Below are 44,059 nucleotides of genomic sequence, written 5' to 3' on the forward strand. Positions count from 1 at the left end.
TCACGAAGCGCGGCGGCGTCGCCGTATTTCACGGTCACGAAGCCCGGGGTGAACGGGCCGAAATCCGCCCGCGCGGTCTCGTCGGTCGAGAATGACACGATCGTGGTCGTCCGGCCGTGGAAGTTCGACCCCGCGACGACGATCTCGGCCGCGCCGTCCGGTACACCCTTGACCTGGTAGGCCCACTTGCGGGCGACCTTCACGCCGGACTCGACGGCCTCGGCACCTGAGTTCATCGGCAGCACCATCTCGGTGCCGGTCAGGCCGGCCAGCTCCTGGCAGTACAGCCCCAGCTGGTCGTGGTGGAACGCGCGCGAGGTCAGCGTCACCCGGTCGAGCTGATCCTTGGCCGCCGCGATCAGCGCCGGATGGCGGTGCCCGAAGTTCATCGCGGAGTAGCCGGAGAGGAAGTCCAGGTAGCTCTTGCCTTCGACGTCGGTGACCGAAGCACCTTCGGCCTCGGCGATCACCACGCCGAGCGGGTGGTAGTTGTGCGTGCTCCAGCGGTCGTCAAGCGCGATGTAGTCAGACGTGGTGGTGGGTCCGGCGAACGTCGTCATCGCATCAGGTTAAGGCCTGCAGGTGGAGACTTCAGCCGGGAATCATTGCTTTCAAGACTCGTTCGTTGCGCAGTTGTGCTCTGCCGAGGCGAATTGTTGCGTGCCAGTTTCGAAGCGCGTCACCGGCGCGGACTGGCTATGTTCACGGGATGGCCAAACGAGTACGAGAGGCGTTGCGGTTCACCAAGGGCACCCCGCTGCTGGACCCCGGCGCGTTCCCCATCGGCCCGGACAAGAAGGCGAAGGGCGAGAAGAAGCTCATCGCCACCGGCCGTCTCCTCGAGCAGCGCCAGGAGGCGCTCTACGCGGAGGGCGTCGGCGGCGGTAACCGCAGCCTGCTGCTCGTGCTGCAGGGCATGGACACTTCGGGCAAGGGCGGCACGGTGGGCCATGTCCTCGGCCTCGTCAATCCGATGGGCGTGCATTACACGGCGTTCAAGAAGCCGACCGCCGCCGAGCGGCGGCACCACTATCTGTGGCGTATTCGACGGCAACTGCCCAAACCAGGCCAGGTCGGCGTGTTCGACCGCTCGCACTACGAGGACATCCTCGTGCCGCGCGTGCAGGGCCTGCTGACCGCCGAGGAACGGCGCAGGAGGTACGCCGAGATCAACGCGTTCGAGCGGGAACTCGCCGACGCAGGCACCACCGTGCTCAAGGTGTTTCTGCACATCTCGTCCGAGGAGCAGTACAAGCGGCTCAAGGCCAGGCTGGTCACGCCCGAGAAGGCGTGGAAGTACAACCCGGCCGATCTCGACGCCCGCGCCCAGTGGGACGACTACCAGAAGGCCTACCTCGACATCTTCGCCAAGACGAGCGCGACGCCATGGCATATCGTGCCCGCCGACCACAAGTGGTACCGGAACTGGCTCGTCGCCCATCTGCTCGCGGAGACTTTGGACGAAATGGACCCGCGGTTCCCCGAACCTGACTTTGCAGTCGACGAAGAACTCGCGAAACTCGACACTGTTGGCGTACCCGCCTGACTTTCTGAGAGAGTGCGCGGCGTGACCGACTCAGCCCTCGAGGCTCTTCCGTTCCTCCGCAAGCAGGCTCGCACCCAGAGGTTCACGCTCGGCGCGCCCAAGGAGTTCAAGGTCGCCCCGGACGGTTCGCGTGTGCTGTTCCTGCGCGCCGAGTCCGGCGTCGACCCTCGCAACAGCCTGTGGTCGCTCGACCTCGCTTCCGGCACCGAATCGAAGCTGGTCGACGCGGCTGAACTGCTGCCAGGCGAAGAAAACCTGCCGCCGGAAGAGCGTGCCAGGCGCGAACGCAGCCGTGAGTCCGGCGGCGGTGTCGTCGGTTACGCGGTCGACGACGCGTTCACCGTCGCGGCGTTCACTTTGTCCGGAAAGCTGTACACACTCGACCTCGCGTCCGGGGAGGTGAAGGTCCTCGTCGACAGCTCTGTCGTCGATCCGCGGCCGAATCCGACCGGCACGCACATCGCCTATGTGCGTGATCGGCGGCTTCGGGTGATCGACCTCACAACGGGCGAAGATCGTCTGCTGGTCGACGAGGAAGGCGAGGACATCGCCTGGGGGCTCGCCGAGTTCATCGCCGCAGAGGAGCTCGGCCGCGCTCGTGGCTACTGGTGGTCGCCGGACGGGCAAAGCCTGCTCGTCGAGCGCTCCGACCGCGGCGCCGTGCCGCGCTGGACGATCGCCGACCCGGCCAATCCGCAGGCGGCTGCCAACGTTGTCGCGTATCCGGCCGCGGGTTCGGCCAATGTGGACGTGTCGCTGTCCTTCCTCGGCCTGGACGGCGGACGCGTCGACCTGGCGCCGGGCGAGTGGGAGTACCTCGTCGCCGTGCACTGGTCGACCGGCGGGAAGCCATTGGTCACCGTGCAGTCCAGGGACCAGCGCACGCTCGAGATCCTCGCGGCGGACCCAGTCGACGGATCGGTCACCACGCTGCACACCGAGACCGACCCCCACTGGGTCGAGATCACTCCCGGCGTGCCCGCGTGGACCACGGACGGCAGGCTGGTCAGGGAAAGCGCGACGGACGGCAGCCACCGGCTGTTCATCGACGGCGAACCCGTCACCGAGCCATCGCTGCAGGTCCGGTCCGTGCTGCAGGTCGGCGCCGAAGTGCTGTTCAGCGCTTCGGACGAAGACTCGACACAGATACACGTCTATCGCACCGAAAACGGCAAAGTGCGCCGTTTGTCGACGACGGACGGTGTGCATGTCGGCGCCGGTTCGGCCGAACTCACGGTGATCGCGAGCTGGAGTCTCCAGTACAGCGGCCCCGACGTCAGCGTCCTGTCCGATGGCGAACCGGTCGCGAAGATCACCTCCGCCGCCGTCGATCCCGGCATCGTGCCCAACCTGCGGTGGCTGGCACTCGGCGAGCGAGGCCTGCGCGCCGCGTTGCTGATGCCGACGGGCTATCGCGAGGAGGACGGCAAGCTGCCGGTCCTGCTCGACCCGTACGGCGGTCCGCACGCGCAGCGGGTGTTGCAGAGCCGCAACGCGTTCCTGACCTCGCAATGGCTGGCCGACCAGGGCTTCGCCGTGCTGGTCGCCGACGGCCGCGGCACGCCGGGCCGCGGTCCGGCCTGGGAAAAGGAGGTCGCGGGCGAATTCGCGTCGATCACCTTGGCCGACCAGGTCGACGCCCTGCACGCCGCGGCCGAGGTCGAGCCCGCGCTCGACCTCGGCCGGGTCGCGATCCGCGGCTGGTCGTATGGCGGCTATCTGTCGGCGCTCGCGGTGCTGCGCAGGCCGGATGTCTTCCACGCGGGCGTCGCCGGCGCGCCGGTCACCGACTGGGCGCTGTACGACACGCACTACACGGAGCGGTATCTCGGCACCCCGCAGGACAACCCCGACGTCTACGAGCGGAATTCGCTGATCGCGGACGATTTGACGCGGGCGCTGCTGATCGTGCACGGATTGGCCGACGACAACGTGTTCGTCGCGCACGCGCTCAGGTTGTCGTCGGCATTGCTCGCGAAGGGCCGCAGGCACGTGTTCCTGCCGCTCGCCGGCGCGACGCACATGTCGCCGCAAGCGGAGGAAGTCGCCGAGAATCTGATGCGCACCCAGGTCGAGTGGATCAAGCGGGAACTCGCCGCTGTCAAGGAGGACGTCGCGTGAAGCGTTGGGGTATCACCATCCCGTTGACCGGGGTGCCGCTGGCCGCGCACCGCGAGCTGGTCGAGCAGCTGCCGGATCTGGGCTACACCGACGCCTGGTCGGCGGAAACGGCCGGGGTGGACGCGTTCACCCCGCTCGCGCTGGCCTCGCAGTGGGCACCGCAGCTGCGGCTCGGCACGGCCATCGTGCCCGTGTACACGCGTGGCCCAGGCCTGCTCGCGATGAGCGCGGCCACCATCGCGGAGCTCGCGCCTGGCCGGTTCGTGCTCGGTATCGGCGCTTCGTCGCCGGTGATCGTCAAAAATTGGAACGCGGCGGAGTTCGAAGCGCCGTTCGCGCGCTCTCGGGACACTTTGCGCTTCCTGCGCGCCGCGCTGGCGGGCGAGAAGGTCAGCGAGACCTACGAAACGTTCGCAGTCAACAAGTTCCGTTTGGAGCGCCCGTCGGACCCGCCGCCGTCGATCATGCTCGCCGCGCTCCGGCCGGGCATGCTGCGTCTCGCCGCGAAGGAGGCGGACGGCGCGATCACCAACTGGCTCGCGCCGACCGACGTGCCCCGGATCCGCGAGGAGATCGGCCCGGACGTCGAACTCGCCGCCCGTATTTTCGTCTGCCCGACGACGGACGCCGCCGCCGCGCGAGGGCTCGGGCGGATGCTGATCAGCAGCTATCTGACGGTTCCGGTGTACGCGGCCTTCCATGACTGGCTCGGCCGCGGCGAGGCGCTCGCGCCGATGCACGAGGCGTGGGCGGCCGGCGACCGGCAGAAGGCCAACCAGGTCATCCCGGACGAGGTGGTCGACGACCTGATCGTGCACGGCAGCGTCGAAGAGTGCCGCGAGAAGGTCCAGGCCTACGTGGACAATGGCCTGACGACGCCGATCATCGCCCTGCTCCCGACCGGTGACGATCCGTTCGATCAGGTACGCGGCCTGGCGCCGAAGAGCTGATCCGGCCCGGCGGGTTCCATCCGGAGCCCGCCGACCGGTCGTATCGTCTTCTCATGCGCGAAATCTGGGCAGCTGGTGAGGCGTATGAGGCGTACATGGGCCGGTGGAGCAAGCCGGTCGCGGAGCGGTTCGTCCGCGGACTCGGCATGCCGGCGCGCTCGCGATGGCTGGACGTCGGCTGCGGCACCGGCGCCTTGTCCGCGACAGTGCTTTCGGCCGCCGAGCCTGCGCGAGTGGTCGGCCTGGACCCGTCCGTGGGTTTTCTGTCCATCGCCCGTGGCCGGATCGCGGACACCCGATCGGCGTTCGTCGTCGGCGACGCGAGTTCGTTGCATTTTCCCGACCACGCTTTCGACGTCGTGGTGAGCGGGCTCGCGCTGAATTTCGTCCTCGACCCGAGTCGGGCCGTCGCTGAATTCGCGCGCGTCGCGCCGGTTGTCGCGGCGTACGTCTGGGACTACTCAGGCGGTATGGGAATGCTCAGCCACTTCTGGGACGCGGCCGTCGCTCTTGACCCAGCCGTTGACGAACTGGACGAAAAGCATCGCTTCCCGTGGTGCCGTCCGGAACCACTCACCCGGCTTTGGACAGCCGCGGGCCTGGCCGGCGTGACGGTCCACCCCATCGAGATATCGACCGTCTTTGTCGATTTCGACGACTATTGGCGGCCGTTCCTCGGCGGCCAAGGTCCCGCACCCGGCTACGTCATGTCCTTGTCCGACGAGCATCGCGCCGCGCTTCGCGACCTGCTTCGCAGCCGCCTGCCCGCCGAAATGGACGGATCCATCCCACTGACGGCCACAGCTTGGTCGGTGCGGGGTGTCTCAAATCCTTAGAAAGCGGGCGCCAATGTCGCAAGACGTTCGATACCGAGGCCGCTGATCAGCAGTCGCTCCTTCCGGTTGTTCAGCAGTTCGCGCGTCCAGTCGACAAAACCGCCGTCGCCGACTTCGATCCGATCGTCCCCGAGCACGACGCAGACCTTGAAGCAGAGCCCGAGGTAGTAGCCCCGGCCGGTGCTGCGATGCGGATCGTCGACTATCTCGACATCACGCTGGTCCGCGAAGGCGTCATGTACCACGAGTGCCACGGAATCGAACTGGGGCGCGAGCACGGTGAGGTCGATTTCCACGCGACCGCCGACCGCTGCTTGCGTCGCTTTCGCGGCAAAACCGATGTGTTCGACGACGTGTCGTCGTTCAAAGGCCAGGTTCCCGGTGTCGCGCCCGGCGGACACCGCGCCGAGCAACGCGAAGTGCGCGAAAGTGGCCCGTCCGGTCGGCTTCTGTGCGCGAACAACACGTTGTGACGCGGCCAACCGCACGACATCGTCCGATTTCGGCTCGGTTTGCGTCAAGAACTGCCGTCTCATCGCCGCTTCCAGCGCCAGCGCGTTTGTCGGATCAGCGGCCACCTCGCTTCCCCTGGCAGTCGAAACCACCTTGTTCTGATCAACGGTCGCCAACGACGAATGGGTGCCGAATGGAGCGACCGGCGCCAACGTGAGCAACTCGAACTCGGTTGGCAGCGCAGAGACAACGGTGTCCTCGGTCGTGCGCAACGTGTTCGCCGGAACAGCGGCCGGCGCGGTGAAGCGGTCCTCCCGATATTGGCGCAGCACGCCAGGCGCTGAGCGTTTTCCGGCGCGGATTCGCATGACCTCAAGCAGCAGAGTGGTCAGATCCGCTCCGGACAGGCCGGTAAGGAGGTCGACCGTTTCTTGTCCGACCTCTGTTACAACGCGGCCCAGGGCCCCCGTGTTCCCAGTCACCCAGCCAATTGTTCCCTTGATCCTTGCCAGTCGCGAATGACTTTCTCAGCGTCCGGCGGAGAGGATCACCTGCACCACCTCGGTCGTCGTGGCTGCCTTGGCCGTACCGAGCGTCCGAATGATCGGTCCGGCGATCGCGTCGAGTTCCAGAGTCCGGCCCGCCTGGAAGTCCTTGAGCATCGACGACTGCATGCCGCTCGGCAACGACGCCAGTCTCGCGGTCACCGCGTCCGCGTCCACCTGGACCGAATGGACACCGGCAGCTGAGGCGGCTTCGTCCACCAGCGGCCGCAACCAGGATTCGTGACCGCTCCGCGCCGGGCCGATCGGGGCGTCGGCTGCGGTCGTCAGCAACGCGAGCGGGGCGAGGAACGCCAGCTTGCGCCACAACACGGTGGCATCGTCAGGATGGGTTGAGACGGAGAGCCTCGCCGCCCGCGCCAGCTCGGCGACCTCGGCACCCGCTGAAGTCCCGTCCGCGAACACCAGGTCGGCGAAGGGCGAAAGCTGCTCGATGACACCAGGCCGGTGCCGGGTCGCCTCGACCGCGATACTGGCGCCGATCACCTGCGCCGCCGGGTAGACCGCGCGCAGCAGGGCCAAGTGGTCGACACCGTTCAGCAGCGGGACCACGGTCGCGGCACCCAGCACCGAGGCGGGCACCCGCTGAAGGGCAGGCAGCAGCTCAGTGGCCTTGACCGCGACGAACAGCACATCCAGAGGCGTGGTCAACCAGGGCCGGGCGGCCGGGAAACTCGTGATCGATGCTGTGTCCGGTCCCCGGAACGTCAACCCGCGCGCGGTCAGCTCAGCGGCCGTGCGTTCGGTGGAGATCACGGTCACCGCATGTCCGGCTGCCCCGAATCGTGCCGCCAGCAAGCCACCGACTCCGCCAGGTCCCAGTATTCCGATTGCCGCCACGAGCCCTCCCAGGTTGGTTCCACTATGGAAGTAACTCTAGTACGGTAACTTCCATGATGGAAGTCAAGGAGGTGAGCCAGGCGTGCGGCACAAGAGTTTCGAGGGCATGAACTGCCCGATCGCGCTGACCCTGGACGAGGTCGGCGAGTGGTGGAGCCTGCTGATCATTCGCGACGCACTGCACGGCCTGACCCGATTCGACGAATTTCAGCAAAGCCTCGGCATCTCGCCGAACTCACTCACCCGCCGGTTGAACGCTCTTTGCGAAGCGGGCCTGCTGGTCCGCCACCGCTACCAAGATCGCCCGCCGCGGGACGAGTATCTGCTCACCGACCGCGGCAAGGACCTTCAGGCCGTCATTGAGTCGATCGCCGCCTGGGGGCGGCGCCACATCACCGGTATGGACGGCGCTGTCCACCTGCAAGACACGGTAACGGGCTTGCAAGCGGACCCGATACTGGTCGACCAGCGTACCGGGACCGCCGTCACTCCGGATCAGTTCCGCTACGTGGCGACTCCGGCCGCGCCGCCGATCAAACTCGCCAAGATGCCCCACGTCTAGTCGCACCAAGCCGACTCTCAGACCCGTCCGGCTCGCTGCGATGCTCGAGTCCACGCGCCCGTCGTCGTGAAAACGTCCAATCCGACGTAGAAGCCGGATTTGTTGTGGGACGGACCATTTCTTGACCAGTTGTCTGGAATTTCGTCGTTCGGCATTCGAAGCGCCACTTACAAGCGGCTGGCCTGCGTTGCAGGCCAGCGCGTGCTCTCTGCCTGCATCTCTGGGGTTGGTCGGGCAACTCGGTACGGTCCAGCGGCTGGCCCTGAGGGCAATCCGAACGGGGTGTGGCTGCTTGTCGTCCCGTGGGCTATTTCGCTCGGCCGCGGTAGTGAACGACTTCGACCTCGTCCACGGTAGCCAACCCGTCGCCGAGAAGTTCGTCCAGTTGCGGCAGAAAAGCCCTGATCGGCCCTTCGGCGTCGACGATCACAACGGCGACAGGCAGGTCGTCCGACAGTGACAGGATGTTGCTCGTGTGGATCAGCGAGTTCGCGCCGTAGCCTTCGACACCCTTGAACACTGACGCGCCTGCCAGCCCGGCGTCTCGCGCCCTGCGCACGATCTCGTGATGCAGTGGCTTGTGGTGCCAGAGGTCATCCTCGCCGACGTACACCGTCAGGCGTAGCGCGCGTCCAGACAATGCCATGGTCCGTCCTCCCGACCGCGGCCCGGCGAACGCCGCGAGCGTCGACAGTCCCACGGACAAGGACGTGTGCGCGACTGCAAGCACCGAATGTCCCCATAAGGTCGGTCAAGCGCCTATCGCAAAGGCCGCGGGCACGGCGCTTGATGGGACGCCCCGGCACGCGCCGCGGGTGACGGAGTGCCTTCGAATGCCACGCACCCGGCTACGTTGTTGGTCGACGCCTTGTGCACGAACTGGCTACGTGCTGGTACGTCGACTAGGGAACGCGTGAGGGCTCCCAAAGGTTCCGTCGCCAGTTAGCGGCGTCCAATGGTGAGGCGTGTCGCCCACCTGCCGCACGCGTCGAATGTGGGCAGTGAGTTCACCTGAACCTTCGCGCGTGGGCTGTAGTGCCCGGTCGTCTTGCGCGGACGTTGGCGCCGCCTATGCGTCAGGTCATGCTCGCCGCCCTGCGAGGTCGTTGCCGTCCTGCCGTCAGTGAAGGCGGCTAGTGCTCGTCTTGGCGCGGTGATCGGGCCGAGACACACTGTTGGTAGCGGCTGAGCTGCGAACATTGACACCATATAGAACATGTGTTCGACTGGCGGTGTGCGATGGGAACACCAGAAAGCGGGGGAGCAGGCGCTGCTGGAGCTGGACGGCCTGGTGCGTTCCGTGCGTTCACCGGAGTTCGACGGGGTCACGTTTCACGAGGTGCACGCCAGATCCGTGCTGAACAAGGTGCCAGGCGGCTCGCCGATGCCGTTCAAGTGGACAGTCAATCCTTATCGTGGTTGCTCGCACGCCTGCACGTACTGCTTGGCAGGCGACACCCGGATTCTGATGGCGGACGGGCGCACCCGCGCGCTCGCCGAACTCAGGGTCGGCGATGAGGTCTACGGCACCGAAGGCGCGGGCACGGACCGGCGATTCCGGCGAACTCAAGTGCTGGCGCATTGGTCCACCGTCAAACCCGCGTACCGCGTGGCCCTGGAGGACGGCACTGAACTCGTCGCCAGCGGTGACCACCGATTCCTCAGCGCGAGTGGATGGAAGCACGTCATCGGCACGAGCGGCTGGGGTACCGCGGAACGACCACATCTCGTGCCAGGGCTCGAACTTGTCGGCACTGGTTCGTTCGCCGCGGGTCCACAGGACACAGTGGACTACCGCGCTGGATATCTGTGCGGAATGCTCCGCCCGGACAAGTACGGTCGCGAACGTGACGCGTCGGATCGTGCGTTGAGCTATTTGCCCGCGTTCACCATTGGAACGGATTTCGCGAAACTGTTGCCGAGCCCGGAACTCGCTTGGCAGCAGGGGTTCCTCGCCGGTGTTTACGATGCCGCCGGTGGGTGGGAGCTGGACGTTCTGCGTATCGTCCACGAGGTACCGCAGGTCGTGGACACGGTCTGCGACGCCTTGGCGCGCTTCGGTTTCACCTACACGGTGAAGAAACACGACCGCGACCGAAGCATGCTCGTCGTCCGCCTGTCGGGCGGCCTGGCCGAGCAGCTGCGATTTCTGCACACGGTCGACCCGGCGGTCGCTCGCAAACGAGCCCTGGAACCGCTGACGATGGGCGGCGAATTCCTGCGAGTCCAGTCGATTGAGCCACTCGGACTCGACATGCCGCTGTTCGACATCACCACCGGCACTGGTGATTTCATCGCCAACGGGATGGTCACGCACAACTGTTTCGCCAGGAACACGCATACGTACCTCGATTTCGACGCGGGCAAGGACTTCGACACGCAGGTCGTGGTCAAGGTCAACGCACCCGAGGTGCTTTCGGCTCAGCTCCGCAGGCCTGGCTGGGCGGGCGAACACGTCGCCATGGGCACGAACACTGACCCTTACCAGCGGGCTGAGGGCCGCTATGAACTGATGCCGCGGATCATCACCGCACTCGCCGAAACAGGCACGCCGTTTTCAATCCTGACGAAAGGCACAGTGCTCGCCCGCGATCTGCCCTTGCTCGGGTCGGTCGCGCGAGACGTTCCCGTGGGGCTTGGCGTCTCGATCGCGCTGCTGGACCAGCGGCTCCAACGCCGGCTCGAACCCGGCACGCCGAGTCCGCAGGCCAGGCTCGATCTTGTGCGTAAGGCCAGGGCCGCCGGGTTGCCCTGCGGCGTGTTCCTGGCACCGATCTTGCCGGGACTGACCGATTCGGTCGAGGCGCTCGACGTCCTGCTCGCCGCAGTAGCCGACGCCGGAGCCTCGGGAGTGACCGTGCTGCCGCTGCACCTGCGTCCTGGAGCCCGTGAGTGGTTCGCGCGGTGGCTGGCGACCGAGCATTCCGAACTCGTGCCGCGATATCGGTCGCTCTATGCGCGGGGGAGCTACGTCAACAAAGCGTATCGGGAATGGCTGTCCGAGCGGATCGAGCCGTTGATCAGGCATCACGATCTGGAGCCGTCGTCGCGGCGGCGGTCACGGGGTGTGCCCGGTGATGAGAGTGTGAGCTGGCCTGAGGGGGCGATCCCGGCACCGCGAGACCCGGGAACGGGAGCCGTGTTCGCTGCGGGCGAGCAGCTGACCTTGCTGTAGAGAAACCTGGTGGCGGTACCCCGTGGGTGATTCGTTAGCCTTGTTCGTCGGCGAAATCGCAGCTGACGCGCCCACTCGACCACTGGAGAAGGAGAGCACCCGCAGTGCTTCGCACCCACAAAGCCGGCACCCTGCGTGCCGAGCATGCCGGTCAGACCGTCACCCTCACCGGATGGGTGGCCCGGCGGCGCGATCACGGCGGTGTCATCTTCATCGATCTGAGGGACGCCTCCGGTGTCGCGCAGGTCGTGTTCCGTGAGGGCGAGATGGCCGAGCGCGCCCACCAGTTGCGTTCGGAGTACTGCGTCCGGATCGTGGGCGAGATCGCCCAGCGCCCGGGCGGCAACGAGAACACCGAGATCCCGACCGGTGCGATCGAGGTGCTGGTCACCGAGCTCGAGGTGCTGTCGGAAGCCGCCGTGCTGCCGTTCCCGATCGACGAGCGCGTCGACGTCGGCGAAGAGGTCCGGCTCAAGCACCGGTATCTCGACCTCCGCCGCAGTGGCCCGGCCAAGGCGATGCGCCTGCGCAGCGAGGTCAACCGTGTCGCACGCGAGGTGCTGCACGCCCAGGACTTCGTCGAGGTCGAGACCCCGACGATGACCCGGTCCACCCCCGAAGGTGCCCGCGACTTCCTGGTCCCGGCACGCCTCAAGCCCGGCTCTTGGTACGCGCTGCCGCAGTCTCCCCAGCTGTTCAAGCAGCTTTTGATGGTCGGCGGCCTGGAGCGGTACTACCAGATCGCACGCTGCTACCGCGATGAAGACTTCCGCGCCGACCGGCAGCCCGAGTTCACCCAGCTCGACATCGAGATGAGCTTTGTCGAGCAGGACGACATCATCGCGCTGGGCGAGGACATCGTCACCGAGCTGTGGAAGCTGATCGACGTCGAGATCCCCCGCCCGTTCCGGCGGATCAGCTACGCCGAAGCGATGGCGAAATACGGTTCCGACAAGCCGGACCTGCGCTTCGACCTCGAGCTCACCGAGATGACCGAGTTCTTCGCCGACACTCCGTTCCGCGTCTTCCAGGCGCCGTACGTCGGCGCCGTGGTCATGGCAGGTGGCGCCGGCCAACCTCGTCGCACGCTGGATGCGTGGCAGGAGTTCGCGAAGCAGCGCGGCGCGAAGGGGCTTGCCTACATCCTGGTCAACGAGGACGGCACGCTCGGTGGCCCGGTCGCGAAGAACCTCTCGGAGGAGGAGCGGCAGAACGTCGCGCAGGCCGCGGGCGCGAAGCCCGGTGACTGCATCTTCTTCGGCGCGGGCAAGGCCTCGAGCACGCAGCCGCTCCTCGGTGCCGTGCGCGACGAGATCGGCAAGCGTCTGGACCTGATCGACGAGAACGCCTGGTCGTTCGTGTGGGTCGTCGACTTCCCGCTGTTCGCCCCGGTCGAGGAGATCGGCGACGATGTGGCTGTCGGTAGCGGAAAGTGGACCGCCCTGCACCACGCGTTCACGTCCCCGACCCCTGAATGGATCGAGAAGCTCGCTGAAGACCCCGGCAGCGCACTGGCGTATGCCTACGACATCGTCTGCAACGGTAACGAGATCGGTGGCGGCTCGATCCGTATCCATCAGGCCGCACTGCAGAAGCAGGTCTTCGAGATCATGGGGCTGACCGAGGAGGAGGCGCAGGAGAAGTTCGGATTCCTGCTCGACGCCTTCCAGTTCGGCCCGCCCCCGCATGGCGGCATCGCCTTCGGCTGGGACCGCATCACCATGCTGCTGTCCGGTTCGGACTCGATCCGCGACGTCATCGCGTTCCCGAAGACTGGCGGCGGCTACGACCCGCTGACCGCCGCGCCAGCTCCGATCACGCCGGAGCAGCGCAAGGACGCCGGCATCGACGCGAAGCCACCGGCGCCCAAGCAGTAATGCTTCACCTCAGGGCAGTATGCCCGCCGGACCAGACCGCCAAGGCGGTCGAAGTCCTGCGGGCACACCCCGGAACGGCACATCTCATCGTGCATCGCGGCGTCGCCGTGATGCCGGAGGGCGACCTCGTCGAAGTCGACGTCGCTCGCGAGGCGGCTGACGAAATCGTTGGTGCACTGTGCACTTTGCAGCTTGACGCCTCGGGCGGCATCACGCTCGAAGCGATTGACACCGCGTTGTCAGATGCTGCGGACCGGGCTGAGGAAGCCGCGCCAGGTGACGGCGCCGACGCCGTTGTGTGGCAGGAACTCCTCGCGCGCACCGGCGAGGAATCGCGGCTCAACGTGACGTTCCAGGCGTTTCTCACCATCGCCTGCCTGCTGGCGGCGGTCGGCATCGTGACCAACTCCGCGGTGACGATCGTCGGTGCGATGGTCGTAGGCCCGGAGTTCGGGCCACTCGCGGCGATCGCGGTCGGGCTGGTCCTCCGCCGGTGGGATCTGGTGCGTCAGGCATCCGCGGCACTGGCCATCGGGTTCCCACTCGCCATGGCGGTGACACTGGGTGCGACGCTGCTAGGTGAAGCCACCGGCCTGTTCAGCCGGGCGACATTGCTGGCGAACCACCAAGTGGACTTCGTCTACGACGTAGGAAAGTTCTCGTTGATCATCGCGCTGCTCGCCGGCGCGGCGGGGATGCTTTCGATGACCTCGGCGAAGTCTGCCGCTTTGGTCGGAGTTTTCATATCTGTGACCACAGTTCCGGCCGCTGGCTATGCGGTCGTCGCCGCGGTGCTGCAGGATTGGGAACGGTGCCTCTACTCGTTCGGGCAGTTGGTGGTCAATTTGATCGGCATCGTGATCGCCGCAGCCGTTGTGCTGATGTTACGAAGAAGAGGGCAACGCACAAGGGGCACCGAACGTCCGCTGTCACGCGGGTGAACTCAGGCCCGCCTTCTTGAACACAGTTTTCGGGATGCAAGTGGTCATGGTTACTCGCTCACTAGTAGGGTCGGTGGCAATGACAGTCGACACCTCCTCCGCCGACGACTCGACCGTCGGGGCTGGAGCCGAAGCGTTTGCCGTGGAGGCAGCGGTCGCGGCCGGTGAATCGGTACTCGCCCGCCGCTTCGGCAGCGCGATCACCTTGGTCGATCCAGAAGACCTGGCCGGAACCGGCCCGGCTACCGTCGTGCGCGCCAGAGTTGCTTCTTCGCCGTTCTCTCTCCCGAAGACGTTGGTGATCAAGCACTATCCCTTGCCGCCTACGCCGGGGGAATCGGATCCGTTCGCGCAGGAGGCGGTCAGCTACCAGCTGTTCACCGCCCTCGCGCCCGAGGAACGGATGTGTCCCGAGCTGTTGGCACATGACGCCAGGTACCGCGTATTGGTGCTCGACGATCTCGGCCGCGCACCCACTCTGCGTGACAAGTTGTGGTCCGCCGAGGCGCGGGCCGCTGAGCGGGCGCTGATTTCCTGGGCACGCTCACTCGGCAGGCTGCATGCCTCCACCGCCAGTCGTGAGGCAGATTTCAACGCCCTGCTGCGTCGACTGGGCGGCCCGGTGAAGGGCGAAGACACGACCCCCGTGGTCGCGTGCGCCCAAGTGCCGGCGATGCTCGAAGAAATCCTCGGTGTTCCGACCCCAGACTCGGTCCGCCAGCGCGCGGAGAGCTCAGCTGAGAACGCACGTTCGGCGTCGTACCGGGCGTTCAGCCCCATCGACCTGGCGCCGGACAACAACCTCGTCACGAGTTCGGGCGTGCGGTTCCTCGATTTCGAGCGCGGCCGGGTACGCAATGCCCTGGTCGACGCCGCCTACCTGAGGTTGCCGTTCGCTTCCAGCCGCAACGCGCTGGCTCTCCCCGCCGGCATGAGCGAAGCGATGGTCGCCGCATGGCGCGCTGAAGTCGCAGGAGTGTGGCCGGCGCTGGCCGACGACTATGTGCTCGCGGACTACCTGATGGATAGCCAGCTGCTCCTCGTCTGGACGGTCACGTGGGAGATGCTCCCGCGGCTGAAGCCAGGTCGTGGCGCAGGTCAGACGAGCACACAGGCGGCCCTCGTGACCTGGTGGCGCGAACTCGCCAAGCACGCGGCCCGGGCGAAGCTGAACGACGTCGCCGACCATTCGAACGCTGTTTCGGTGGCCTTGGACGACCGCTACGGCCCTGGTCTCGACCTCGCGCTCTATCCGGCCTTCCGCTGAGATAAAACTTCGCCGACGCGCCCTCGCCGCGTTACCCAAGCATCACCGCAGGTGAGTTTGCGTGCTCGATGGTCATCACCGTGACAGTGATGAGCTTCGAAGTCACCGAGACACCTGAACCTTCGGCGCCCAAACTCAGGCAGGCACGGCGTCTCGTCGTCCTTGGCGACTCGACAGCTGTGGGCTTGGGCGATCCCCTGCCGAATCGTGGCGGCTGGCGTGGAGTAGGCCCCTTGGTGGCCACCGCACTGGGCGTCGAGCCGGATGGCTATCTCAACCCGTCGTTCACCGGCGCGCGCATGCGGTGCGTGCTCACTGAGCAGCTGCCGGCCGCCGTGGCCCATCGCCCGGACGTCGCCCTGCTCATCGTCGGCATGAACGACACGCTCCGCTCCAACTTCAATGCCGAGCAGATCGCGGCCGACCTGACCTCGATCATCCGAGAGCTGGCCGCAGTCGGCACCACGGTCGTGCCCGTCCGCTTCCACGACCACGGCAAGGTCTTCCGGCTCCCGGCGTCGTTGCGGCGGGCGCTCACCAGCCGCATCGATGAGCTCAACGTAGCCATCGACGGTGTCGTCGCGCGCGAAGGCGTACCGTGTCTCGACCTCGACCGGCTTCCCGGCGCCTACGACTTGAGCGTATGGAGCGTCGACCGGCTGCACCCCTCGGAGCTCGGGCACCGACTGCTTGCCGACGGGTTCGTCGGGCTAATCGCCGAGGCCGGGTTCAAAATCCCCGAGCCGGTGAGTCTCACGTGTTCCGGGGGTGTCGACCCGAGCACGGCCGACCATGTGGGCTGGTTGGTCCTGAAGGGCATCCCTTGGCTTTGGCGCCGAGGTCGCGACTTCGTGCCGTACGCCGCGGTGATCATGTGGCGCTCTTGGCGGGAGCGGGAGACCCGGCGCGGGTGACCGCACCGGGCATCCTTACGTGTCATCCAGATCAACCACCTCCGTGGGAGTGTTGAACGGGTTGCTCGCCTGTTCGGGGCTGGGGCACAGCACTCGTTGGCGCGGCTATGGCAGAGTCGCACTGAGCTGGTTGACCAGGATCGCTTGACCTCCGGTCAGCTCCGCGTTGCTTTTTGACACGTCGAGTGTCGTCACCCCTGGAAGCTGCGAAATGTCGACGCGAGTTCGAACGCCGCTTCCGCTTGGCCAGCAGGAGCTCCAGAGCGACATCCGCACGAAGTTCGTCCATCGAGCGCGTTTCATCCGCGGTCTTGAGTCGCCGCGCTCCTTGGTCGATGCGTTCGTAAGCGGCGGCGATCTTCGCTGGCTCGCAGTTGCGGATGAACAGTGAAGTGGAGCGAGTCACCAGGTGCTGGGTGACCGTGACTTTCCGGGCATCACTACGTTGAGCGGCGCGACGGGCGTGCCGTCCCGGATCGGCCTTGTCGGCCTCGTAGTTCGCGGCCCTGCGTACCTTGTTGTCGTCTGCCTTGTTTGGCAGCCGGTCTTCTAGCGCTGTGTCTACGGAACGCGCGTCGTCGTCAGACAAGTCCGCTGTGGACTTGCAGACTGTCGCGGCTTTCGAGTCGTCCAAGAGACCGCGTTCCAAGAGACCGAGGGTTTTCGGCAGACGGTTGACAAGCGCATCCGCTTCGGCCACGAGTCTTCGCGCTCGGTCATGGCCGACATTGAGCGCGGCCGCCAGGAACGCGGGTACCTCCTCTGAACGTCTTCGTCGTAGATTCAGCTCTGCGATCGCTCGGTAGCGCAGCGCTTGATGCCGGGCAATCATCGTGTTCGTACTGTCAACGAGGTTCGACAACGACGACTCCGACATCTGGCTCAGTGCGGAGACATCGGCGCATACGCCGATGTCCTGGTGTTCGGGCAGTAGCGTCTTCAGCGCCTCCCTTTCCTCGGCGGTGACGATGTACAGGACGGTCTTGCCGTTTGTTTTGATCATGCTGCGAGGGTAAACCGGGCCACCGACAGAACCGTGATTTCCCTCCCCGCTAGCTGCCGATCGTGGCGATTTGGCCCAGTTGCTCCCTTCCTGAGTGGCAGCGGTCCAGGAGCGCTAACCGGCGCGAGGTCTAAACGCCGTGAGCGCCGTTGCATCTGACGCCGGATTCCGCACGAAGAAGTCCACCCACTCCTCGATGTGTGGGTACTCGGACAACGTGACGATGGCTGCGCAAGCGGCCTCGGTGTCGAACCTTGTTCGCCTGAGTTGCACTCCGTGCTCGCCGAGCAATGCCCAATGAGCTCCCGAAGTCCCGTAAGGCATGCCCACACTGCCGGGGTTGACGATGAGCTTCCGATCGGCCAGTCGGGTGAATGGCATATGCGTATGCCCGCAGACGATGGTTTCCGCCGCTACGCCTGCAAGAACCTCGGTCCACCGGTCTAGTGCGCTGTCGACAAGCACGACCTCCTCGTCGTCTCGTGGTGTCGCGTGGCAGAACAAGACGTCGCTCAGGCTGGCAATGTCCATCGTCATTGAGGTCGGCAGGCTATCGAGCAATGCCACCTGCGCGGTGTTGAGCATGCCCGCTGCCCATGCGGAGATGGGGTCCGGAACGACGATCTCGTCACCTCTGGCCAGCGCGACCAACTCGCGGTCGGCATTTCCACGCACCCATACAGCTCGGTCGCCCAGGTCGACCAGCCGGTCGAGCGTGGGACCGGGCAGAGGTCCGGCTGCGACATCGCCGCACAGCACTATCAAATCGGCCGCTCGAAGGTCCGGCTCGGCGAGTACGGCGTCGAGCGCCGGCAGCACGCCGTGGATGTCTGCAAGAACGGCTACTTGGTTCACCATGGGTCCAGCATCGTGTCACCCGACACGCGCGCCCAGGCCTGTTCGCGGTCGGCTAACGTCGGGGTGTGCAGGATGAGTTGTTCACCGTGAACCCCGACCTCGGGCCGCCGCCGGAGCCGACCGGCGGCCATGAGCCGCAGGCTGTGCCCGCGGGTTCGCCGTTGGCTGTCCGGATGCGGCCCAGAACACTCGGTGAGGTCGTTGGGCAGCAGCACCTGCTCAAGGAGGGGGCCCCGTTGCGTCGCCTCGTCGAAGGTGCCGCGCCGGCGTCCGTACTGCTCTACGGTCCACCAGGGACGGGCAAGACGACGCTGGCCAACCTTGTGTCGGCCGCCACGGGGCGGCGGTTCGTCGCGATGTCGGCGCTCTCCGCCGGCGTCAAAGAGGTACGGGGCGTCATCGAGGAGGCGCGGCGCCGACGTAACTACAACGCCGAGAACACGGTGCTGTTCATCGACGAGGTTCATCGGTTCTCGAAGACCCAGCAGGACGCGCTCCTCGGTGCGGTTGAGGACCGCACGGTGCTGCTTGTCGCCGCGACGACCGAGAACCCATCTTTTTCAATCGTCTCGCCGCTGTTGTCGCGGTCACTGGTCCTGCAGCTTCGCCCGTTGACCGACGACGACATTCAGCAGTTGATCGAGCGTGCGTTGACGGATGAGCGTGGACTGGCCGGCGAGCTTCAGCTCACCGAAGAGGCTCGCGCGCATCTCGTGCGTCTGGCATCCGGTGACGCACGTCGTGCGTTAACCGCCTTGGAGGCAGCCGCGGACGCGGCTGCCGCGACCGAACACAAGACCATCGACCTCGCGATCGTCGAGTCCACTGTGGATAAAGCAGCGGTTCGTTACCATCGTGATGGTGATCAGCACTACGATGTCATCAGCGCCTTCATCAAGTCCATTCGCGGGTCTGATGTGGACGCCGCATTGCACTACCTCGCGCGCATGATCGAAGCGGGAGAAGATCCGCGATTCCTTGCACGACGGCTCGTCGTGCACGCGAGTGAAGACATCGGAATGGCCGATCCGACAGCACTCCAGGTGGCTGTGGCCGCCGCGCACGCGGTGCAGTTCATCGGTATGCCCGAGGGAAGGATCGCGCTGGCGCAGGCGACGATCCATCTGGCGACGGCGCCGAAATCCAACGCGGTCATCACTGGTATCGATGCCGCGCTCGCCGACGTCAGAGCCGGCAAGATCGGGACTGTGCCACCACATCTGCGTGATGGGCACTACGCGGGCGCTGCGAAGCTCGGCAACGCGCAAGGGTATCGCTACCCGCACGATGTGCCGGAAGGCGTGCTGCCGCAGCAGTATCCGCCTGACGTTCTTGTCGGGCAGGACTACTACAATCCGACCCAGCGTGGTGTGGAGAGAACACTCGCCGAGCGAGTGCCGAAGCTGCGCCGCACCGTCCGTGGTGAACACTAGCGAAGCACTTGATGATGTCTGACCGGCATGCCTTCACGGTGGCCGTTGTGAGTACCGGGCTTGCTTGAGTGTGCTCTGATTGGTTCGCCGCTACATGCGCTTTTAGTCGACAACGCCTTGCTCCCGGGAAGGCAGATCCCAGTTGGGGATCCGCGATCACGGGCCTGGCACACGGTGCCAGGAGATCTAGATCATGCCGGTACCGGCGCGTCGACTCGCACAGGCAGCGAGATGAGGCCGCGCAGCAGCGGGTCCGGTCGGTAAACAGGGGCTGGAGCGTCTTCGTCGAGACGCAGATGCGTGAATCGGCGCAGCAGGCCGGTCAGTGCGATCTTGACCTCCATCCTTGCCAGCGTCGCGCCGAGGCAACACGGATTGTCGCATCCGAATCCGAACACCGTCCCGACCGGGCGGCGCAGGTCCAGCGATTCGGGGTTGCGGAATTGCCGCGGATCCCGGTTTGCGGCACCGAGCACGGGATACAGCAGTTCGCCCGGCCTGATGCGGTAGCCGGCGAAGTTCAAGCAGTCCGCAGTCGTCAGTGGAGCGCCGATCGAGACAGGTCCGTCATAGCGCAGCAACTCTTCGGCGGCGGTGTCGATCATCTCCGGATCCGCGCGTAGCTCGTCGGCTTTGTCCGGATGCAGCAGGAGGGTATGCACGGCGTTGCCGAGGTAGTGCACGGTTGTTTCGGTGCCGGACACCAACAGGAGCAAGACCTGCCGGATGAGTTCACTCTCGCTCAGCGGACCGTCGTCGTCCCTGACCGTGGTCAGTCTGGACAGCAGGTCAGGACGCGGTTCGCGGCGCCGGATGTCGACGAGCTCTTCGAGGTAGGCGCTGAATGCCGCCGTGGACTCCGCGGCCTTCGCCGCTACGCCGATCGGGTCACGTTCGGCAGGAGTCCTGCCGAATACGGGCGCGATGTCGGCGAACCAGGCCAGAATCGTTTCGTGGGCCTGAGCGGGTACGCCGAGCAGTTCAAGCCGTACCAGTGCGGCCAGTGGTTCGGCGAAGTCGGCGAGGAGTTCCACGAATGGAGCATCGGCAACCAGATCTAGTTGTCGCTCGACCAGCCGATGGATTCTCGGCCACATCGCGTCGACGATAGGTCTGGTGAACGCCTCATCGACGAGGCGTCGTGTCCGGCTGTCGTCCGGCACTCGATGCGGCACGGCTTCGTCCGTGGATGACCGCTTCAGCCGAGGGTGTCGCAGTAGCCGCTGCACGTCCTGGTGGCGGGTGATCATCCAGCCACCCAGAGCCGGTTCGAAGTGCACCGGTGCTCGTTCGCGAAGCCTGCGGTAGAAGGGATAGGGGTTCTGGATGAAGTCGGGGTCCAGTGTGTCGAAGCGGAGTGTCATTCCCTCGGGTTCCCGGGTCTGGTGGTCGGAAAGCGCGGCTTAGTAACATGGTGTCGAGTGAAACGGGTATGCAGCAGTCGGCAAACGGCGCACCGTTACGGCCGCTTTGCGCCTCGTGTTACGGGCTCATGCCCGAGGGAGGGCGATCCCGCTACTGCTCCAGTGCGTGCCGTCAGCGTGCCTACCGAGTACGGACCAAGCAGAGCCGTGCTTCCGAAATCGCTGGAAACCTTGCCGAGTTCCCTGATTCATTCGTAGGACGTCATGATGAATTGGCCGAGCTGGGAAAGTTGCTCAGTGCTTCGAGGCTGGTCACCGTAATCGGTCCGGCGGGTGCTGGGAAGACCCGGCTGGCGAGGGAGGTCGCAGCCAGGCAACAGCGAGATGGCCAGCGGCATCGTGATGGTGTCTGGCAAGCGGACCTGGCCGTCATCCCCAAGGGCGATCTCGTCGTGCCGGCGATCGCGCGCGCGGTGGGCATCCGGACGGGGTCTGGACTCGCCCCGGAGAAGCTTGCCGAGGCGATGGGGGAACGGAAACTGCTGCTGGTCTTGGACAATTGCGAACACGTCCTCGACCGCTGCGCAGACGCGGTCGAGGCACTGCTGACCTCCTGTCCGTCTGTGCGCATCCTGGCGACGAGTCGGGAAGCGCTGCGCGTCCGCGGGGAACAGTCGTTCCCGCTGGGTGAGCTCGCGTTGCCGGCTACCGGTGAAGTGCTCACAGCGGCGCAAGCGGGGCATTCCGATGCCGTCCGCTTGTTCGTGGACCGTGCGAGTGCGGTCGACCCCAGCTTCGAGCTCACAGACACCAACGCGTCCACGATCGCCGCGCTGTGCCGTCGGCTTGACGGCATGCCCTTGGCGATCGAGCTCGCGGCCCGTCGAGTGCGACTGCTCGGGCCCGCGGACCTGTTGGACAGGTTGGACGGCACACTTGATGTGCTCTCGGTCGGCACACGCACGTCGACGTCACGACACGACAGTTTGGAAGCCGCGATCGGCTGGGATTACGAACTGCTTTCGGCGAGTGAGCAGGAGCTTTGGCGACGGCTATCGGTGCTTGCCGGTCCGTTCCCGATAGAACTCGCCGAAGCGGTCACCGGGCGCGGGGCGGAGACACTCGACATTGTGGCGAGTCTCGAAGCCAAGTCGTTGCTGGTGCCGGTGACCAAGGGAGACTCTGTCTGGTTTCGTCAGCTGGAATCCATCCGGATTTACGGCCGGGATCGCCTTGACGATGCCGGTGAACGTGACACGACGTACGATCGGCTCGCTGATTGGCTGTTGGCGCTAGTCGAGCCGCATCTGGGACGGTACATGATGCCGGTCCCCGTACTCGAGGCAATTGACGCGCATTGGCCCAATTTGGTCGCAGCCGTCGAATGGATGTCCACTCGACGAGACGAGCGCCATGGCGCACTTGCTTTCGCGCTGGGAAAACACTGGCTGCGTCATGGGATCAATCTTGAGGACACCTACCGCATGCTGCGTACCGCTCTGGATATGGCCACCAGCGCGGCGAGTACCGGGCTGGTGCTTTCAGCGCTCTCGACGACGACCTCCGTCCTCGGCGACCAAGCCGAGTCGCTCGGCTATGCCTGGCGTGCAGTTGACATCGAACGAGCATTGGATCGTCCAGCACGCTTGGCCAAAGCGCTCGATGACCTCGGCCACGCGCTGTTCTGTTCTGGCGAGTACCGCGCGGCACGGCCAAGCTACTTGGAGAGCTTGCGGATCCTGCGAGGGTTGGGTGACCCTGTCGCATTGCTGGGTTCGCTCAACAATGTCGCCTGGGTTTCCCTTAACTGGGGCGAAGAAGATCTGGCCGAGAAGCTGTTGGCGGAGGCTTTGCCGCTGGCGCAGTACCTCGGCTCCGGTAATATGGTCATCGCGTTGCTGCATACCTCAGGCGTGCTTTCTCTGATCAGAGGCGATGTAGATGGCGCCGCCGAAAGATTCGCCGAATCATTGACGATGGGCCGGGAAAATCCGTACCACCTGGTGCACGGATTGGAAGGCCTTGGCATCGTGGCCACTGAACTCGGTGACGACGACCGTGCCATCCGGCTCATTCACGGTGCCGCCGCTGTCCGGCGGCAGGTTCGCACTTCTGGCGAGCCGGTTTGGGCCGAGCGGGTGGACGTCGCCGCGGCGACTGCTGCAGGCAGGCTCGGAACGCGCGAAGCGGCGGCTTCGGCGGCGGGCCAGCGGATGACCGTGACCTGTTTGGCGGACTATGCGTTGAATGGCGTAGTCCCGCCGGCGACCGTGGTGTTGAGTACGCGCGAGCACACTATCGCCGCGTTGGTCGCCGATGGGATGACCAATGAGCGCATCGCACGCAGACTGCGGGTATCTCGCCGGACCGTGGCCACTCATCTGGAACGTATCCGGGGCAAGCTCGATGTGCGTTCTCGCGCGGAAGTCGCTGCTTGGGTCGCAAGGGGAGAAAACGCCGAATAGATGGTGGCAGCCTTGCGCGGCGTGCCCGCCACCGTTGTATAACGACCTATATGGCGGACCGTTGGAGTTCGCAGATCCAGGGGCCTACGTCCTCGTGCTCTATCGAAGAAAAACGCCAAGTACGGGAAGCCGGAGCTGCTGATCGACTGGCTGCTGCTTGGTCGGTGGCAACCCAGCGCCAACGAGTGAACTCACGCTTTGATGAGGCGTGGAGTCGGTCGAGCCGACGAGAGGGTGCTGCCCGAGTAGGCAGCACCCTCGTGAACGTCAGCCTCGGCCGTCTTCTACTCGGGTAGTGAACGTGCGCAAGAACGAGGGATCGCCGTCGGCGGTCACGCGCACGTCATACCAGCCATCGGATGTCGGCCAAGCCACCTGCGCTGAGCGTCCAGCGGCCAGACGCACCACCCGGGTTGAACGGCCAGAAGTGAGCCGCAGGGTGAGAGCGGATCCGCCACCGTTGAGGATTTTGAACTCGACGCCACGGCGATAGGTCAGAATCCGCGTCTGGATGTCGACCTTGGACGCCACCCCGGTACGGCTGCCCGCCAACTCCCACCACGAGCGGTTCGGACCTTGAACGACCACACGGTACGTGTCGCCGGTCAATGGCAACGTTTGGGAGAGCGTGTCCCGAACGTCTTGGTGCGACGGTTCCGCGAGTTCGCCCTTGTACCCGTACACAGCGAAGTGTGCTGAAGAACGGCCGCTGTTGGCGAGCCGGACTACGAGGTGTCCTGCGTCGTTGAGCGCGCCTGAGACGGACGTCTGGTACGGCAACGGTCGGGCGGGGCGATTTCCGGGTTCGGCGCTCGGCAGTTTCTGCTCGATCGGTGGCTTCGGGTGCCAGCGGGTGATCGGCGCGGGAACCGGACCGGGGTGGGTGACCCGTGGTGGCCTTCCAGCGTTGGAAAAATCGAATGCTCCGGTCAGGTCGCCGGCGACCTGACGGCGCCACGGGCTGATATTGGGCTCCGCTACACCGGTCCAACGTTCCAACAGGCGCAGCACGGACGTGTGATCGTAGACAGTTGAGTCAACGTACCCACCGATGGTCCACGGGGAAACGACCGTCATCGGCACACGCGGGCCGAATCCGAGCGGCTGGCCGTTGTAGTGATCCGCGTCGTTCGTCGCGTTGCCGGGCGGAACTGGTGGCGGCACGTGGTCGAAGTAGCCGTCGTTTTCGTCGAAATTGATCAGTAGTACCGTTTTCGACCAGGTTTCGCGGTCTGACGCGATGGCGTCCAGCACGTCGTAGATGAGATTCGCGCTGCCGACCGGGGTTGACGCGCCAGGGTGCTCGGAGTCCACGGCCGATGGCACGAGCCAGCTGACCTTCGGCAGTCTGCGTGCCTTGATGTCGGCGCGCAACGTGCTCGCCAATGTCAGCGGCTCGCCACGGTACATCGCCTTGCGGAACAAGCTCTGTTCGACGGGGGTAAGCTTGGCGACAGCAGCATTGAACTGAGCGAGCAGCTTCGTCCGGTCCTCTTCGGACTTATCGAACAACGCGTAATAGAACTCCTCGGTTGTCCTGTACTTGCCGTCCACTCCGGCCAGAATCTTTTTGCCGATCTTCTTGAACGGCACGAAGTATTCGACGGCGTTGTCGGTGAAGTTGTCCCATTCTTGGTAGATCTGCCACGAAACGCCCGCCGCTTCCAAGCGTTCCGGGTAGGTCGTCCAGTCGTAGCCGGGGTGGTCGTAGGAGTACGCCGCGTTGGTGACCGCGCGAGTACCGTTCGGCTCATTCCCGACGGTTCCGGTCCACAGGAAGTTTCGGTTCGGGTTGGTCGAACCGAAAATCGAGCAGTGGTAGGCGTCGCAGATGGTGAACGTGTCCGCTAGCTCGTACTGCAGCGCGATGTCGCGGCGATCGTAGTAGGTCATCGTGGCCGGGCTTTTGGCACCTATCCAGCCGTTGTTCCAGCCTCGTGCCCACGCCTTGCCGGTGCCGGCCCAGCTGTGGTCGAGATCGCCGAGGTACTGGATGTCCGATGGATCGCGGCCTTCTCGCTCGGCTTCCTTCCGCAGCGAGAAGGGGAGGACTGTGCCGCCCGCGGGGTTGGGCTGTTCGAACACCGACTTGCCGTCGGGCAGTTCGAGCGGGTGGGGGTCGGAGAAGCCACGGACACCTCGAAGGGATCCGAAGTAGTGGTCGAAGGACCGGTTCTCCTGCATCAGCACGATCACGTGCTCGACGCGATCCAGACCGCCGCGGCGCATGGGTTCGGCCATGGCCGCGTGAACCGACGGGGGCAGCAGCGAGCCAGCGATCGCGGCTCCGGATACGCCGAGGAGACGGCGGCGGGACAGTTCAGGCATGCCTGGAACCTTTGCCGAGCGAGATGAACGGCACAAGAACCCGACGGGTCAATGAATCGCAGGTGACCGGCAACCAGCTGTTGTCAGCGAATTGACACACAGTCAGATCCAGTAGGTCTCGGACCAGCGGATTCGGCCAGTACGGAGTGCGGACACGTCCTCGTCGAGCCGTGGGTCGGTAGTCTCCGGAGTAACCCGTTGAGCGCAGTCCATAGCTCCGTGTGCGCGAGCTCGTTCTGATGCTGTCGTCGCGGCCCAGGAAGGTGCTCCTTGGTCTGCGGAGGTCCAGGTGGTCAGCGACGGCGAATCTCATTAGCGCCGTCCCGTCCGGCTTGCGGTTGAGCGCCCCCCGGGACAGACCGTCGCGATGTGGTCGCAGACGGCTTAACCTACGAAAGGATGGCCAGTTGGTTGTACTGGCGTCAGGCCCCGAGGAGGTGCGGGCCGAGGTGGCGCCGGTGTTCGATGCAGTCGGTTCGCGCACGTTGTGGGTTGGTCCGGCCGGTGCGGCGACGAAATTGAAGCTTGTCGCCGACGCCTGGGTACTGGCGCTGACCAATGCCACCGCCGAGAGCGTCGGTCTCGCCCAGGACGTCGGAATCGCCCCGAGTCTCTTCCTCGACGCTATCAAGGGTGGCGCCGTCGATGTTCCGTACGCCCATCTCAAAGGGCAGGCGATGATCGATGCCGATTTCGCGCCCAGTTTCCCCGCGCGGCTCGCGCTGAAGGACGCCAAGCTCGTGCTCGACGCGGCGTCCCGCGCCGATCTCGCCGGAGCGCGGGCAACAGTGACACATCTTCAGGTCGCCGTCGACGCTGGGCACGGCGATGAGGATATGGCCGTCCTCTTCACCGCAGTTCGCCCGAACTGATCGAGGCCCGCACCGAGGTGCTGGAGGCCAGCTGCGCGCGGTAACAACGTGCGCTCACGTGGTCACTTTGGTGACGAATCGGCCAGGGCCGTCGACCGGTTCGTCGCCGAGCAACCCGGCTAGCCACCGTCCGGCCACCGAGAGCCACCGACGGGCGGGGCAGTCCCGGCAAACGACGCACAGCGCGGTAGCCTGACCAGCAATCACCCATGACTTCGAGGAGGGCCCGTGTCAGCAGTGGAAATAGCCGCGCTGATCGCCGCCGGAGCGTTCGTGCTGCTGGTGTTGCTGCTGGCGATTCCGCTGCTCAAGCTCGGCCGCACGCTGGACGCAGCCACCGAAGCGATCAAGACAGCGAACGACGGCACCGACCCTTTGCTGATCAACGCTAACCAGACCATCACGCACGTCAACACCCAGCTCGAGCGGGTCGACGGCATCACCGCCAACGCACAGGCCGTGAGTGGCAACGTCTCGGCGTTGTCATCGGTGTTCACCGCGACATTGGGTGGTCCGCTGGTGAAGACCGCCGCACTGTCCTATGGGGTCAGCAAAGCGATCAAGGCTCGTCGCAAGAAGAAGGAAGCGAAGGCCGCGCGCCCGGGTCGCAGGAGGAAGCAGTGAAGCGCCTCTTCTGGCTCGGCATCGGCGTCGTCGCCGGTGTCGCGTTGTCGCGTAAGGCGACTGAAACCGCTCGTCAGGCCACTCCTGCTGGGTTAGCCTCGAATCTGGGCGACGCCGTGCGCGAATTGGCCGGCGCCGTCGGATCCTTCGGTGCGGAAGTGCGCGCCGGGATGAACGAGCGCGAACAGGAGCTGCACGACATGGTCGAGGACCGCACCGGCCTCACCTCGCGCACGACCGCGGGGCGGCATGCCGCGGCCAGGCGAGCTCGCCGGGCGTAAGGCCGACGCCTCCGCCTTACGCCGCAGCAGCTGCCCACTTTTCGCTCAGCACAAGGACAATCTCCCGTGGAAACACACGAAATCACCAATCGCTTCCTGACGTACTTCGAAAAGAACGGTCACACGCGGGTGCCCAGCGCACCGCTGCTCGTCGACGACCCGAACCTGCTCTTCGTCAACGCGGGCATGGTGCCGTTCAAGCCGTACTTCCTCGGCGAGGCCCCGCCGCCGTATCCGCGCGCGACCAGTGTGCAGAAGTGCGTGCGCACCCCGGACATCGACGAGGTCGGCAAGACCACCCGGCACAACACCTTCTTCCAGATGGCCGGGAACTTCTCCTTCGGTGACTACTTCAAGGAAGGCGCCATCGAGCGCGCCTGGGAGCTGATCACCACCCCGCAGTCCGAGGGCGGATACGGCCTCGAGCCAGACCGGCTGTGGGCGACCGTCTACGAGGACGACGCCGAAGCCGCCGCGCTGTGGAAAAAGATCTCCGGCTTGCCGTCGGAGCGCATCCAGGCACGCGACATGGTCGACAACTTCTGGTCGATGGGTGTGCCGGGGCCGTGCGGCCCTTGCTCGGAGATCTACTACGACCGCGGGCCGAAGTACGGCCGCGAGGGTGGTCCGATCGTCGACGAAGACCGCTACATCGAGATCTGGAACCTGGTGTTCATGCAGAACATCCGGGGTGAGGGCAGCGGCAAGAAGGACTTCCCGATCCTGGGTGAGCTGCCCGCCAAGAACATCGACACCGGCATGGGTGTCGAGCGCGTCGCGACGATCCTGCAGGGCGTCGAGAACGTTTACGAAACCGACCTCGTGCGCCCGGTCATCGGCCGCGCCGAGGAGTTCTCGGGTCGTCGCTACGGTGCCGAGCACATCGACGACGTGCGTTTTCGTGTCATCGCCGACCACGCGCGCACCGGTGTGCTGCTGATCGGTGATGGTGTCACGCCCGGCAACGACGGCCGTGGCTACGTCCTGCGCCGCTTGCTTCGCCGTATCGTCCGGTCGACGCGCCTGCTGGGTGTGCACGAGCCGGTGCTGCCGGCGTTCGCCGAGGTCGTCCGCGACACCATGGGCCCGACTTACCCCGAGCTGGTGTCCGGTTTCGACCGGATCGCGGAGGTCGTCCGCATCGAGGAAGAGGCTTTCCTCTCGACGTTGACCAGCGGCTCACGCATCTTCGACCTCGCGGCCGAGGAGACCAAATCGTCCGGTGGCGGCATCCTGGCCGGAGACAAGGCCTTCCAGCTGCACGACACCTACGGGTTCCCGATCGACCTGACCCTGGAGATGGCGGCCGAGCAGGGTCTGTCCGTCGACGAGGACGGCTTCCGGGCGCTGATGAACGAGCAGCGCCAGCGTGCCAAGGCGGACGCGGCGGCCCGCAAGAGCGGTCACGGTGACCTTTCGGCCTACCGCCAGGTGCTCGACCAGCATGGCGAGACCCAGTTTCTGGGCTACACCGACCTGCAGGCGACCGCGAAGGTGGTCGGCCTGCTTGAGGACGGCGTGCCCGTCCGCAGTGTCGCCGAAGGTCACAAGGCCGAGCTCGTGCTCGACCGCACCCCGTTCTATGCCGAGAGTGGCGGCCAGGTCGCCGACACCGGCGTGCTCGTTGGTGACGGCGTCGAGCTGAAGGTGCTCGACGTGCAGAAGATCGTGCCGGGCCTGTTCGTGCACCGCGTCGAGGTGACCCAGGGCGAGATCGGGATCGACACCGAGGTCACCGGGTCCGTCGACGTTCACCGGCGCCAGTCGATCGAGCGGTCGCACTCGGCGACCCACCTCGTGCACGCGGCCGTTCGCGGTGCGTACGGCAAGCGCGCGGCGCAGGCGGGGTCGTTGAACTCGCCCGGCCGTATGCGGTTCGACTTCACCACCGCCGGCGCGGTGTCCGTCGACGTGCTCACCGAGGTCGAGGAAGAGGTCAACGAGTACCTCCAGACCGATGTTCAGGTGCAGACCTTCGTCACCACGAAGGACAAGGCGCTCGAGCTCGGCGCGGTCGCTCTCTTTGGTGAGAAATACGGCAACGACGTCCGGGTCGTCGACATGGGCGAGTACTCGCGTGAGCTGTGCGGTGGCACCCACGTCGACCGCATCGGCCAGCTCGGCCTGGTCAAATTGGTCGGTGATTCGTCGATCGGCTCCGGTGTGCACCGGGTCGAGGCGCTGGTCGGTTCGGACGCGCTCAAGTACGTCCGCAAGGAGCAGCTGCTTGTCTCGCAGCTGGCGAACACCTTCAAGGTGCCGTCCGACCAGTTGCCGTCGCGTATCGACGACGTGCTGACCCGGCTGAAGAACGCTGAAAAGGAGATCGAGCAGCTGCGCACGCAGCAGGTGCTCGGGTCCGCCGGTGCTCTCACCGACAAAGCACAGGACATCAACGGAGTCGCGGTCGTCGCCGAAAAGCTCGGCGAAGGCATCGACGCGAACGGCCTGCGTGCGCTGGCCAGTGACATCCGTGGACGGCTCGGCACGCGGGCCGGCGTGGTCGCGCTCTTCGCTCCGCAGGGCGACAAGATCAGCTTCGTGGTGGCGACGACGTCGGCTGCTCGCGACAGGGGCATCGCCGCGGGCAAGCTCGTCCCGTCGTTCGCCGAGGCCATCGGCGGCCGCGGCGGTGGCAAGCCGGACATGGCCCAGGGTGGCGGCACGAACCCCGCGGGCGCCGAGCAGGCGGTCACGTCACTGCGCGCGGCGGTCGCGAACTTTGGGTAGCCAGCGACGCCCGGATCGCCCTGGTGAGGGCGATCCGGGGCGTGGCAGGCGGCTTGGGGTGGATGTCGGATCCGTCCGGGTGGGCGTGGCTCTGAGCGATCCAGCCCCCATCCTCGCCAGCCCTTTGGTTACCCTCTCTCGTGATGAGCGCGAAGACAGTGACCTGGATCAGTTGGCAGGACTCGTCACCGAGCACGAGGTGGTCGAGGTGATCGTGGGACTGCCAAGGACACTCGCGGACCGGCAAGGGCCGGCCGCGGCTATCGCGATCGCGTATGCCGACAAGCTAGCCGGGCGCATCGCGCCGGTGCCCGTCCGGCTCGCCGACGAGCGGCTGACCACGGTCACCGCGTCGCGCATGCTTTCCCAGCGTGGGGTCAAGGGCAAGAAGCAGCGTGCTGTTGTCGACCAGGCGGCCGCTGTGGAGATTCTCCAGGCATGGCTCGACGCTGCCTCCGCTCAGCGGGCACGGGCGGGTGGGTCATGACCGAGCCTCGTGAACCGCAGAGCAGAGGCGGGCGCAGACGGCTTCGTGAGCCTGATGCCGAGCCGGAGCTGCCGCCGACCCCGCAGCCGGCCCCGACACCGCCGTCCGACCGGCGAGCACGGCCTGCGCTGCCGGGGACCTCACGGCACAGCAGACGAGTGCCGCCGCAACCGCCGGCCTCGGGACCCGGGGTTCCCCCTGCGGCTGTTCCGCCGCCACCCGGGGCACCGCCGCCGCCGCCGGTCCGGCGTCCTCCGGTGCGAGAGCCACAGGAGCCACCGTCACAGACCAGCGGCACTTTCGCGGCCGCGCCGATGCCTCCGAGGCGTCCCCATCCGGGTGACGGTTCTGTCGGCATGCCCGCACGGCGGCCAGGACCGCCGCCGCCTGGGGCGCGACGAAGGCCGCCGGTCGATCCGCCGACGGAGGTCATCCACTACGAAGACGAGTTGCCACTCGAGGACGAAGAGCTCTACGAGGACGACTACGACGAGTACGAGGACGAGTTATACGACGACGAGGACGAAGCCGCACTCGAGGAAGAGGAGCGAGCCGAGCCTGAGTACATCGAGGGTGACAGCCCGCCGCCACGCCGCGGTCGTCGCAAGAAGAAGTTGATCGGCAGGCTCGCTCTTGTCGCCATCGTGCTGCTGCTCGCCGGTGGCGTTTGGTACGGCGTGACCACGATCTTCGGGTATGACGACTTCGAAGGTGCCGGCGAAGGCGACGTGCTGGTGCAGGTCAGCGGCGGCGATTCGACGAACGCGATCGCGGGCAAACTGGAAACCGCGGGTGTGGTCGCGAGCGCGAAGGCGTTCGCGAAGGCTTCAGAGGACGTCCCGGCGGTCACCAAGGTGCAGCCGGGCTACTACCTGCTCAAGCAGAAGATGTCCGGCGCCGCGGCGGCCGAGCAGATCGTGAAGCCGGGCAGCCGGGTCGGTCAGCTCCAGATCAGGGCGGGGACGCCGTTCGACGACATCACCCAACCCGACGGCAAGGTGACCGAAGGCGTGTTCACCCTGATGTCGAAGGCGTCTTGCGCCGACATCAACGGCAAGAGCACGTGTGTTCCGGTCGACGAGCTGCGCAAGACGGTCGAAAGCATCGATCTCACGTCGATCGGGGCGCCGGGGTGGGCTGCTGCGACGGCATCGAAGGCTGAGCGGAAGATCAGCCGTCTCGAAGGTTTGATCATGCCTGGCGTCTACGACGTCAAGCCGGGCTGGACCGCGACGGAATTGCTCACCGACGTGGTCAAGATTTCGGCGTTGCAGTTGCAGACGGCCGGCCTCACGGACAAGACGGGCATCGACGGCAAGACGCCGTATCAGACGCTGGTGATCGCGTCGATCATCGAGCGCGAGGCGGTCAAGATCGACTTCGGCAAGATCTCGCGGGTGATCTACAACCGGCTTAACAAGAACATGAAGCTCGAGGTCGACTCGACCATCAACTACGTGCTCGACAAGCCGACGCTGCTGACGAAGCCGGAAGATCGGGCGAAGGCGGGTCCGTACAATACGTACGCGAACACCGGTCTGCCTCCGACGCCGATCGGGGCTCCGAGTAAGGAAGCGATCCAGGCGGCGTTGCAGCCTGCCACCGGGGATTGGCTGTTTTTCGTCAAATGCGAGAAAAGCGGTCAGTCATGTTTCGCGGTGACCAACGCCGAGCACAACAAAAACAGGGATGACGCACAGGCTCGTGGTGTCTACTAAAGCCCGCAAGGCGGCCGTTCTCGGTAAGCCGGTGGAACACTCACTGTCGCCGGTGTTGCACGGCGCTGCCTACCACGCGCTGGGGCTTGATGACTGGTCGTATGAGCGCGTCGAAATGGACGCCGAGGGACTGTCTGCGTTCGTCGGTGGTCTTGGTCCTGAGTGGACCGGGCTTTCGGTGACGATGCCCGGCAAGCGGGCCGCACTCGATTTCGCCACCGAAGTGACGAAACGGGCGTCCGCCGTCGGGGCTGCGAACACATTGGTGCGTACTGAGTCTGGTTGGCTCGCCGATTGCACCGACGTGGATGGCGTCGCCGGGGCGTTGCTTTTCGCGGGCGGGTATTCGCCGTCCGAAGGCGATGTCGGCACTGTGCTGGGCGGAGGTGGCACCGCGGCGGCGACCGTTGTCGCGTTCGCGGCGATGGGACTTTCCTCGGTACGGCTCGTTGTCCGAAATCCGGACAGAGCAGGCGAGACGACGGAAGCCGCGAGGGCCGCCGGGCTCGACGTCGATGTGCTCACCTGGTCGGAAGTGGACTTCGCGGGGTTGGCCGACTCGACCGCGGTTTTGGTCAATACCGTGCCGCCGGACGCCGTGGCCCCGCACGTCGCGGAACTGGCCGCGGTGCCGTGCCTGCTCGACGTGATCTACCACCCGTGGCCCACTCCGCTCGCTGCTGCGGTCGCCGAGAAGGGTGGACGGCTCGCGACCGGCCTGGATATGTTGCTGCATCAGGCATTCGGTCAAGTTGAGCACTTCACCGGACTGGGGGCGCCCCGTGAAGCCATGCGTGACGCCCTGCGTGAGGCGACTGGCGGGATTTTGCCCTTGCCGCTGGCCTGAGTGCTCGATAACCTGGCGGGCTGCCTTCTGAAAGGGGAGCCATGCCCGAGCATGAGCGTGCCGTGTACTCCGAAGCCCAGGCCGATGCGATTTGGGTGGGGGAGCGGCCCAAGTTGAATTCGATTGTCAACCTTGCCGAATACGACCCGGAATGGCCACGTCTCTTCGAACGCGAAGCCGCGCGTATCCGCGGGGTCCTGGGCGACCTGGTACTGGTGCTCGAACACGTCGGTTCCACCTCCGTGCCCGGCCTCTGTGCCAAACCGATCGTCGACATTCTGCTCGTGGTGCCCGATTCGGCGGCAGAAGACCGCTACTTGCCGCAGCTGGAGGCCGCCGGCTATCGATTGGTCATCCGCGAGCCCGACTGGGAGCAGCATCGGGCGTTCAAAGGGCCGGATACGAACATCAACCTGCACGTCTACTCACCGGACAGTCGCGAAATCGAACGCTATCGACTGTTCCGCGACCGATTACGCGCACATCCCGACGAACTGGAGCTCTACGCGACGACTAAGCGGGAGCTCGCCGGCCGCACCTGGGCCTATATCCAGGACTACGCCGACGCCAAGAACGACGTCATCGACGCGATCATCGCGCGGGCTAAGGCTTAGCAAGGTCTCTGATCAGGCTCGTGACCTCCCGGCTGACCGGGCGTAGCACCCGCAGCCGGGAGAGTCCCACCAGCCTCGCGATCAGCGGCACGGTTCGCCCGATCAGCATCTTCGTACGTTTTTGGGCTGTGGAGCGGTCGTGGACCCAGAACAGCACGACCCCCATCTGGAACAGCCAGAGCAGCTCCGGCAGCTCTTCGCGCAGCTCCGGGTCGAGCTTGACGTCCGAGCCGTCGATCACCTGGTTCATGAGCCCGATCGAGGCGACCCTGGCCGCCGTGGAGTCCTCGCTGAAGGGGCTCAGCGGGGACTCCGGGTCCGCGGCGTTGACGAAGAACTGCGTGCCGAAGCGGTGATACGGCTGGGCGACGTCGAGCCAGGCGAACAAGACCCGCTTGAGGCGCTCCTCGAAGGCGGGTTCGTCGCTGAGCAGGTCGACGCAACGTTCCTGGTGGTCTCGCTGCATCTGGTCGTAGAAGCCTTGGATCAACTGCTCCTTGGAGGAGAAGTAGTAGTAGGCGTTCCCGACCGATACCCCGGCCTCCGCGGCGATCGCCCGCATGGTCGTGCGGTCGTAGCCGTTCTCGGTGAACAGCCGCATCGCGGTCCTGACGATCAGAGACCGGGTTTCGTCACTTTTGGGCACGCTCTGCACCGTATCCGCTCAGGCTCACTGTGCGCCGTAGGGCTGGGCGGGCGGCGGCGGGAAGATCGGCTGCGGCTCGGGCGTGCGTGCGCTCGTCAGGTGCCTGCGCCGGATGCCGTTGAAGACGAGCACGTTGCCCATGTGCATGGCGCCGAGCACCAGCGCGACGATGCCGAGCTTCACCGAAAGGAGTTCGAAGACGGCACGTGCGTCGTCGACCGCGCCGCGGCTGGTGAGGAAAAGCGTCACGAAGCCGAGACTGACCAGGTAGAAGCCGACGACGAGCAGTTGGTTGACGGCGTTGGCCAGCTCGGCCTTGTTCTCGAACACCTCCGCCAGGAAGGTCTTGCCGTGCTTGCTCAGTGTTCGCGCGACGACCACCGTGAGCGGGATGCTGAGCAGCAGGTAGAGCGCGTATGCCACGACTATGGGATTCATGGGCGTCTCCTCGGAATCAGATTTTGAACGTGTTCAAGATGGACTGTAGACCTAGTTTTGAACGCGTTCAAGTTTTGAGGTGTTCATCTGCCGCTCATGTCACGGGCGACGACGGTTGCGTAGGGTCGCAACGAACCTGGGAGGTTGGACAGTGAAGCGATTTCTTGCCGTCGCCGCGACGGCACTGCTGGCGACGATGGCCGTGCCAGCCTCGGCCGACGCCTTCTTGGGCGAGAACGTGCGGTTCGCGACGTTCAACGCGTCGCTGAACCGGAGCGCGGCCGGCCAGTTGCTGGCCGACCTGTCGAAGCCGGGCAACGCGCAGGCCGACGAGGTCGCCGAGGTGATCCAGCGCAACCGCCCTGACGTCATGCTGGTCAACGAGTTCGACTACGTGCCGGGCAACGCCGCGGCCGACGCCTTCCGCCGGAACTACCTCCGGATGCCGCACAACGGCGCCCGCCCGATCGACTACCCGTACGCCTACACGGCGCCGGTCAACACCGGGGTACCGACCGGCTTCGACCTCGACCACGACGGCCAGGTCGGCGGTGGCAACGACGCGCACGGGTTCGGGGTCTTCGAGGGCCAGTACGGCTTGCTCGTGTTGTCGAAGTATCCGATCGACGTGTCGCGGATACGGACGTTCCAGAAGTTCCTCTGGAAGGACATGCCCGGCGCTCTCCTTCCGGACGATCCAGCGACCCCGGCGCCGCGTGATTGGCACTCGCCGCAGGTGCTCGACGTGTTGCGGCTTTCGTCGAAATCCCACTGGGACGTGCCGCTTCGGGTCGGTGGCACGACAGTGCACTTCCTCGTTTCGCATCCGACGCCGCCCAGCTTCGATGGGCCCGAAGATCGCAATGGCACCCGCAACAACGACGAGATTCGCTTCTTTGCCGACTATGTGACCCCAGGCAAGGGTGGCTACATCTATGACGACAAGGGGCGTCGTGGTGGCCTCGGCGCGCACGAAAAGTTCGTTGTCGCCGGCGACAACAACTCCGATCCGCTGGACGGCGACAGTGTTCCCGGCGCCATTGACCGGCTGCTGCGCGCGCCGCGCGTGATTGAGACGAGGCCAGGCAGTCAGGGGGCGGTCGAAGCGGCGCGGCTGCAGGGTGGTGCGAATGTGAACCACAAGGCGAATCCGTTCTACGACACCGGCGATTTCAACGACAAGGCGCCGGGCAACCTGCGCGTCGACTACGTCCTGCCGTCACATGGTCTGGTGCCGTGGCGCGCCGAGGTGTTCTGGCCGCTCGCCGCGGACCCACTCGCCAGGCTCAACGACGCTTCGGACCATCACCTGATCCGAGTGGACGTCTTCGTCCCCCGCTGGTGACGGGTTAGCCTGTCGGACATGAAGATCGCCATCCTGGACGACTACCAGGACGTCGCACTCGGATTCGCCGATTGGGCTTCCCTGAACGCTGAAATCGAGGTGTTCACCGAGGCGTTCGGTCATGCCGACGAGGTCGCCGAGCGGCTCAAGGGCTTCGAAGTGGTCGTCGCCATGCGCGAACGGACCCGGTTTCCCGCCGAGTTGCTCGCCAGGCTGACCGATCTGAAGTTGCTCGTCAGCACTGGCCGCCGCAACGCCGCCATCGACGTTCCCGCGGCTCGTGAACTGGGCATCACGGTCTCCTCCACCGGCTACATCCCACAGCCGACCGCCGAGCACACCTGGGCCCTCATCCTCGCCGCCGCGCGGAACCTGCCCAGGGAGGTGCAGTCGATGCGTGACGGCGGCTGGCAGACGACGGTCGGCATGACGCTGCACGGCAAAACGCTCGGCCTGCTGGGGCTGGGCACGCTCGGCGCGGGCGCCGCGAAGATCGGCCAAGTCTTCGGCATGGAGACGATCGCGTGGAGCCAGAACCTGACCCAGGAGAAGGCCGAACCGCATGGCGTCACCGCGGTATCCAAAGAAGAATTGTTCAGCCGCGCTGACGTGCTTTCGATTCATCTCGTGCTCAGCGACCGCAGTCGCGGGCTTGTCGGTGCCGAAGAACTCGCTATGATGAAGAAGACCGCGATTCTCGTCAACACTTCGCGTGGTCCGATTGTTGACGAAACCGCGATGGTTGACGCGTTGCGGCGCAAAGAGATCGGTTGTGCTGCCATCGACGTTTATGACAACGAACCGTTCCCTGCCGACCACCCGCTGCGATCGCTCGAGAACACGGTGCTCACGCCGCATATAGGTTTTGTGACGCGTGAGGTTTACGAGATCTTCTACCGCGACGCCGTCGAGGACATCGCTGCCTACCAGGCTGGTGAACCTATCCGCCTGATGGAGTAAACCCTCAGCGTGGGGTGACCGGTCCAGCCGCTCAGAGCGGTGGGCCGGAGCTTGTTTACCTGGCGACAATAGGCGACAGAAGGCCGGGAAGTGCCTGTTCAGGGCGGGCGCGACCCGGCCTTTCGACGTCTGGGCGCTATCTGGGCGGCCGCTGCTGCATCATTTGCCGTCGATGCCTGTTCCGCGAGTCAGGGGGACCCATGCAGCCGGCTGTCGAAACACTCAGTGCGCGGGAACAAGATGTGCTCGAAAATCTCGCCGCGGATCGCACCGACCGTGAGATCGCGGCCAGATTGGGGATTCGTGAGCGAACGGTGCGTGCCCATGTCAGCCGGATCATCTTGAAGCTCGGGGTGGCGTCGCGCGTGGGCGCCGCGGTGGTGTTCACCGAATGGAAGATTCGCGGCTGCCTGGATGCGGCGGGAAAGTCAATGGGAGTCGAAATCATGCAGATGAAATCGCCGTGCGGTCACTGAATCGATTCTTGACGAAAACCGGAACAATGGTTGGCCGACATGCCGAGGCGGCAGCCTGCGTGCGCGCCATGGTTGTTTAGCTGAAAAACGGCCAAGGCGCGGCCATGGTCTGGGTGTTCCCAGGATCAGGACTCGGCTGGCGCTGTTCAGTCGCCGTCCGTGCGCAGGAGGTTGCGCCGGCCTCCGTCGGCGCAACCTCCTGATCTCCGGGTTGGTTCAGGGGGTGACGCGGCGGTGGTACCAGGTCCGCCGGTAGTTCGTCGGCAATGCGATCCTGCTGAGGAGGCTGGTCAGCACGCCGCCGATGATCAGCCACAGAACGGCCGCGAGGCCGTCGTTGAGCAGGATCCGGACCTTGAAGCTGTCCGGCGTGAACAGGTTCCGCAGGCCCAGCGAGACACCCTTCGACCAGTCTTCGATGAGCTGGGCGAATCCGTTGCCGGTGTTCGCCGAGCCCAGCACCAGCACGATATGGATGCCCAGCACGAGCGCGAACAGCACGCAGATCAGGTCGATGACCGCGCTCAACACCCTGATGAACGTGATTCTGCCGGACGGCCGTTCGACGATCTCGGCGCGTTCGGCCACAGGCTCTTGATATCCAGGCGTACCCGGATATCGGGGATCGGGATCTGGATAAGTCATGTATTCCAGATTCACACGAGCCGGTGGGTTCCGCAGTGTGGATGTCAGGTGAACGGTCGTGCGTCTGGTGTGCAGGTGGTGCCCGCCGGTGGTGCGTGCAGGTCGACGAAGTAGCGGACCATCGCGGCCGAAGCGCAGGCGCTGTGCACGTTGAGCGAGGTGTGGCCGAAGCTCTCGACGACCAGCAGCCTGCCGTCTCCGAGCTCATCCACTGTGGACTGGGCGTTGTGTAGCGGAGTCGCCGGGTCGTGCCTGTTGTTGATCACGAGGATCGGATTTTGCCGCTGCCGGTTCCACGGGCCCAGGTAGCGGTCGTCGTCGTGGCCGGGCCAGCCGATGCATTGCGCCATGTTGAACACCGCGCCCAGCGCGAAATACGGCACTCTGGTCTGCTCGGTGACCGCCAGGCGGTCGTATGCGGCGGGATCCTGCGGGTTTTGGCTGTCGACGCACTGGACCGCCAAATATCCCGGCGAATGGGTCGGCAGGTAGGGATCCAAGACGGGTAGGGCTGGGCCGGGCGGCGAGGCGGAGGCGAGGGTGTTCAGGGTTTCGCCGAGGCGTTTCCAGCGGCCGAACTGATAGAACGCGCTTTCGAGGTTCTTCAGGAAACCGGCCAGATTCGTGCCGCCGACCGGGCTTTTGGTCAGTCTGGCGACGATGTCGGCGAATTTCTGTCGCTGGTCGCCGGCGGCGAACGCGCAGGCCGCCTTGGCGCACTCGTCGAAGAACGCGCCGAGCTCGTCCAGCTGGGCGCGGGCGGTGTCCGCACGGACGTCGACGGGCTTGGCCTCGTCACCTGGCTTGCCGGTGGCGTTGGCGACCAGGTCGAGAGTGCCGTCCAAGGTCATCGCGCGGAGGTTCGCCGGGAATATGTTCGCGTAGGTGCCGCCGAGGTAGGTCCCGTAGGAGTAGCCGAGGAAGTTCAGCTTGGCGTCGCCGGTCGCCTGCCGGAGTAGGTCCATGTCCCTGGCGACGTTCGCCGACGAAAGGTGATCCAGCAGCTTGCCCGAACCGGCAGCGCACGCCTGGCCTGCGCGGGCGCTCGTCGCGTAGAACGTGTCGTGCTGATCAGGGCGCAGCGGTGAGCCAGTAACAGGATCTTCCGCGCCCGCGCAGTTGATCGGCGAGCTGCCGCCGATGCCGCGTGGGTCGAAGCTCACCAGGTCGAAGCGGGCGCGGAGCTCGTCGGGATAGCGCGCGCCGAATCGCATCAGCTCACTGACCCCGTCGGTGCCCGGCCCGCCGAAATTGACGAAAAGCGAGCCAATCCGATGGCCGGGATCGGTCGCGGGGAGTTTGATCACCGCGAGGTTCAGCGACGGGCCGTGCGGATCCCGGTAGCTGACCGGGACGGCCGCGGCCGCGCACTGGAACTCCTGGTGACAGGACGTCCAGTGCAGTGCTGGGACGCTTGCGCCGTTGGTGCCCATAGCGGCCGGGGCTTCGACCGCCGCCGCTACCCGTTGGGGCGAATTGGGTGACGGAGGAGGCGCGTTGCACGCGCTGACCAGCACTACGGCGAGAAGAAGCGCTCGTTTCACCTTGCTAGGTCAGCCAGCACCGCGTCGGTGTAGCCGGGCCAGACTTCGGCGGCCCACGGGCCGAACGCGCGGTCGGTGAGCGTGACACAGGCGGCTCGTACGGCCGGATCGACCCACAGGAACGTGCCGGACTGCCCGAAATGGCCGAAGGTGCCGGGTGAGCTGTTCGCGCCGGTCCAATGTGGACTCTTGTGGTCGCGCAGCTCGAAACCGAGGCCCCAGTCATTGGGCTTCTGATGACCGAATCCCGGCAGGACCCCGTTCAATCCCGGGAAGACCACGGACGTCGCCTCGGCGAGTGTCGCGGCCGCGACCAATTTGGGCGCCTGGAGCTCGACAGCGAAGGCGACCAGGTCGGTCACCGTCGAAACGGCGCCGGAAGCGGGGGAGCCGTCGAGCAGGGTGGCGCTCATCGCCAGCGGGCCGAACAGGGCTTCCGCCTGATATTCGGCGAAGGGGATGCCGGAGTGCTCGGCGATCGCGTCGGCGAGCTGCTCGAAGCCTGCGTTGGAGTAGAGACGGCGGGTGCCGGGCTCGGCCATCGGCTTGTGCGCGTCGAAAGCGAGGCCGGAGGTGTGCGAGAGCAGGTGGCGGATCGTCGAGCCCTCGGGCCCGGCCGGGGTGTCCAATTCGACGACACCCTCTTCGATGGCGATCAGCGCCGTGTACGCGGTGAGCGGCTTGGTGACCGAAGCCAGCGCGAACGGTCGTGCCGCGTCGCCGTGGCCGCCCAGCAGCTCACCATCCGCGTTCACCACCGCCGTCGCGGCGTTGTCCACGGGCCATTGGTCGATCAACCGCACACTGTCCATGCGGAAAGCCTACGAATGGGGGCCGGCCCGGTTGAGCCAGCCCCCATCCGGCAGGTCACGCGTCGAGGTCGCTGGCCACCAATTCAGCGATCGCGTCCACGGCCTCCTGGGCGCCCTCGGCGTCCTCGGCGCTGATGATCACTTCGTCGCCGTGACCGGCGGCGAGCGTCATCAGGTTGAGCACGCTGCCCGCGGCCACCGGGGTGCCGCCTGCCTTGGCGATCTGGACCGCCACGGGCTGTGCTGCGGCCGCCTTGGCGACCAGTGCGGCCGGCCTGGCGTGCAGGCCGACTTTGCTGGCCACGGTGACGCGTTTCTCCGGCATGTTCATCCCTCTCAGCTCAAAGATGTCGTCCGCTCGTGATCGTACTTTGCCGCAGCGCGGGCTAGGTACTCCTGGCGTGATCCAGACTGGACGTCGCGCTAGTGTCTTGACCTGCCAGTTTGGCTGAGTACGCGGCGAGAGTGGCGACGATCGCGTTGGCGTTTTGCCCTCATGAACTCACGGGTCTGCGTTCCACTCGCTGATCCATGTGGACGCCGTTTACGATTTCGGTGACGCTGCATTGATCGGAACGACACCGTTCGTGGTCGGTGAGCTTGGCGAACCAGCGCTGACAAGGTCGAGCCAAGATCTGCTGGTCGGGATGCAGCGCAGGTGGAACCGGCTGGCGGGTAGACATTCCATCACCTTGGGAGACGGCGGCGGAGGTAGCGCTGGGCAGTCACTGGTCCACTGGAGATATCGTGTGCGGCCGAACGTGCGGTGATCTCTGAACCAGAGCCGGTCCACTGGCGGCCGTGAGACAGTCACCAACCCCACGATCTGCTTCTTCGTCGGACCTCGACGCGATCCGCGCTAGGGCTCGGCATCGCCAGCGCTCCTGACTGTCGATCAGGTCCCGCAGTTCAGTCCGCTGATCCACTGTCAACCACGACATCCAGCACCATGTCCGGTCGGCCCGATGTAAGCAAAAGAGCAATGCGTTTCAAGGTCGAAGGCGTAAGTGGGATTTCTCGAAAAAGAGATCGCTCCAGGTCTCGCAAAGCTCAAGGTAGCGATCAGCCTCCGCTGCGCTGCGAAACTTTCCCAATAGTGTCACGATGAGGGCGTCGATATTTCGGCCCAGGTGACATATCGTACTCTCTTGAATGATCTCTTCGTTTTGTCGGATTTTAACAGCTGCGAGCAGGTCGCTATTCTTGGCGGTATCGTCGGCTATTTTTGATAGCGTTCTGAAATAAAAAGAATCAGCGCTCCCGTCGTGCTCGATTCGATCGATTTCTGTGCAGCACCACGCTACGTCGTGCCATTTTCCTTGTAGCCCCAAGCCTTGGCATGTTAGCGTGAGGCCGCGTCGGTAGTACTCGTGCGCACTCGTCCAGTCGTCGGACGTGGCAGCATTGCTCGCCAGGATGCGGAGCGATTCGCACAGTTGCACGAGCAGATTTGCGTCAGTGAAAATTGACAGAGGGTTTCGAAGGGTAAAATACAGCCATCGCGGATTTCCCGGATCAATTGCACGGGCATTTTCCAGTAATTCGAAGTTGCGCTCCGTCTTTCGCTTGGCCTGAATCACGCCTGGATCGTAGCCGTCGTGCAGGATCTCAATGTCGACGCCAACAATATCCACCTTTTCGTCTTGGTGGTTGCCGCCGCGCCTTAGGACCGGATATTCGTGCACGAGTCCTTTGTAGCGAATCTGACTGTTGGCGCGAAAGATTCTGGGAACTTCTTTTATGTGAGTGTTGTGCGCGGTGTCGTATACGGTCGGCGCAAATACTGTGGCGGAAGATGCGCCTACGTCTGTACCTGCTGCTTCGAGTGAGGATCTAAGCAGGCCGCAGTCGTGCGGAGTGAGCCATTCGTCGGCGTCCAAAAAGACGATCCAGTCGGATTCAATTGCGTCGATGGCAAGGTTCCGAGCTTCGGAGAAGGAGCCCCTCCATGGAGTTTGAAGCACGCGAAGTTCGGCTGCTTCGTACTCGGCTATAATATTGAGCGTTTCGTCACTTGACCCTGTGTCGACGACGACTACATCATCAAAGCCCTGGCCTAGGATGCTGTCGAGGCAGCGCGCTATGCAGCGCTCCTCGTTCTTTGCCAAAATCGCAATTGAGATACTGCTCATCGCTCGGGGTCTCCGGTGTTCCCGGTAGCCCGTATTGGCGTGCGCCAGGGCTGCGGTCAGTTATCGGTGCTGTTCAGGCGGAAGAGATCTTCGCGGAACAGGAGTTTCACGGTCGAGTATCCTGTTCCGCGAAGAATGAACACGTATCTACTTGCTATGTTGGCAGCGAAATACCGAGAAAAAGTAGTGACTTAACGGGAGATCGGCTTGTCGAGGGTCGACAATGAGTAGAAGTGCCCGCTTGTCTGGCGTCGGGCTATGTGCATCCGTCCCTGCGGCCCATGTCTTCAACGCCGCCAAAACAGGCGGCGTAGTAGATCGTCAAGTTGAAGATGTAGCACCTGGAGTTAAGGTTTCGCCAGTATGACTGGCCCGAGTACTCGTAGTAGTAGTCCGCGCCGCACCACTTGTTATGAGACCGCGGAACAGCATCGGGTACGGCGCAGTTTGATGCAGCCAAGCTGGTGACATCATGCGCTTGAGCTCCGCTAGCCTCTTCTGCGGCCGCTACAGGACTGCCGAATAGCACAGCCAAGCCCGCCAAAGCCGAGGCTGCGGTGACGACCTTCCGGCTTGTCCCCCTGAATCGGGCGGCCCGCTCCAAGGCCTCGGCCGGTTTATTGAGTGCGGAAGGGGTGTTTTGCGCACATAGATCTACTTCGATCTGCTTCAAGAAATCCTGACGCTTCGCGTCCATGCTTTGGAATCGCTTTCCTCCGTTGGAAGGCATGCGGATTCGACCTCCGAGGCCCCCCTATGATGACTACCCAATGGTTGGGTAGATTCCCTCAGTCAAGCTTGTTCGTTATCTCCTCCCCTGACGGAGTCTTCCATGTGCATTGAAGATCGTCAAGGCGGTACGAGTTGAGCTCGCTTTGGTGCGTGTGGCCTAGCGCTGACCCTGCCCCCATGTCCGTGATTGCGGGATGTTCACCAATTGTCCGGTTTGTGCAATCTTCAATTTTTTATTGAGCTGAGGTATTTGAATTCGGGGCGGCGGATTTGTGGGTTGTTAAGCTTTCGGCGAATTGAAAGATTTCGTTGGGCGGCTGGCTCTTCTTAATTTCTGATGTTGAGGGCGGTTCGGGCCGCGCTTTTCGATAAGAGCGACTCTGTTGATATGTTGCCGGTGAATGGCCTCGGTCGCACCTGGCGAATATGGTTCTCTTCTTTGGGAAGGCGGACTCATCGGCAGTCCAACGATAGGGATTCGGCGGGTGTTGCGTGCCGCTCGGACACGCAACACATGTCTGCTCAGCGACTGTCGCACGCGGGACAGAAATCAGGCGTGGGGGGGGGGGGGGGCGCCCCCCCCCCCCCGCGTTAGGGGGAGTGGGGGGGGCGCGGGGTCCAAAACCCCAGAAAAACCCGGGGGGGGGGGGGGGTTTGTTG

37 protein-coding genes and 1 pseudogene (1 of these 38 only partly in view) are annotated in these 44,059 nt (G+C 65.0%); 23 read left to right on the forward strand and 15 right to left on the reverse strand.

The annotated features are described in order from the left end of the window. Window positions 1-560, reverse strand: partial view of an ornithine--oxo-acid transaminase gene (gene rocD, locus ACFV15_RS02440; RefSeq protein ID WP_378348337.1) — the beginning only. 664 nt of this gene lie to the left of the window's left edge; the window shows 560 of its 1,224 coding nt (coding positions 1-560); its start codon is at window positions 558-560; the stop codon falls past the left edge of the window. Window positions 561-709: 149 nt separating this feature from the next. Between rocD and ACFV15_RS02445 the strand changes: the two genes are divergently transcribed. From ACFV15_RS02445 to ACFV15_RS02460, 4 genes are read left to right on the forward strand one after another with little or no spacing between them, the layout of a single operon-like run. After that, window positions 710-1,546, forward strand: a complete 837-nt coding sequence (locus tag ACFV15_RS02445; RefSeq protein WP_378348338.1) for a PPK2 family polyphosphate kinase — start codon at window positions 710-712, stop codon at window positions 1,544-1,546. 21 nt (window positions 1,547-1,567) lie between these two features. After that, window positions 1,568-3,667: a prolyl oligopeptidase family serine peptidase gene (locus ACFV15_RS02450; RefSeq protein WP_378348339.1), complete on the forward strand. Its 2,100-nt coding sequence runs from the start codon at window positions 1,568-1,570 to the stop codon at window positions 3,665-3,667. Beyond that, window positions 3,664-4,617 (forward strand): LLM class F420-dependent oxidoreductase, encoded by a 954-nt coding sequence (locus tag ACFV15_RS02455; protein WP_378348340.1) that lies wholly within the window; start codon window positions 3,664-3,666, stop codon window positions 4,615-4,617. The genes ACFV15_RS02450 and ACFV15_RS02455 overlap by 4 nt, the downstream gene beginning before the upstream one ends. Window positions 4,618-4,670: 53 nt before the next feature. Further along, a complete protein-coding gene (locus tag ACFV15_RS02460; protein WP_378348341.1) occupies window positions 4,671-5,453 on the forward strand; it encodes a class I SAM-dependent methyltransferase in 783 nt (260 codons plus the stop codon). Here ACFV15_RS02460 and ACFV15_RS02465 read toward each other — a convergent pair. Together ACFV15_RS02465 and ACFV15_RS02470 are read right to left on the reverse strand one after the other, a co-directional pair. Further along, window positions 5,450-6,388 carry a hypothetical protein gene (locus tag ACFV15_RS02465; RefSeq protein WP_378348342.1) on the reverse strand — a complete coding sequence of 313 codons (939 nt, stop codon included), beginning with the start codon at window positions 6,386-6,388 and terminating at the stop codon, window positions 5,450-5,452. The genes ACFV15_RS02460 and ACFV15_RS02465 overlap by 4 nt on opposite strands. 45 nt (window positions 6,389-6,433) lie before the next feature. Continuing rightward, entirely contained in the window at window positions 6,434-7,309 is an 876-nt protein-coding gene (locus tag ACFV15_RS02470) for a ketopantoate reductase family protein (protein WP_378348343.1), read from the reverse strand. A gap of 106 nt (window positions 7,310-7,415) precedes the next feature. Here ACFV15_RS02470 and ACFV15_RS02475 point away from each other — a divergent pair, with 106 nt between their 5' ends. Then, complete coding sequence (locus ACFV15_RS02475; RefSeq protein WP_378348344.1) at window positions 7,416-7,871, forward strand: winged helix-turn-helix transcriptional regulator; 456 nt, start codon at window positions 7,416-7,418, stop codon at window positions 7,869-7,871. Window positions 7,872-8,178: 307 nt separating this feature from the next. Here the strand turns inward: ACFV15_RS02475 and ACFV15_RS02480 are convergent, their stop codons facing one another. Next, window positions 8,179-8,517 (reverse strand): DUF190 domain-containing protein, encoded by a 339-nt coding sequence (locus ACFV15_RS02480; protein WP_378348345.1) that lies wholly within the window; start codon window positions 8,515-8,517, stop codon window positions 8,179-8,181. 570 nt (window positions 8,518-9,087) lie between these two features. Here ACFV15_RS02480 and ACFV15_RS02485 point away from each other — a divergent pair. From ACFV15_RS02485 to ACFV15_RS02505, 5 genes are all read left to right on the forward strand, one after another. Then, complete coding sequence (locus ACFV15_RS02485) at window positions 9,088-11,046, forward strand: intein-containing Rv2578c family radical SAM protein (RefSeq protein WP_378348346.1); 1,959 nt, start codon at window positions 9,088-9,090, stop codon at window positions 11,044-11,046. 104 nt (window positions 11,047-11,150) lie between these two features. After that, the gene (aspS, locus tag ACFV15_RS02490; protein WP_378348347.1) at window positions 11,151-12,923 is read left to right on the forward strand and encodes an aspartate--tRNA ligase; all 1,773 of its coding nucleotides are present in this window, start codon (window positions 11,151-11,153) and stop codon (window positions 12,921-12,923) included. After that, entirely contained in the window at window positions 12,923-13,864 is a 942-nt protein-coding gene (locus ACFV15_RS02495) for a DUF389 domain-containing protein (RefSeq protein WP_378348348.1), read from the forward strand. Before aspS ends, ACFV15_RS02495 begins: the two co-directional genes overlap by 1 nt. A gap of 79 nt (window positions 13,865-13,943) precedes the next feature. Then, window positions 13,944-15,131: a phosphotransferase gene (locus tag ACFV15_RS02500; RefSeq protein ID WP_378348349.1), complete on the forward strand. Its 1,188-nt coding sequence runs from the start codon at window positions 13,944-13,946 to the stop codon at window positions 15,129-15,131. Window positions 15,132-15,199: 68 nt separating this feature from the next. Then, window positions 15,200-16,045 carry an SGNH/GDSL hydrolase family protein gene (locus ACFV15_RS02505; protein ID WP_378348350.1) on the forward strand — a complete coding sequence of 282 codons (846 nt, stop codon included), beginning with the start codon at window positions 15,200-15,202 and terminating at the stop codon, window positions 16,043-16,045. Between the two features lie 31 nt (window positions 16,046-16,076). On the opposite strand, the gene ACFV15_RS02510 is transcribed toward ACFV15_RS02505, so the two are convergent. Together ACFV15_RS02510 and ACFV15_RS02515 are read right to left on the reverse strand one after the other, a co-directional pair. Beyond that, window positions 16,077-17,048 carry a DUF222 domain-containing protein gene (locus tag ACFV15_RS02510; protein ID WP_378348351.1) on the reverse strand — a complete coding sequence of 324 codons (972 nt, stop codon included), beginning with the start codon at window positions 17,046-17,048 and terminating at the stop codon, window positions 16,077-16,079. Between the two features lie 114 nt (window positions 17,049-17,162). Then, entirely contained in the window at window positions 17,163-17,906 is a 744-nt protein-coding gene (locus ACFV15_RS02515; protein ID WP_378348352.1) for a metallophosphoesterase family protein, read from the reverse strand. A gap of 65 nt (window positions 17,907-17,971) precedes the next feature. On the opposite strand from ACFV15_RS02515, the gene ACFV15_RS02520 reads away from it, so the two are divergent. Then, window positions 17,972-19,339 carry a replication-associated recombination protein A gene (locus ACFV15_RS02520; RefSeq protein ID WP_378348353.1) on the forward strand — a complete coding sequence of 456 codons (1,368 nt, stop codon included), beginning with the start codon at window positions 17,972-17,974 and terminating at the stop codon, window positions 19,337-19,339. A gap of 191 nt (window positions 19,340-19,530) precedes the next feature. On the opposite strand, the gene ACFV15_RS02525 is transcribed toward ACFV15_RS02520, so the two are convergent. Further along, window positions 19,531-20,703 (reverse strand): cytochrome P450, encoded by a 1,173-nt coding sequence (locus tag ACFV15_RS02525; RefSeq protein WP_378348354.1) that lies wholly within the window; start codon window positions 20,701-20,703, stop codon window positions 19,531-19,533. Window positions 20,704-20,831: 128 nt separating this feature from the next. On the opposite strand from ACFV15_RS02525, the gene ACFV15_RS02530 reads away from it, so the two are divergent. Further along, window positions 20,832-23,168, forward strand: a complete 2,337-nt coding sequence (locus ACFV15_RS02530; RefSeq protein ID WP_378348355.1) for an ATP-binding protein — start codon at window positions 20,832-20,834, stop codon at window positions 23,166-23,168. Between the two features lie 267 nt (window positions 23,169-23,435). Here the strand turns inward: ACFV15_RS02530 and ACFV15_RS02535 are convergent, their stop codons facing one another. Then, complete coding sequence (locus ACFV15_RS02535) at window positions 23,436-25,496, reverse strand: phosphocholine-specific phospholipase C (RefSeq protein ID WP_378348356.1); 2,061 nt, start codon at window positions 25,494-25,496, stop codon at window positions 23,436-23,438. Window positions 25,497-25,903: 407 nt separating this feature from the next. On the opposite strand from ACFV15_RS02535, the gene ACFV15_RS02540 reads away from it, so the two are divergent. The 8 genes and pseudogenes from ACFV15_RS02540 to ACFV15_RS02575 form a co-directional block, all read left to right on the forward strand. Continuing rightward, a complete protein-coding gene (locus tag ACFV15_RS02540) occupies window positions 25,904-26,368 on the forward strand; it encodes an NAD-binding protein (RefSeq protein ID WP_378348357.1) in 465 nt (154 codons plus the stop codon). Window positions 26,369-26,596: 228 nt separating this feature from the next. Then, on the forward strand, window positions 26,597-26,992 hold the full coding sequence (locus tag ACFV15_RS02545) for a DUF948 domain-containing protein (protein WP_378348358.1): 396 nt from the start codon (window positions 26,597-26,599) through the stop codon (window positions 26,990-26,992). Further along, on the forward strand, window positions 26,989-27,273 hold the full coding sequence (locus ACFV15_RS02550) for a hypothetical protein (protein ID WP_378348359.1): 285 nt from the start codon (window positions 26,989-26,991) through the stop codon (window positions 27,271-27,273). Before ACFV15_RS02545 ends, ACFV15_RS02550 begins: the two co-directional genes overlap by 4 nt. 66 nt (window positions 27,274-27,339) lie before the next feature. Then, entirely contained in the window at window positions 27,340-30,003 is a 2,664-nt protein-coding gene (gene alaS / locus ACFV15_RS02555; protein WP_378348360.1) for an alanine--tRNA ligase, read from the forward strand. Next, window positions 29,996-30,490, forward strand: a complete 495-nt coding sequence (gene ruvX, locus ACFV15_RS02560; RefSeq protein WP_091292401.1) for a Holliday junction resolvase RuvX — start codon at window positions 29,996-29,998, stop codon at window positions 30,488-30,490. Before alaS ends, ruvX begins: the two co-directional genes overlap by 8 nt. A gap of 356 nt (window positions 30,491-30,846) precedes the next feature. Continuing rightward, window positions 30,847-32,208 carry an endolytic transglycosylase MltG gene (mltG, locus tag ACFV15_RS02565; protein ID WP_378348361.1) on the forward strand — a complete coding sequence of 454 codons (1,362 nt, stop codon included), beginning with the start codon at window positions 30,847-30,849 and terminating at the stop codon, window positions 32,206-32,208. Then, window positions 32,180-33,055, forward strand: a complete 876-nt coding sequence (locus ACFV15_RS02570) for a shikimate dehydrogenase (RefSeq protein ID WP_378348362.1) — start codon at window positions 32,180-32,182, stop codon at window positions 33,053-33,055. Before mltG ends, ACFV15_RS02570 begins: the two co-directional genes overlap by 29 nt. 41 nt (window positions 33,056-33,096) lie before the next feature. Then, a pseudogene (locus tag ACFV15_RS02575) lies at window positions 33,097-33,666 on the forward strand (GrpB family protein); the annotation flags it as partial. On the opposite strand, the gene ACFV15_RS02580 reads toward ACFV15_RS02575, so the two are convergent. Both ACFV15_RS02580 and ACFV15_RS02585 read right to left on the reverse strand, forming a co-directional pair. Further along, window positions 33,659-34,315: a TetR/AcrR family transcriptional regulator gene (locus ACFV15_RS02580; RefSeq protein ID WP_378348363.1), complete on the reverse strand. Its 657-nt coding sequence runs from the start codon at window positions 34,313-34,315 to the stop codon at window positions 33,659-33,661. The pseudogene ACFV15_RS02575 and the gene ACFV15_RS02580 sit on opposite strands and share 8 nt — an antisense overlap. 24 nt (window positions 34,316-34,339) lie before the next feature. Then, window positions 34,340-34,753: a hypothetical protein gene (locus ACFV15_RS02585; protein WP_378348364.1), complete on the reverse strand. Its 414-nt coding sequence runs from the start codon at window positions 34,751-34,753 to the stop codon at window positions 34,340-34,342. A 151-nt stretch (window positions 34,754-34,904) separates the two neighbouring features. On the opposite strand from ACFV15_RS02585, the gene ACFV15_RS02590 reads away from it, so the two are divergent. The 3 genes from ACFV15_RS02590 to ACFV15_RS02600 all read left to right on the forward strand — a co-directional run bounded on the left by ACFV15_RS02590 (window position 34,905) and on the right by ACFV15_RS02600 (window position 37,534). Next, on the forward strand, window positions 34,905-36,098 hold the full coding sequence (locus ACFV15_RS02590; protein WP_378348365.1) for an endonuclease/exonuclease/phosphatase family protein: 1,194 nt from the start codon (window positions 34,905-34,907) through the stop codon (window positions 36,096-36,098). An 18-nt stretch (window positions 36,099-36,116) separates the two neighbouring features. Next, window positions 36,117-37,058, forward strand: coding sequence for a D-2-hydroxyacid dehydrogenase family protein (locus tag ACFV15_RS02595; protein ID WP_378348366.1), 942 nt, complete (start codon window positions 36,117-36,119; stop codon window positions 37,056-37,058). Between the two features lie 200 nt (window positions 37,059-37,258). Then, window positions 37,259-37,534, forward strand: coding sequence for a LuxR C-terminal-related transcriptional regulator (locus ACFV15_RS02600; RefSeq protein WP_378348367.1), 276 nt, complete (start codon window positions 37,259-37,261; stop codon window positions 37,532-37,534). Between the two features lie 216 nt (window positions 37,535-37,750). On the opposite strand, the gene ACFV15_RS02605 is transcribed toward ACFV15_RS02600, so the two are convergent. The 5 genes from ACFV15_RS02605 to ACFV15_RS02625 form a co-directional block, all read right to left on the reverse strand. Then, on the reverse strand, window positions 37,751-38,179 hold the full coding sequence (locus tag ACFV15_RS02605; protein WP_378348368.1) for a hypothetical protein: 429 nt from the start codon (window positions 38,177-38,179) through the stop codon (window positions 37,751-37,753). 44 nt (window positions 38,180-38,223) lie between these two features. Then, window positions 38,224-39,723 carry an alpha/beta hydrolase gene (locus tag ACFV15_RS02610; protein ID WP_378348369.1) on the reverse strand — a complete coding sequence of 500 codons (1,500 nt, stop codon included), beginning with the start codon at window positions 39,721-39,723 and terminating at the stop codon, window positions 38,224-38,226. Further along, window positions 39,720-40,535: a serine hydrolase domain-containing protein gene (locus ACFV15_RS02615; RefSeq protein ID WP_378348370.1), complete on the reverse strand. Its 816-nt coding sequence runs from the start codon at window positions 40,533-40,535 to the stop codon at window positions 39,720-39,722. Before ACFV15_RS02615 ends, ACFV15_RS02610 begins: the two co-directional genes overlap by 4 nt. Window positions 40,536-40,590: 55 nt before the next feature. Next, window positions 40,591-40,860, reverse strand: a complete 270-nt coding sequence (locus tag ACFV15_RS02620; protein ID WP_378348371.1) for an HPr family phosphocarrier protein — start codon at window positions 40,858-40,860, stop codon at window positions 40,591-40,593. 664 nt (window positions 40,861-41,524) lie between these two features. After that, window positions 41,525-42,667, reverse strand: a complete 1,143-nt coding sequence (locus ACFV15_RS02625) for a glycosyltransferase family 2 protein (RefSeq protein WP_378348372.1) — start codon at window positions 42,665-42,667, stop codon at window positions 41,525-41,527. Window positions 42,668-44,059: the final 1,392 nt, after the last annotated feature.

Source organism: Amycolatopsis sp. NPDC059657, assembly GCF_042734395.1.
Classification (GTDB): domain Bacteria; phylum Actinomycetota; class Actinomycetes; order Mycobacteriales; family Pseudonocardiaceae; genus Amycolatopsis.

Excerpts from the sequence above, each read along its gene's own strand:
- ACFV15_RS02445 (WP_378348338.1), top strand. The coding sequence starts at position 710 with ATGGCCAAACGAGTACGAGAGGCGTTGCGGTTCACCAAGGGCACCCCG.
- ACFV15_RS02460 (WP_378348341.1), top strand. The coding sequence starts at position 4,671 with ATGCGCGAAATCTGGGCAGCTGGTGAGGCGTATGAGGCGTACATGGGC.
- ACFV15_RS02475 (WP_378348344.1), top strand. The coding sequence starts at position 7,416 with ATGAACTGCCCGATCGCGCTGACCCTGGACGAGGTCGGCGAGTGGTGG.
- ACFV15_RS02480 (WP_378348345.1), bottom strand. The coding sequence starts at position 8,517 with ATGGCATTGTCTGGACGCGCGCTACGCCTGACGGTGTACGTCGGCGAG.
- ACFV15_RS02485 (WP_378348346.1), top strand. The coding sequence starts at position 9,088 with ATGTGTTCGACTGGCGGTGTGCGATGGGAACACCAGAAAGCGGGGGAG.
- ACFV15_RS02495 (WP_378348348.1), top strand. The coding sequence starts at position 12,923 with ATGCTTCACCTCAGGGCAGTATGCCCGCCGGACCAGACCGCCAAGGCG.
- ACFV15_RS02500 (WP_378348349.1), top strand. The coding sequence starts at position 13,944 with ATGACAGTCGACACCTCCTCCGCCGACGACTCGACCGTCGGGGCTGGA.
- ACFV15_RS02505 (WP_378348350.1), top strand. The coding sequence starts at position 15,200 with ATGGTCATCACCGTGACAGTGATGAGCTTCGAAGTCACCGAGACACCT.
- ACFV15_RS02510 (WP_378348351.1), bottom strand. The coding sequence starts at position 17,048 with ATGATCAAAACAAACGGCAAGACCGTCCTGTACATCGTCACCGCCGAG.
- ACFV15_RS02515 (WP_378348352.1), bottom strand. The coding sequence starts at position 17,906 with ATGGTGAACCAAGTAGCCGTTCTTGCAGACATCCACGGCGTGCTGCCG.
- ACFV15_RS02525 (WP_378348354.1), bottom strand. The coding sequence starts at position 20,703 with ATGACACTCCGCTTCGACACACTGGACCCCGACTTCATCCAGAACCCC.
- ACFV15_RS02530 (WP_378348355.1), top strand. The coding sequence starts at position 20,832 with ATGCCCGAGGGAGGGCGATCCCGCTACTGCTCCAGTGCGTGCCGTCAG.
- ACFV15_RS02535 (WP_378348356.1), bottom strand. The coding sequence starts at position 25,496 with ATGCCTGAACTGTCCCGCCGCCGTCTCCTCGGCGTATCCGGAGCCGCG.
- mltG (WP_378348361.1), top strand. The coding sequence starts at position 30,847 with ATGCCCGCACGGCGGCCAGGACCGCCGCCGCCTGGGGCGCGACGAAGG.
- ACFV15_RS02570 (WP_378348362.1), top strand. The coding sequence starts at position 32,180 with ATGACGCACAGGCTCGTGGTGTCTACTAAAGCCCGCAAGGCGGCCGTT.
- ACFV15_RS02585 (WP_378348364.1), bottom strand. The coding sequence starts at position 34,753 with ATGAATCCCATAGTCGTGGCATACGCGCTCTACCTGCTGCTCAGCATC.
- ACFV15_RS02595 (WP_378348366.1), top strand. The coding sequence starts at position 36,117 with ATGAAGATCGCCATCCTGGACGACTACCAGGACGTCGCACTCGGATTC.
- ACFV15_RS02600 (WP_378348367.1), top strand. The coding sequence starts at position 37,259 with ATGCAGCCGGCTGTCGAAACACTCAGTGCGCGGGAACAAGATGTGCTC.
- ACFV15_RS02605 (WP_378348368.1), bottom strand. The coding sequence starts at position 38,179 with ATGACTTATCCAGATCCCGATCCCCGATATCCGGGTACGCCTGGATAT.
- ACFV15_RS02615 (WP_378348370.1), bottom strand. The coding sequence starts at position 40,535 with ATGGACAGTGTGCGGTTGATCGACCAATGGCCCGTGGACAACGCCGCG.
- ACFV15_RS02620 (WP_378348371.1), bottom strand. The coding sequence starts at position 40,860 with ATGCCGGAGAAACGCGTCACCGTGGCCAGCAAAGTCGGCCTGCACGCC.
- ACFV15_RS02625 (WP_378348372.1), bottom strand. The coding sequence starts at position 42,667 with ATGAGCAGTATCTCAATTGCGATTTTGGCAAAGAACGAGGAGCGCTGC.